49 protein-coding genes and 1 pseudogene (2 of these 50 running past the window's edge) are annotated in these 57,671 nt (G+C 73.1%); 33 read left to right on the forward strand and 17 right to left on the reverse strand.

Going from position 1 to position 57,671, the window contains the following annotated elements:
* From CRYAR_RS19125 to CRYAR_RS19170, 10 genes and pseudogenes are all read left to right on the forward strand, one after another.
* A protein-coding gene (locus CRYAR_RS19125; protein WP_051570640.1) for an MMPL family transporter crosses the window boundary here: on the forward strand, window positions 1–211 show its 3' end. The gene continues 1,841 nt to the left of window position 1, outside the view; only the last 211 of its 2,052 coding nucleotides appear in the window; the start codon falls outside the window, past its left edge; its stop codon occupies window positions 209–211.
* A 54-nt stretch (window positions 212–265) separates the two neighbouring features.
* Window positions 266–1,258: a LacI family DNA-binding transcriptional regulator gene (locus CRYAR_RS19130; RefSeq protein WP_035852641.1), complete on the forward strand. Its 993-nt coding sequence runs from the start codon at window positions 266–268 to the stop codon at window positions 1,256–1,258.
* 150 nt (window positions 1,259–1,408) lie between these two features.
* The gene (locus CRYAR_RS19135; protein WP_211247538.1) at window positions 1,409–2,764 is read left to right on the forward strand and encodes an ABC transporter substrate-binding protein; all 1,356 of its coding nucleotides are present in this window, start codon (window positions 1,409–1,411) and stop codon (window positions 2,762–2,764) included.
* Entirely contained in the window at window positions 2,764–3,672 is a 909-nt protein-coding gene (locus CRYAR_RS19140; protein WP_035852642.1) for a carbohydrate ABC transporter permease, read from the forward strand. The genes CRYAR_RS19135 and CRYAR_RS19140 overlap by 1 nt, the downstream gene beginning before the upstream one ends.
* A complete protein-coding gene (locus CRYAR_RS19145) occupies window positions 3,669–4,493 on the forward strand; it encodes a carbohydrate ABC transporter permease (protein WP_035852643.1) in 825 nt (274 codons plus the stop codon). The genes CRYAR_RS19140 and CRYAR_RS19145 overlap by 4 nt, the downstream gene beginning before the upstream one ends.
* Window positions 4,490–5,374, forward strand: coding sequence for an SGNH/GDSL hydrolase family protein (locus CRYAR_RS19150; protein WP_035852644.1), 885 nt, complete (start codon window positions 4,490–4,492; stop codon window positions 5,372–5,374). The genes CRYAR_RS19145 and CRYAR_RS19150 overlap by 4 nt, the downstream gene beginning before the upstream one ends.
* 30 nt (window positions 5,375–5,404) lie before the next feature.
* The gene (locus CRYAR_RS19155; protein ID WP_035852646.1) at window positions 5,405–6,820 is read left to right on the forward strand and encodes a GGDEF domain-containing protein; all 1,416 of its coding nucleotides are present in this window, start codon (window positions 5,405–5,407) and stop codon (window positions 6,818–6,820) included.
* A gap of 44 nt (window positions 6,821–6,864) precedes the next feature.
* Complete coding sequence (locus tag CRYAR_RS19160) at window positions 6,865–7,581, forward strand: helix-turn-helix domain-containing protein (protein WP_035852647.1); 717 nt, start codon at window positions 6,865–6,867, stop codon at window positions 7,579–7,581.
* A gap of 16 nt (window positions 7,582–7,597) precedes the next feature.
* The gene (locus tag CRYAR_RS19165) at window positions 7,598–8,278 is read left to right on the forward strand and encodes a CPBP family intramembrane glutamic endopeptidase (RefSeq protein ID WP_035852649.1); all 681 of its coding nucleotides are present in this window, start codon (window positions 7,598–7,600) and stop codon (window positions 8,276–8,278) included.
* Window positions 8,279–8,304: 26 nt separating this feature from the next.
* Window positions 8,305–8,622, forward strand: a pseudogene (locus CRYAR_RS19170) (RNA polymerase sigma factor); the annotation flags it as partial.
* 231 nt (window positions 8,623–8,853) lie between these two features.
* Here CRYAR_RS19170 and CRYAR_RS19175 read toward each other — a convergent pair.
* Window positions 8,854–9,996 carry a glycosyltransferase gene (locus CRYAR_RS19175; RefSeq protein WP_084700702.1) on the reverse strand — a complete coding sequence of 381 codons (1,143 nt, stop codon included), beginning with the start codon at window positions 9,994–9,996 and terminating at the stop codon, window positions 8,854–8,856.
* A gap of 196 nt (window positions 9,997–10,192) precedes the next feature.
* Between CRYAR_RS19175 and CRYAR_RS19180 the strand changes: the two genes are divergently transcribed.
* From CRYAR_RS19180 to CRYAR_RS19230, 12 genes are all read left to right on the forward strand, one after another.
* Window positions 10,193–18,244, forward strand: a complete 8,052-nt coding sequence (locus CRYAR_RS19180) for an amino acid adenylation domain-containing protein (protein ID WP_084700704.1) — start codon at window positions 10,193–10,195, stop codon at window positions 18,242–18,244.
* Window positions 18,241–23,670 (forward strand): non-ribosomal peptide synthetase/MFS transporter, encoded by a 5,430-nt coding sequence (locus tag CRYAR_RS19185; RefSeq protein WP_035852652.1) that lies wholly within the window; start codon window positions 18,241–18,243, stop codon window positions 23,668–23,670. The genes CRYAR_RS19180 and CRYAR_RS19185 overlap by 4 nt, the downstream gene beginning before the upstream one ends.
* Window positions 23,667–23,855 carry an MbtH family protein gene (locus CRYAR_RS19190; RefSeq protein WP_035852653.1) on the forward strand — a complete coding sequence of 63 codons (189 nt, stop codon included), beginning with the start codon at window positions 23,667–23,669 and terminating at the stop codon, window positions 23,853–23,855. The genes CRYAR_RS19185 and CRYAR_RS19190 overlap by 4 nt, the downstream gene beginning before the upstream one ends.
* Window positions 23,856–24,176 carry a phosphopantetheine-binding protein gene (locus tag CRYAR_RS19195; protein WP_035852654.1) on the forward strand — a complete coding sequence of 107 codons (321 nt, stop codon included), beginning with the start codon at window positions 23,856–23,858 and terminating at the stop codon, window positions 24,174–24,176.
* Between the two features lie 3 nt (window positions 24,177–24,179).
* Window positions 24,180–25,361, forward strand: coding sequence for a glycosyltransferase family 4 protein (locus CRYAR_RS19200; RefSeq protein WP_035852656.1), 1,182 nt, complete (start codon window positions 24,180–24,182; stop codon window positions 25,359–25,361).
* Between the two features lie 20 nt (window positions 25,362–25,381).
* Window positions 25,382–26,272: a thiamine pyrophosphate-dependent enzyme gene (locus CRYAR_RS19205; protein WP_084701948.1), complete on the forward strand. Its 891-nt coding sequence runs from the start codon at window positions 25,382–25,384 to the stop codon at window positions 26,270–26,272.
* Entirely contained in the window at window positions 26,251–27,264 is a 1,014-nt protein-coding gene (locus tag CRYAR_RS19210; RefSeq protein WP_035852657.1) for an alpha-ketoacid dehydrogenase subunit beta, read from the forward strand. The genes CRYAR_RS19205 and CRYAR_RS19210 overlap by 22 nt, the downstream gene beginning before the upstream one ends.
* A complete protein-coding gene (locus tag CRYAR_RS19215; protein WP_035852658.1) occupies window positions 27,261–28,385 on the forward strand; it encodes a 2-oxo acid dehydrogenase subunit E2 in 1,125 nt (374 codons plus the stop codon). Before CRYAR_RS19210 ends, CRYAR_RS19215 begins: the two co-directional genes overlap by 4 nt.
* Window positions 28,386–28,566: 181 nt before the next feature.
* Window positions 28,567–28,857: a helix-turn-helix domain-containing protein gene (locus tag CRYAR_RS19220; RefSeq protein ID WP_084700708.1), complete on the forward strand. Its 291-nt coding sequence runs from the start codon at window positions 28,567–28,569 to the stop codon at window positions 28,855–28,857.
* A 31-nt stretch (window positions 28,858–28,888) separates the two neighbouring features.
* Window positions 28,889–29,029, forward strand: coding sequence for a hypothetical protein (locus tag CRYAR_RS47400; protein WP_157017894.1), 141 nt, complete (start codon window positions 28,889–28,891; stop codon window positions 29,027–29,029).
* 210 nt (window positions 29,030–29,239) lie between these two features.
* The gene (locus tag CRYAR_RS51330) at window positions 29,240–29,818 is read left to right on the forward strand and encodes a helix-turn-helix domain-containing protein (RefSeq protein ID WP_281174692.1); all 579 of its coding nucleotides are present in this window, start codon (window positions 29,240–29,242) and stop codon (window positions 29,816–29,818) included.
* 115 nt (window positions 29,819–29,933) lie between these two features.
* Entirely contained in the window at window positions 29,934–30,731 is a 798-nt protein-coding gene (locus tag CRYAR_RS19230; RefSeq protein WP_035852660.1) for an SAM-dependent methyltransferase, read from the forward strand.
* Between the two features lie 54 nt (window positions 30,732–30,785).
* On the opposite strand, the gene CRYAR_RS19235 is transcribed toward CRYAR_RS19230, so the two are convergent.
* Entirely contained in the window at window positions 30,786–31,601 is an 816-nt protein-coding gene (locus CRYAR_RS19235) for a phytanoyl-CoA dioxygenase family protein (protein WP_035852661.1), read from the reverse strand.
* A gap of 47 nt (window positions 31,602–31,648) precedes the next feature.
* A complete protein-coding gene (locus CRYAR_RS19240; protein ID WP_035864906.1) occupies window positions 31,649–32,095 on the reverse strand; it encodes an anthrone oxygenase family protein in 447 nt (148 codons plus the stop codon).
* An 89-nt stretch (window positions 32,096–32,184) separates the two neighbouring features.
* Here CRYAR_RS19240 and CRYAR_RS19245 point away from each other — a divergent pair, with 89 nt between their 5' ends.
* Window positions 32,185–32,766, forward strand: coding sequence for a TetR/AcrR family transcriptional regulator (locus CRYAR_RS19245; RefSeq protein ID WP_035852662.1), 582 nt, complete (start codon window positions 32,185–32,187; stop codon window positions 32,764–32,766).
* A 17-nt stretch (window positions 32,767–32,783) separates the two neighbouring features.
* Here the strand turns inward: CRYAR_RS19245 and CRYAR_RS47410 are convergent, their stop codons facing one another.
* From CRYAR_RS47410 to CRYAR_RS19280, 8 genes are read right to left on the reverse strand one after another with little or no spacing between them, the layout of a single operon-like run.
* Complete coding sequence (locus CRYAR_RS47410; RefSeq protein ID WP_157017898.1) at window positions 32,784–32,924, reverse strand: hypothetical protein; 141 nt, start codon at window positions 32,922–32,924, stop codon at window positions 32,784–32,786.
* Window positions 32,921–33,751: an SMP-30/gluconolactonase/LRE family protein gene (locus CRYAR_RS19250; RefSeq protein WP_051570646.1), complete on the reverse strand. Its 831-nt coding sequence runs from the start codon at window positions 33,749–33,751 to the stop codon at window positions 32,921–32,923. The genes CRYAR_RS47410 and CRYAR_RS19250 overlap by 4 nt, the downstream gene beginning before the upstream one ends.
* Complete coding sequence (locus CRYAR_RS19255; protein ID WP_035852666.1) at window positions 33,748–34,713, reverse strand: ABC transporter permease; 966 nt, start codon at window positions 34,711–34,713, stop codon at window positions 33,748–33,750. Before CRYAR_RS19255 ends, CRYAR_RS19250 begins: the two co-directional genes overlap by 4 nt.
* The gene (locus CRYAR_RS19260) at window positions 34,710–35,663 is read right to left on the reverse strand and encodes an ABC transporter permease (protein ID WP_035852668.1); all 954 of its coding nucleotides are present in this window, start codon (window positions 35,661–35,663) and stop codon (window positions 34,710–34,712) included. The genes CRYAR_RS19255 and CRYAR_RS19260 overlap by 4 nt, the downstream gene beginning before the upstream one ends.
* The gene (locus tag CRYAR_RS19265; protein ID WP_051570647.1) at window positions 35,660–37,147 is read right to left on the reverse strand and encodes a sugar ABC transporter ATP-binding protein; all 1,488 of its coding nucleotides are present in this window, start codon (window positions 37,145–37,147) and stop codon (window positions 35,660–35,662) included. Before CRYAR_RS19265 ends, CRYAR_RS19260 begins: the two co-directional genes overlap by 4 nt.
* Window positions 37,144–38,154 carry a sugar ABC transporter substrate-binding protein gene (locus tag CRYAR_RS19270; protein WP_035852669.1) on the reverse strand — a complete coding sequence of 337 codons (1,011 nt, stop codon included), beginning with the start codon at window positions 38,152–38,154 and terminating at the stop codon, window positions 37,144–37,146. Before CRYAR_RS19270 ends, CRYAR_RS19265 begins: the two co-directional genes overlap by 4 nt.
* A 10-nt stretch (window positions 38,155–38,164) precedes the next feature.
* Complete coding sequence (locus CRYAR_RS19275) at window positions 38,165–38,701, reverse strand: cupin domain-containing protein (RefSeq protein ID WP_035852670.1); 537 nt, start codon at window positions 38,699–38,701, stop codon at window positions 38,165–38,167.
* Entirely contained in the window at window positions 38,691–40,298 is a 1,608-nt protein-coding gene (locus tag CRYAR_RS19280) for a long-chain fatty acid--CoA ligase (protein ID WP_035852672.1), read from the reverse strand. The genes CRYAR_RS19275 and CRYAR_RS19280 overlap by 11 nt, the downstream gene beginning before the upstream one ends.
* Window positions 40,299–40,424: 126 nt before the next feature.
* On the opposite strand from CRYAR_RS19280, the gene CRYAR_RS19285 reads away from it, so the two are divergent.
* The 9 genes from CRYAR_RS19285 to CRYAR_RS19325 all read left to right on the forward strand — a co-directional run bounded on the left by CRYAR_RS19285 (window position 40,425) and on the right by CRYAR_RS19325 (window position 50,762).
* Window positions 40,425–42,176 (forward strand): helix-turn-helix domain-containing protein, encoded by a 1,752-nt coding sequence (locus CRYAR_RS19285; RefSeq protein WP_084700710.1) that lies wholly within the window; start codon window positions 40,425–40,427, stop codon window positions 42,174–42,176.
* 110 nt (window positions 42,177–42,286) lie between these two features.
* Complete coding sequence (locus CRYAR_RS19290; protein ID WP_035852673.1) at window positions 42,287–43,921, forward strand: tannase/feruloyl esterase family alpha/beta hydrolase; 1,635 nt, start codon at window positions 42,287–42,289, stop codon at window positions 43,919–43,921.
* A complete protein-coding gene (locus CRYAR_RS19295) occupies window positions 43,918–44,676 on the forward strand; it encodes an ABC transporter ATP-binding protein (RefSeq protein WP_035864939.1) in 759 nt (252 codons plus the stop codon). The genes CRYAR_RS19290 and CRYAR_RS19295 overlap by 4 nt, the downstream gene beginning before the upstream one ends.
* Window positions 44,669–45,361: an ABC transporter ATP-binding protein gene (locus CRYAR_RS19300; RefSeq protein ID WP_035852674.1), complete on the forward strand. Its 693-nt coding sequence runs from the start codon at window positions 44,669–44,671 to the stop codon at window positions 45,359–45,361. Before CRYAR_RS19295 ends, CRYAR_RS19300 begins: the two co-directional genes overlap by 8 nt.
* Window positions 45,362–45,383: 22 nt before the next feature.
* Window positions 45,384–46,616 carry an ABC transporter substrate-binding protein gene (locus CRYAR_RS19305; RefSeq protein WP_051570650.1) on the forward strand — a complete coding sequence of 411 codons (1,233 nt, stop codon included), beginning with the start codon at window positions 45,384–45,386 and terminating at the stop codon, window positions 46,614–46,616.
* Window positions 46,613–47,485, forward strand: coding sequence for a branched-chain amino acid ABC transporter permease (locus CRYAR_RS19310; RefSeq protein ID WP_035852675.1), 873 nt, complete (start codon window positions 46,613–46,615; stop codon window positions 47,483–47,485). Before CRYAR_RS19305 ends, CRYAR_RS19310 begins: the two co-directional genes overlap by 4 nt.
* Complete coding sequence (locus tag CRYAR_RS19315) at window positions 47,482–48,465, forward strand: branched-chain amino acid ABC transporter permease (RefSeq protein WP_035852676.1); 984 nt, start codon at window positions 47,482–47,484, stop codon at window positions 48,463–48,465. Before CRYAR_RS19310 ends, CRYAR_RS19315 begins: the two co-directional genes overlap by 4 nt.
* A complete protein-coding gene (locus tag CRYAR_RS43305) occupies window positions 48,447–49,142 on the forward strand; it encodes a TetR/AcrR family transcriptional regulator (protein WP_051570652.1) in 696 nt (231 codons plus the stop codon). Before CRYAR_RS19315 ends, CRYAR_RS43305 begins: the two co-directional genes overlap by 19 nt.
* Before the next feature lie 153 nt (window positions 49,143–49,295).
* On the forward strand, window positions 49,296–50,762 hold the full coding sequence (locus CRYAR_RS19325; RefSeq protein ID WP_157017900.1) for a hypothetical protein: 1,467 nt from the start codon (window positions 49,296–49,298) through the stop codon (window positions 50,760–50,762).
* A 32-nt stretch (window positions 50,763–50,794) separates the two neighbouring features.
* Here the strand turns inward: CRYAR_RS19325 and CRYAR_RS19330 are convergent, their stop codons facing one another.
* From CRYAR_RS19330 to CRYAR_RS19345, 5 genes are all read right to left on the reverse strand, one after another.
* Window positions 50,795–51,349, reverse strand: coding sequence for a 3'-5' exonuclease (locus tag CRYAR_RS19330; RefSeq protein WP_245620479.1), 555 nt, complete (start codon window positions 51,347–51,349; stop codon window positions 50,795–50,797).
* Between the two features lie 153 nt (window positions 51,350–51,502).
* On the reverse strand, window positions 51,503–51,667 hold the full coding sequence (locus CRYAR_RS47415) for a hypothetical protein (protein WP_169745058.1): 165 nt from the start codon (window positions 51,665–51,667) through the stop codon (window positions 51,503–51,505).
* Between the two features lie 112 nt (window positions 51,668–51,779).
* Window positions 51,780–53,015 (reverse strand): alpha-hydroxy acid oxidase, encoded by a 1,236-nt coding sequence (locus CRYAR_RS19335; RefSeq protein ID WP_035852680.1) that lies wholly within the window; start codon window positions 53,013–53,015, stop codon window positions 51,780–51,782.
* A gap of 94 nt (window positions 53,016–53,109) precedes the next feature.
* A complete protein-coding gene (locus CRYAR_RS19340; protein ID WP_051570653.1) occupies window positions 53,110–53,751 on the reverse strand; it encodes a fasciclin domain-containing protein in 642 nt (213 codons plus the stop codon).
* A gap of 31 nt (window positions 53,752–53,782) precedes the next feature.
* Window positions 53,783–55,318 carry a molybdopterin-dependent oxidoreductase gene (locus CRYAR_RS19345; protein WP_035852682.1) on the reverse strand — a complete coding sequence of 512 codons (1,536 nt, stop codon included), beginning with the start codon at window positions 55,316–55,318 and terminating at the stop codon, window positions 53,783–53,785.
* 148 nt (window positions 55,319–55,466) lie between these two features.
* Here CRYAR_RS19345 and CRYAR_RS19350 point away from each other — a divergent pair, with 148 nt between their 5' ends.
* A complete protein-coding gene (locus CRYAR_RS19350; RefSeq protein WP_157017904.1) occupies window positions 55,467–57,041 on the forward strand; it encodes a histidine kinase N-terminal 7TM domain-containing diguanylate cyclase in 1,575 nt (524 codons plus the stop codon).
* 42 nt (window positions 57,042–57,083) lie between these two features.
* Here CRYAR_RS19350 and CRYAR_RS19355 read toward each other — a convergent pair whose 3' ends face one another.
* A protein-coding gene (locus CRYAR_RS19355) for an ABC transporter ATP-binding protein (RefSeq protein ID WP_063725732.1) crosses the window boundary here: on the reverse strand, window positions 57,084–57,671 show its 3' portion. The gene runs 252 nt beyond the window's last position; only the last 588 of its 840 coding nucleotides appear in the window; the start codon falls outside the window, past its right edge; its stop codon occupies window positions 57,084–57,086.

A 57,671-nucleotide genomic window follows, 5' to 3' on the forward strand; every position in this document is an offset into this window, starting at 1 on the left:
CATGATCAGCATCTTCGCGAGCTTCGTCCCGTCCGACGACGGCATCATCCGGACGCTGGGCTTCGGCCTCGCGGTCGGCGTCGCGGTCGACGCGCTGCTCATCCGGATGACGCTCGGCCCGGCGGTGTTGTCGCTGTTCGGCCGGGCGGTGTGGTGGCTGCCGCAGTGGTTGGCGAGGTTCCTGCCGAACGGTGGTGTTCGCCACCTATAGAGTGCTTCTGATAAAACACTTCTAGGGACACGACCGGCGGTAAGCGAGGCGACGTTGGGGGCGGACCACCGGGTCACAATCTACGAGGTCGCCGAGCGCGCGCAGGTCAGCATCTCGACGGTCTCGAACGTGCTGAACAAACCCGACCGGGTCAGCCCGGCCACCCGGGCCCGCGTGCTCGCCGCCGCCGACGAGCTCGGCTTCGTGCCGAAGGCGCAGGCGGTCAGCCTCGCGCGGCGGACCACCGGGCGGATCGGCGTGATGGCCCCGTTCACCGCGTACGGGTCGTACCTGCGCCGGTTGGCCGGGGTGCTGTCGGCCGCGGCCGAACTGGAGATCGACGTCGTCGTGTTCGACCACGAGTCGGCCGCGTCGGCGTCGTCGCCGGTCCTGGCGAGCATGCCGATCCACGGGAGGCTGGACGGGCTGATCGTGATGGGCCTGCCGATCGAGGACGCGATCGCCGAGCGGCTGCGCGAGCGGCGGCTGGCGACGGTGGTGGTCGACGCCGGCAGCGCCCTGTTCAGCCGGGTCATGGTCGACGACAACGAGGGGGGCCGGCTGGCCGCGGCGCACCTGCGCGACCGGGGGCACCGCCGCGTCGGGTACCTGCTGGAGGCCCAGGCCTCGGACTACGAGTCGCAGGCGATCAAGCGGCTGGCCGGCTTCGAGCAGGTGCTGACCGCGGCCGGCGGCGAGGTCGTGGTGGCGACCAGCGAGAACTCGGTCGACGGCGCCCGGCGGGCGGCGTCCGCCCTGCTGGGGGCCGCGAACCGGCCGACCGCCGTGATGGCCCACCACGACCTGCTCGCGGTCGGGGTGCTCCTGGCCGCGCGCGACCGAGGGCTGCGCGTCCCGGCGGACGTGGCCGTGATGGGCTTCGACGACGGCGAGAGCGCGACCGCGGCCGACCTGACCACCGTCCGCCAGCCGTTCGAGGAGTCGGGCCGTGCGGCGCTGAACATCCTCCTCGGGCACGTCGACGGCTCGCGCGTCCGGTCGACGACGGTGCTCGACGTCCAGGTGATCGAGCGCTCCACGACCTGAACACGCTGGTGCGATACCGGCGTGGGTCGGTCGTCGTCGTTGATAAAAGTGCTTTTATAGAAACGCTTGACAGCGTATCGCGCGATGCGGTTTCGTGCTTGTTACGCGAGCGCGGCGTGTTCCCCGCTCTTCCTTCCCTGGAGGCCTGACGTGGCTTACAGATCCATCCGTCGACCGTGGCTCGCCGCCCTGACTCTCACCGGGCTCCTCGCGGCCGCCGCCTGCAGCGCGCCCGGGGGAGACGGCGGCAACACCGAGGCGAGCGCCAGTGCGGCGCCGGTGACCAACGCGACCTGCGGCACCGACCCGATCACGATGGAGGGGTACTTCGAGACCGGCTTCCCGCTGCCGAAGGCCCTCACCGCCGAGTTCACCAAGCAGTTCCCGAACGTCACCTGGGACATCCGCGAGGACCAGTTCGCGGTGATCACCCAGAACGCGCCGCGGGTGCTGGCCGACGACCCGCCGGACCTGATGCGCCTGCCGCAGGTCTCCGAGCTCACCAAGGACGGCCTGCTCAAGAACCTCGACGGGTACGCCAAGGGCTTCGGCTGGGACAAGTGGCCGGCCTCGCAGCTCGAGCAGATGCGGGTGACCGCGAGCGGCGAACGGGGCGACGGCCCCCTCTACGCGATGGGCCTGAACTTCAGCATGACCGGCGTCTTCTACAACAAGAAGCTCGCCGCGCAGATCGGCATGACCCAGCCGCCGACCACGCTGGCCGAGTTCGACGCGGTGCTGCAGAAGGCCAAGGCCGCCGGGCTGGTGCCGATCAACCAGTTCAACGGCGGCGCGACCGGCGGCCTGGCGTTCCCGCTGCAGAACCTGATGGCCGCGTACGGTGATCCGGCCGCGATCAACGACTGGATCTACCAGAAAGCCGGCGCCACCATCGACACGCCGACGAACCTGCAGGCCACCCAGCACCTCCAGCGCTGGCTGAAGGCCGGCTACTTCGCGCCCGACATCAACTCGCAGGACTACGCGACGATGATGAGCCGCTTCATCGGCGGCAAGAACCTGTTCATCTTCGACGGCGACTGGGAGTCGGGCAACCTCGACAAGCAGATGGCCGGCAACGTCGGCTTCTTCCTGATGCCCTCGGCGAAGGCCGGCGGCACGCAGGCCGCGATGTCCGCCCCGCTGACGTTCGGCATCGGCAGCAAATCGAAGAACGCCGACTGCGCCGCGTTCTTCCTCAACTGGGTCGCCACCAACCAGCAGGCCCGCGACATCGACGTGAAGGTCGGCGGATCGCACCCGATGGGCCCGGCCGACGCCTACATGCCCGCGGTCGCGAAGGACACCGTCACCGCGGCCACGCTCGACGCCGGCGCCACCATCGGCGAGGACAACGGCGCGATGGACTTCATCGCCAACGCCACCGGCGCGATCTACGCGAAGAGCTGGACCCCGCAGCTGCAGAAGCTGGCCGCCGACCAGCAGACGCCCGAGGAACTGCTGAAGTCGGTGCAGAAGGACTACGAGAGCCAGGTCAAGCGCTGATGGCGCAACCTGTCACCGGGCGGCGCGCACGAGCGCGCCGCCCGCGGCGCTCCTGGGTGGGGTGGCTGTTCGCCGCACCCGCGGTGCTCGTCTACGCCACGTTCGTGCTGCGCCCGCTGCTGCTCACCGTGCAGTACTCGTTCTACGAGTGGAACGGGATCGGCGCGAGCACGTGGGTGGGCCTGGACAACTACCGGCGCCTGGTGACCGACCCGGAGCTGTTCGCGACGATCCTGCACGCGCTCGAGCTGATCCTGTTCTTCAGCCTGATCCCGGTGCTGCTGGGGCTGTTCGTCGCGGCCGCGATCCGGGGCATCGCCACCAGCCGCCTGGCCACCGTGGCCCGCACCGTGCTCTTCCTGCCCCAGGTCATCCCGCTGGTGGCGGCCGGCATCATGTGGAGCTGGCTGCTCTCGTCCACCGGTCTGGTCAACGCGCTGCTCTCCGGCGTCGGGCTCGACCGGGTGACCCGGGCCTGGCTCGGCGACTTCGACACCGCGCTGCCGGCCGTCGGCATCATCGGGGCCTGGGTGCTGGTCGGCCTGTGCACGCTGCTGCTGCTCGCGGGCATGAGCAAGATCGACCCCGCGCTCTACGAGGCGGCCCGCCTGGACGGCGCCGGCCCGATCCGCGAGTTCGTCTCGATCACGCTGCCGAGCCTCCGCCAGGAGATCGGCGTGTGCGTCACGGTCACCGTGATCGCGGCGCTCGCGAGCTTCGACATCATCTTCGTTTCCACCCAGGGCGGTCCCGGCGGGGCCACGTCGGTACCGGGCCTGGAGATCTACTACCTCGCGTTCTCCGAGCGCGAGATCGGCATGGCCTCGGCCCTCGCCGTGACCCTGGTGGTGCTCGTGCTCGCCTGTGTCCTGCCCATCCAGCGCTTCACCCGGGACGGTTCGCGGTGATCGTCAAGCGGGGGGAGACGGTGACCGGGCGCGTCCTGCTCGTGCTGCTGATGGCCGTCACCATCATCCCGTTCGTCAGCCTCTTCGTCACCGCGCTGCACCCGTCGGGCACCTACCCGTCCGGGCTGGCCTGGCCCGAGAGCCCGCAGTGGGGCAACTTCGTCGACGCGTTCCAGGTCGCGAACATGGGCGCGCTGCTGGTCTCCAGCGGCCTGATCGTGCTCGGCGTCGTGCCGATCTCGCTGGTGTTCGGCACCATGGCCGGCTTCGCGTTCGGCCACCTGCGGATGCCCGGCCACCGGATCGGGTTCCTCGCGTTCGTCCTCGGCCTCACGCTGCCGTTCGAGGGCATCATCACGCCGCTCTACTACCAGGTCCGCGACCTCGGGCTGCTCAACACCCGGTGGGCGATCATCCTCCCGCTGATCGGCCTGTTCATGCCGTTCTCGGTGGTGTGGATGCGGGCCCACTTCACCACGATGCCCGAGGAGCTCTCGGAGGCCGCCCGCATCGACGGCGCGAGCACCTGGCAGCTGTTCTGGCGGGTGCACGTCCCGCTGGCCATGCCCGCCCTCTCGTCGCTGGCGATCCTGCTGTTCCTCTGGACGTGGAACCAGTTCCTGCTGGCCATCGTGCTCGTCGACGACCCGGCCAAGCGGACGATGGCCGGTGCGCTCGGCGCGTTCCAGGGGCAGTGGGGCACCAACATCCCGCTGCTCTGCGCCGGAGCGCTGCTGATCCTCGTCCCGACGCTCGCGGTGTTCCTCGTCTTCCAGCGTCGTTTCGTCGCGGCGCTGCTCCAGGGCTCGAGCAAAGGGTGATCAACACCAGCGTCTACACCGACGAACAGCGCCGCCACTTCCTGCGCTACACCCGCACCCGGCAGTGGCCGATGCTCGGGCGCTTCCCGGTCGCGGCGCCCCGGCACACCGAGCTGCTCGCGGGCATGCTCTCGTGCCCGGTCGCGGTCGTCGAGGACCTGATCGCGTCGCTGGCGGACGAGGCGCGGGCCACGGCGGCGGAGCTGCTGCGCGACGAGACCTACCGGGCCGCGCTCGGGTCGCTGCCGTACCGGCCCGGCGACCGGGTCGTCGCCGTCGGCGACTCGATCACCGCCGACCGGCTCGGCTGGTTCGAACTGCTCCGGACCTCGCTCGAGCTCGGCGGCGCCGACGGCCCCACGCTGGTGAACCTGAGCGTGAGCGGCGACACGACCGCCGACGTGATCGAACGGTTCGACCTGCTGCAGGCGGCCGAGCCGAGCCGGGTGCTGCTCATGCTCGGCACCAACGACGCCCGCGCGCACGGGCGGGCCGGCGGCTACCGGATGGCCACCACCGCGGAGACCGGGCGCAACCTGCGCGCGCTGCGCCACCTGATCACCCGCGACCTCGGCGCGGACGTCACGATGATCACCCCGACCGCGGTCGACCAGGCCCGGGTCGACGCGACGTTCGCCGACGCCCCCGTGCACTGGAGCGCGTCCGCGGTGGCCGAGATCGCGGCCGCCGTCCGGGACACCGACCCCGGCGCGGTCGACCTGCACGAGGCCACGCGCACCGCGGCGCCGGGCCACCTCCAGGACGACGGGGTCCACCCGACCGTGGCCGGGCAGCGGTTCATCCTGACCCACCTGCTCGAACACCTCGCCGCGCCGACGCGCCACGGGAGCGGTTGGGGGGCGGCCGCCCCCTCGTCTTGATCCGGGGGCGCACGCGCCGATCAGAACGGCATGAGTGCCCGCAGAACCGCGATCTTCCTCACCCTCGTTGTCCTCGGCGTCACGGCGAGCGTCCTCTCCTACGCCACCGCCGCCGGTTCCGTCGGCTACCTCCTCGGTTACGCCGTCGTCGTCGGGCTCGCGTGGCGCTCGGCGGTACGCCGCCGCCGCCCCGACCGCGGGCCGGGCATCCTGATCGCGGCCGCGATCACCCTGTGGATGACCGGTGACCTGATCGAGGCCGTGCAGTACTACTTCTTCACCGTCCCCCCGGTCGGGCCGTCCGACGTCTGCTGGCTCGGTGGTTACCCGCTGCTCGCGGTCGCGCTCATCCAGATGGCGCGCCGGCGGGCCCCGGGCCAGCTGCGTGGCGCGGTGCTCGACGGCGCCACGCTCACGATGGCCGGGGCCATGCTGAGCTGGCAGTTCCTGATCTCGCCCCTGCTCGGTTCGGGCGAGAGCCTGGCGACCTCGGTGGTGCCGGCGCTCTACCCCGTGGCCGACGTCGTCCTGCTGGCCGGTGTCCTGATCATCGCGCTCTCCCCGGGTGGCCGGGGCCGGCCGACCCAGTTCCTGCTCGGCGGCGTCACCGTGTACCTGGCGGTGGACCTGGGGTACAACCTGCTGCCCTACGTGGTGTCCTACGACCTGGTGGCCCGGCTCGGCCCGCTGGTGCTGGCCGGCAACGGGCTACTCGTCGCGGCCCTGCTCCACCCGGCCGGCGCCGAGCTGCTCCGCCCCGGCGCGCGGCTGCGGACGCTGCACGCGGCGCGCGTGCTGTTCCTCGGCTGCGCGCTGATGACCGCCCCGACGCTGGCGATCCTGCGATCGGACCCGGGCGGCACCGAGGCGGCGGCGCTGGCCGCGACGGCCGCCTGCGCCGCGTTCATCCTCGCCCGGTTCACCACCGCCGTGCGCGAGCAGGAGCGGAGCCAGGCCCAGCTGGCCTACCAGGCTCACCACGACCCGCTGACCGGGCTGGCGAACCGGACGGTGCTCCACGACCGGCTCGGTGAGACCGGGGAGCCGGTGGCCGTCCTCTACCTCGACCTGGACGGGTTCAAGGAGGTCAACGACCGGCTCGGGCACGAGGCCGGCGACGCCGTGCTCCAGGCCGTGGCCACCCGGCTCTCGGCCGCGGTCCGGCAGACCGACCTGGTCTCCCGCCTGGGCGGGGACGAGTTCGTGCTGCTCTGCCCGGGCGCCACCGAGGCCGACGCGATCGAGCTCGCCGAGCGGGTGCTGAGCGACGTCGCCGAGCCGGTTCCGTACCGGGGCGAGCTCCTGCACGTCGGCGTCAGCATCGGCATCGCCTCCCGGTCCGACGCGGCCGATTCGGCGCCGGTCGCGCTGCTCCGCTCGGCCGACAGCGCGATGTACGACGCGAAACGGCTCGGGCGCGGGCACTGGGTGCTGGCCGCCGCGTGACGCCCGCTTGACCGTGCCCCGAGGGCACGGTTGAGGATCACCGCATGACGTGGAGCACGCGCCAGCTCGCGGATCTGGCGGGCACGACGGTCAAGGCGGTCCGGTACTACCACGAGGTCGGGTTGCTGGAGGAACCCGAGCGGGCCGCCAACGGGTACAAGCAGTACGGCGTGCGTCACCTCGTGCGGGTGCTGCGCATCAAGCGGCTGGTCGACCTGGGCCTGCCGCTGGCGCAGATCGCCGACCTCGGCGAGGCCGACGACCGGCCCGAGAGCGCACTGCGCGTGCTCGACGCCGAGCTGGCCGCGACCATCGAACGACTCCAGCGGGTCCGGGCCGAGCTCGCCGTGATCCTCGGCGAGCGGGCCCCGTTCGACCTGCCCGAAGGCTTCGGGACGATCGGCGGCAACCTGCCCGACGCCGATCGCGCGCTGATCCTCATCTACTCGCGCGTGTTCGACCCGGCGGGCATGGTGGCGCTCCGCGAGATGGTGCGCACGTCCGACCTGGAGCCCGAGGCGCGGGCCCTGGAAAGCCTGCCCCCGGACGCCGACGAGAGCCTCCGGCAGGAGGTCGCGGAGGCCTACGCGGCCCGGACCGAACAGATGCTGGCCGAGCACCCGGCCGTCGCCGGGCTGCGCGCGAAGGCCCCGCGCGGGTTCTCGTTCGCCGACGAGGTCATCAACCGGGCCCTGCACGAGCTCTACAACCCGGCCCAGCTCGACGTGCTGCACCGCGTCAACCGAATCCTGAACTCCTGAAGGAGAGCCCCTCTTCATGCAGCCTTCCGTCGTCACCCGCGCCCGGCCCGGGTGGCCCGAGGTCCTCGTCGGCGCGCTCGCCTACCTGGTCGCCATCGTCGTCACCGTCGTCCTGTTACGCGCCATCCCCGACGACCAGGACGTCTTCTCCGGGCTCGCCGCGCTCGCGCTCTCCGGCGTGATCGGGCTGGCCGCGTTCGCCGCGGCGTTCGTGATCCGCATCCGCACGCTCGCCCCCTTCGGCTTCCGCCGCACCACCGGGAAGTGGCTGCTCGCCGGGGCCGGCGGCGGTCTGCTGTGCTTCCTGCTCGGCCTGGTGGTGTCGGGTCTCTACGTGGCGTTCACCGGGGACTCGGAGAACATCCAGGCCGACTACCAGTCGGCGGCCGACGGCGGCGCGCTGGCCCTCGTCGCCACGCTGCTGTTCGGTGCGGTCCTCACGCCCCTCGGCGAGGAGTCCTACTTCCGCGGGGTGCTCGCCAACGGGCTGGAGCGCTACGGGCCCTGGGTCAGCGTGCTGGTCAGCGCGGCGGTCTTCGCGGTCGCGCACGGTATCAACCCGGTGATGCCGGTCGCGTTCACGGTCGGCGTCGTCACCGCTCTGCTGTTCCGGCGGACCGGGTCGCTGTGGCCGGGAGTGTTCGTGCACGCGGTCAACAACGCGCTCGCGGCGACCGTGCCGTTGTTCTTCAGCTAGGCCCGCCCGGCGAGCCGGTGTCCGGCCCGCTGGGCTACGCCCACCGCACGATGGTCAACGTCTTTCTCCACCGGTGCCGGCGTGCGGCGGATCTGCCGGTCGAACACGTTCCGGACGCCGGCCGCGACGACGATGCGCCGGCTGCGGTCGACTCCGCGGCGGCCACCCGGCAGGTTCTCGCCGGGCTGCCGCCGACACAACGCGCGGCGATCGCCCTGCGCTACTTCGCGGACCTGCCCGACGAGGAGATCGGCCGGCTGCTCGGGTGCACCCCGCGGACCGTGCGGTCGCAGGTGTCCCGGGGGCTGGCCGCGCTTCGTCGGCGATGGGCGGCAGAGAGGTGAAACCCGTGCAGGACGACGATCGGGACCTGTTGCTCGCCGCGGAGTGGAACCTGCCGTTGACGGACGAGTTCGTCGCGGCGGGTCGCCGCGGGACGCGGCGTCGGCGGCTGCTGAGCCGGGCCGCGCCGGCTGGGCACGCCCGGGCGCTCGCCGATCTCACGGAGTTGCTGTGCGGACCGGCCGCGGTCAACGCTGCCGTCAGCGCCCGGACCAGGTACGGCGCTCGGTGGCCTAGGTCGCCCCCACGGTCTTCTCGATGACGTCGGCGGCGGTCTCGCTGCTGCGTGCCGGGTCGCCGCCGGCCCGTCGGGGGCGCGACGCCAGCGCCGTGTCGAGGAGGTCGGCGACGGACTCCGGCGAGGCTTCCTCGACCTCCGTCCAGCGGGCGAGGCCGAAGCGGGCGAGGCGGGCGGCGTTGTCCGGGCGATCGGCGCCGTGGGCCAGGATGACCTGCGGCGTTCCGGAGCGCAGGGCCCGGACCGCGGTGCCGATGCCGCCGTGGTGCAGCAGCGCACCGGCCTGCGGCACGACGGCCGGGAACGGTAACCGCGGATACCAGCGCGTGTGCGGGGGCAGCCGGGCCGGGAGCATCGCGCGGTCGGGGGCGACGACCACCGCGGGGTGGCCGGCCCGGGCGATCGCGTCGAGGGCCAGGGTGTAGAAGCGCGGGTGCAGCATCGCGCCGGTGCCGCCGGTGACGAGCACCTCGGTGTGGTCGAGGGTTTCGGTGGTCCCGGCGGGGTCGTCCTCGTCGCCGGTGACGAACCCGACCAGGTCGACGCCGGGCGGCGCGGGTGGCCCCGCCGCGTCGAACCACGACGGCCAGAGGCCCAGCGTGCGTGTCCCGGAGTCGAGCCAGCGCAGCCAGCCGGGACGCGCGGGCAGGCCGTGGCGGGCCCGCACCGCGCCCACGCCGTCGGCGAGCCCGCGCGCCAGGTTGAGCGCCGCGGCCGGTGCGACGAGCAGCTGGATCGGCGCGACCGCGACGGTGACCGCCGGAGCGCCGAGGGCCTCGGCGGCGATCAGCGTCGAGAGCGCGGACGTGTGCCGTCCGACCAGGACGGTGTCGTGCGGACGGTACCGCTCGATCAGGGCCGCGACTTCGAGGTCGAGCTGGGTGAACAAACCGGTGCTCTCGTAGTGCCGTCGTAACTCGGCCGGGCCGCGCACGTCCAGGCTGAGCCGGCGCTCGCGTGCCGACGCCTCGGTGTCGATCGGCACGAACTCGATTCCCGCCGCGCGCACGCGCTCCGCGTACGGCGCGTGGGTCAGCAGGCTGACGTCGTGTCCCCGGGCCAGCAGCGCGGCTCCGATGCGGACGAACGGCAGCACGTCGCCGCCCGAGCCGTGGGTCACCAACAGCACAACCGCCATCGGCCGAGTATCGCCCACGTGTCCACGGGGTTACACGAACTCTTGACGCTACGTAGTGCGGTTAGTACCGTTCGGACACGCTTGAAAGCGCTTACACAACCAGTTCGGCGGCTCTCCAGGCCCCGCCTCCTGGTCAATTCGCCGTTTCCTCACGGTCCGAGCCACGCTTCGCGATGACGTTTCGGGGGTTACGTCCATGGCTTCACCTGTCGCCGACCGCGTGTTCACTCTGGATCCGCGCCGGCGGTCGGCGCTGGCGGCGCTGCTCGGCGCCCGCACCGGGCCCGGCGCCATCCCGCGGCAGCCGCGCGACGGGCGGACGTTCCCGTGCACCCCCGCCCAGGTGCGCCTCTGGCTGGCCGACCAGCTGGACACCGGCGCGGTGGCGGTGCCCAACGCGACCGCCGGACTGCGGCTGCACGGCCCGCTGCGGGTCGAGGCCCTGCGCTCCGCGCTGGCCGAGGTGGCCGGTCGGCACGAGTCGATGCGGACGCGCTACGGCGTCTCGGCGGGCGTTCCGCACCAGATCGTCGCGGCCACGGCGCCGGCGCCGTTCGACGTCGTCGACCTGACCGGGTCACCGGCCGACGCCCGTTCCGCGGCGGCCTCCGCGGTCACCGCCGAGGCCGCCGCCGAACGGTTCGACCTGGCCACCGGGCCGCTGTTCCGGCTGACGCTGTGCCGGCTGTCCGACCAGGACCACGTCCTCCTCTTCGCCGGCCACCACATCGCGTTCGACGAGCAGTCGGTCGACATCGTGCTGCGTGAGCTCGCGGCCGGGTACGCGGCACCGGCGGGAGGGGATCCGGGGGGCGAGCTGGACTATGTGGATTACGCCTGCTGGGTGGCCGGCCAGGAGGTGCCCGCGGCGGCCGACGAGTACTGGCGCGAGCGGCTGGCGCCTCCGCTGCCGGACCTGGACCTGCCGTTCCTCACGCCCGCGCGCCGCCGCTCCGCCGCTGCCGTCCCGGGTCCGGCCGAGCCCGGTGCCGCCGCCGGGACCGAGAGCGTGCGGGTGCGGTTGGCGGCCGGACGGCTGGATCGGCTGCGTGCGGTCACCGGCAACCAGACGCCGTTCGTGACGCTGCTCGCGGTGCTCGACGTGCTGCTCGCGCGGTACACCGGGAGCGCCGACGTCACGGTGGGCACCGTCTCCGCCGGCCGCGCCCGGACCGAGCTGGAGCCGCTCGTCGGCTGTTTCCTCAACCCGCTGGTGCTGCGTACCGACCTCGCCGGGGCCGCGACGTTCACCGAGGTCGTGCACCGGGTCCGGGCCACGGTGGCCGAAGCCTTCGCCCGCGAGGTGCCGTTCGACCTCCTGGCCGGCCGGACCCCGCGCCGCCCCGGAATCCACCCGCTGTTCCAGGCCGCGCTGCACGTCCACCGGCACCGCGCCGACGAAGGCGCCTGGCCCGGCCTGACGACCGAGGTCTGGCACCACGAGGTCGGCGCGGACGCACTGGACCTCACGGTCGAAGCGACCCCGCTACCCGACGGCACCACCGACCTGACGTTCCGGACCCCCCGCGGAGCCGCCGAGCCGGGCGCGATCGACCGCTTCGCGGAGGCGTTCCGCACGCTCGTCGACGCGGTGGGGGAGGCGCCCGACGCCCCGCTCGCCGACGCCGGCCGCGCTCCCCGGGCCGACCGCGAGGTGCTCCGCCGGTGGAACACCACCTCGCGCCCGGTTCCGTCGTCGACGGTCGCGGCGCTGATCGCCGAGCGCGTCACCCGGACCCCGGACGCCGTCGCGGTCGTCGGAGCCGGACTCACCTGGACCTACGCCGACCTCGGCCGCGAGGTGTCCGCGCTGGCCGCGCGACTCACCGCGGCCGGGTGCCGACGGGGCACGCTGGTAGCGGTGTGCCTGGAGAGGTCCCCGTGGCTGGTGGTCGCCACGCTGGCGGTGTGGCGGGCCGGGGGCGCCTACGTGCCGATCGACCCGGAGTACCCGCCGGACCGTCAGGCCCTGGTCCTCTCCGACAGCCACGCCGCACTGGTCGTGACCCGGCGCGCACAGGACACCCACTTACCCCCCACCCCGGCGCCGATCATCCACGTGGACGAACCCCGTCCCGCGCCGGTGGTGGAGGTGCCGGACGGGCCGGAGCCGGACGATCTCGCCTACGTTCTCTACACGTCCGGCTCGACCGGGCGCCCGAAAGGCGTGGCGGTCGAGCATCGGGCGCTGGGCAACCTGATCGCCGACTTCGGGCACCGCCTGGCCGCCGGCCCGGCCGACCGCTGGCTCGCGGTCACCTCGCTGGCCTTCGACATCGCGGCGCTGGAGCTCTACCTGCCGCTGGTCACCGGTGCCCGGCTCGTGGTCGCCGACGAGGCCTCGGCCCGGGACGGCCGCGCGCTCGGCGACCTGATCCGCCGCGAAGGCGTCACCCATGTCCAGACCACCCCGTCGCGGTGGCGCCTCCTGCTCGCCGGCGGGTTCGGCCGGACCGACCCGTCCACGGTGGACCGCGCCGCGAGCGTCGGGCCCGGCTCGGCCCGAGCGGTGACCGCACTCGTCGGCGGGGAGGCGTTGCCGCCGGGGCTCGCGCGGGACCTGCGGGCGCGGACCGGGCGGCTGCTCAACGTGTACGGACCCACCGAGACCACGGTCTGGTCGTGCGCCTGGGAGGTGCCCGCCGACGTCGACGAGGTCGTGATCGGCACACCGCTGGCCAACACCCGGATCCAGCTGCGCGACCCGGACGGACACCTGGTGCCGGTCGGGGCACCGGGCGAGCTCTGGATCGGCGGGCTCGGCGTCGCCCGGGGCTACCTCGACCGCCCCGGTCTGACCGCGGACCGGTTCCGGCCCGACCCGGACGGCCCGCCCGGCGCGCGGCTCTACCGCACCGGTGACCTGGCCCGCTGGCGCGGCGACGGTCAGCTCGTGTTCCTCGGGCGTACCGACGACCAGGTGAAGCTCAACGGTCACCGGGTCGAGCTCGGCGAGATCGAGAACCGGCTCGGCGGGGTCGAGGGGGTCGCCGCGGCCGCGGTCGCGGTCACCGGGGACGTGGCGGGGGAGCGGGCCCTGGTGGCCTACGTCGTGCCGGTGCCCGGCGCGTCGTGGGATCCCGGCCTCGTGCGTGCCGCGCTGGCCCGCGCGCTGCCCGACGCGATGGTGCCGCGCCGGTACGTCGCACTGGAGCAGTTGCCGTTGACGCCCAACGGCAAGCTCGACCGGGCCGCGCTGCCCGCCCCGGACCTCACCCCGGAGACCGCCGGGTACCGGCCTCCCGGCACGCCGTCCGAGCACGTGGTCGCGGCGGTGTTCGCCGAGGTGCTCGGGCACGACCGGGTCGGCGCCGACGACGACTTCCTCGCGCTCGGCGGCCACTCCCTGCTCGCGATGACGATCGCCGCGCTGCTGTCGGAGCACTTCGGCCGCGAGGTCGGGGTCGCCTCGGTGTTCACCTGGCCGGTCGTCGCCGACCTCGCCCGGGAACTCGACCGGACCCACGCCGACCGCACCCGGGCCACGATGGCCCGCCGACCGATCGAACCGCGGCCCACCGGCTCCGGCCCGGCGCCGCTCTCGCTGGGCCAGCAGCCCCTGTGGTTCCTGCACCAGCTCGACCCGGCCGACGCCTCCTACAACATGCCGCTGGTCTACCGCTGCGCCGGGCCGATCGACCCGGACGCCCTCGACCGCGCGCTGACCCGCGTCGTCGCCCGCCACGAGGCGCTGCGGACCCGGTTCGGGCTGGTCGACGGCGAGCCCGCGCTGCTCGTGGATCCGCCGGCCGACGTCACCGCCGAGCGGGTCGACCTCTCCGCCGCGCCGGATCCCGTCCTGGCCGCCCACGAACGGGTGGCCGGGTGGACGAACGCGCCGTTCGACCTGGAACGCGACCGTCCGATCCGCGCGGGGCTGATCCGCCTCGGCCCCGACGACCACGTCTGGTGCCTGGTCGTGCACCACATCGGCGGCGACGGCCAGTCGCTGGCGCTGCTCGTCGAGGAGATCCGGCACGCCTACGACGGGGCCCCGCGCCCCGACTTCCCGGTGCGGTACTCGGACTTCGCGGCCTGGGAGCGCGCGGTGGTCCGCGACGGCGAGGACGACGCGTTCGCGTACTGGCGCGACCGGCTCGCCGGGGTGCCCGTGCTGGACCTGCCGACCGACCGCCCGCGCCCGCCGCTACCCAGCACCCGGGGAGCGTTCGTACGGCACCGGCTGCCGATCGAGCTCACCGAGGCGGTCGAGCGGCTCGCGGTGGCGCGGCGCAGCACGCTGTTCGTGGTGCTGCTCGCGGCGTACCAGGCCGTGCTCTCCCGGCTGAGCGGGCAGACCGATTTCTGCGTCGGCACCTCGGCGTCGGCCCGGGTGCGGCCGGAGATCGTGCCGCTGATCGGGATGTTCACCGACACGCTCGCGCTGCGTGCCGACCTGAGCGGCGACCCCACGTTCGCCGACCTGCTGAGCCGCACCCGCCACACCGTCCTGGGCGCGTTCGGGCATCCGCGGATCCCGTTCGAGCGGCTCGCCGCCGCCTGGCACCTGCCCCGCGACGCCAGTTTCCACCCGTTCTTCCAGACCATGCTGATCGTGCACACCGAGGACGCGGCCGGCGTCGACGTGGTGCCCGGCGTCCGGGCCGAACCGTTCGACGACGGGGTCACCCAGGCGAAGTTCGACCTGATGGCGGAGTGCTGGCGGGACCCGGACGGCCTGGACGTGGCCCTCAACTACCGCACCGACCTGTTCGACGCCGCGACCATGACGGGCCTGGCCGAGCGGCTGGAGGCGCTGCTCCGGGCGGCGGTCGCGGCCCCGGACCGGCCGCTGTCCGGGGTGGAGCTGGTGTCCTCGGCGGAGCGGTCCCGGCTGCTGGCCCTCGGCCGCGGCGCATCCGCGGACGACGACCCGGCCGACGTCGTGGCGCTGGTCGCCGAGCGGGTGCGCCTCGACCCGGACGCGGTCGCGATCGTCGACGGGGACGAGCAGCTCACCTACGCGCAGCTGGCCGGCCGGGCGCGAGCGCTCGCGGCCCGGCTGCGTGCGCTCGGGGTCGGGCCCGAAGTGCCGGTCGCGGTGGCGCTGCCCCGCTCGGCGGAGCTGATCGTGGCGCTGCTGGGCGTGCTCGAGGCGGGCGGCGCGTACGTGCCGATCGACGTCGGCTACCCGCCCGCGCGGATCGAGTTCCTGCTGCGCGACAGCGGCGCGACCGTGCTGGTCACCGACTCACCCCACGACCACTTCCCACCCGTGGACCACCTCGTCCTCCCCGGCGACGTCCTCCCCGGCGACGTCCACCCCGGACGGGCCGAACCCACGTCGGCGGGGCCAGGCGCCCCCGCGTACGTCATCTACACCTCCGGCTCCACCGGAACGCCCAAGGGCGTCGTCGTCTCCCGCGGCGCCCTCGCGGCCCGGGTGGAGTGGATGCGCCGCCGCTACGCGCTCGGCCCGGCCGATCAGGTCGTCCAGTTCGCCTCGGTCAGCTTCGACACCCACGTCGAGGAGGTCTGGCCGGCGCTGACCGCCGGAGCCCGGCTGGTGCTCCTCCCGCCCGGCCAGGACCTCCCGGAGCTCCTCGACCACACCCCGGTCACCGTCCTCGACCTCCCCACCCCGTACTTCCACGAGCTGGTCCCCACCCTCGACCGGCTCCACCTCCCGGACTCGCTGCGGCTGCTGATCCTCGGCGCCGACCAGGTCCGGTCCGACGCGCTCGCGACCTGGCGTCACCGCGTCGGCGACCGCGTCGAGGTGCTGAACACCTACGGCCCCACCGAGGCCACGGTGATCGCCACCGCCGCCACCCTCGGCGGCCACGACACCGACGGCCGCCCGCCGATCGGCCGGCCGATCGACCGCACCCGCCTCTACGTCCTCGACGAGCACCTGACCCCGGCCGGCTCCGGCGAGCTCTGGATCGCCGGAGCCGGCCTGGCCCGCGGCTACCTCGGCCGCCCCGGCCTCACCGCCGACCGCTTCCGCCCGGACCCGTTCGGCCCGGCCGGCACCCGGATGTACCGCACCGGCGACCGGGTGCGCTGGCGCGCCGACGGCCAGCTGGAGTTCCTCGGCCGGCTCGACGACCAGGTGAAGATCCGCGGCTACCGGGTGGAGCTCGGCGAGGTCGAGACCGCGCTCGCCGCGCAGCCGGGCGTCCGGCAGGCGGTCGTCGTACCCCGCACCGACGCCGCCGGCCACCGGACGCTCGCCGGCTACCTCGTCGGCGACGCGGACCCGGCGGACGTGCGTGCCGGGCTGGCCGCGCGGCTGCCGGCCTACCTGGTCCCGACCCACCTGACCGCCGTCGACGAGATCCCGCTGACCGGCAACGGCAAGGTCGACCGGCGCGCGCTCCCGGCCCCGGACCCCCGCCAGGACACCGGCTACCTCGCCCCGCGCACCCCGACCGAGGAGCTGGTCGCCCAGGTATGGGCCGCGGTGCTCGGGCTGGACGCGGTCGGCATGCACGACGACTTCTTCGCGCTCGGCGGCCACTCGCTGCTGGCGACCGGCGCGGTCGCCCGGCTCTGCACGGTCGTCGACTGCGACCTGACCGTCCGGACGTTGTTCGGCGCGCCGACGGTCGCCGGTCTGGCCGCGGCGATCGACCGGCTGCGTACCCGGCCGGGCACCGCGGACCGGCCGGTCGTCGCCCGCCCGGCCGGGGCCGGTCCGGCGCCGCTCTCGCTGGGCCAGGAACGGCTGTGGTTCCTGCACCAGCTCGATCCGGACGACGCCTCCTACTCCATCCACCTCGCCTACCGCCTGCGCGGGCCGGTCGACCCCGCCCGGCTCGAGCACGCGCTCGGCGTGGTCGTGGACCGGCACGACGTGCTGCGGACCCGGTTCCCCGAGATCGACGGCGAACCGGTGCAGGATGTCGGGCCGGCCACCGGGGTGACGCTGCTGCGGGCCGGGGCCGCCGGGCCCGAGGAGGCCCGCACGCGGGTCGCCGAGTGGGTCAACACGCCGTTCGACCTGGAGACCGGGCCGCCGATCCGGGCCGGGCTGGTCCGGATCAGCGACGACGACCACGTCCTGGCCGTCGTGCTGCACCACATCGCCGGTGACGGCCGCTCGGCCGGGCTGCTCGCCGCCGAGCTGCGCCGGGCCTACGACGGCGCCGAGCTGCCCGCCCTCCCGGTTCAGTACGCGGACTTCGCGACCTGGCAGCGGGCGCGCACCGCCGGCGAGGAGCTCGGCTACTGGACCGAGCAGCTCGCCGGGGTGCCGCCGCTGGAGCTCCCGACCGACCGGCCGCGTCCACCGGTGCCCTCCTCGGCCGGCGACTTCCTCGTGCACGACCTGCCCGAACCCGTCGTCCGCGCGGTGCGCCGGCTGGCCGCCGAGTCGTCGGCGACACCGTTCGTGGTGCTGCTCGCGGCCTACCAGGTGCTGCTGGGCCGGCTGACCGGCTCGCCGGACCTCTGCGTCGGCACGCCGATCGAGCACCGGCCCCGGGTCGAGGTGGCCGACCTGATCGGCTTCTTCGTCAACACGCTGGCCCTGCGCGCCGACCTGTCCGGCGCCCCGAGTTTCCGCGAGCTGGTGGCCCGCACCCGCGACACCGCGTTCGCCGCCTACGCCCGGCAGGACGTCCCGTTCGACCGGATCCTCGGTGCGCTCGACCTCCCGCGCGACGTCGGCCGCACCCCGCTGCTGGAGACGATGTTCACGCTCCACACCGAGGACGCCGCCGGCACCGACGTGCTGCCCGGCGTCGACGCGGAGTTCTTCGACGCCGAGTTCCGGCAGGTCAAGTACGACCTGAGCCTCGACGCCTGGCGGATGCCGGACGGTCTGCGGCTGGTCTTCGGGTACCGCACCGACCTGTTCTCGCGCGACACCGTCGGGGGGTGGGCGGAGCAGTTCGCGGCCCTGCTCGGCACGCTGCTGTCCGATCCGGACGGCCTGGTGTCCGGGGCGGAGCGGACCCGGCGGGCCGTCCGGGTGCCCCGCGGGCCGGTGCCCTACGTGGCGCCACGCACCGCCGCCGAGGAACTCGTCGCCGACGTCTGGGCCGAGCTGCTCGGGCTCGACCGGGTCGGGCTCTACGCGGACTTCTTCGCGTCCGGCGGCCACTCGCTGCTCGCGATGAAGATGCTGGCCCGGCTCCGGGCGGCGACGGGCACCCGGATCCCGCTGCGTGCGGTCTTCGCCCACCCGGTGCTGGAGCGGTTCGCCGCCGCGGTCGAGGAGGCGCTCCTGGCCGACCTGGCCGACCTTTCCGACGACGAGGCCGCCGCGTTGCTGGCCGCCGAGGAGGAACCCACGCCATGACCACCGACGCACTTTCCCCGGCCAAGCGCGCGCTGCTCGAACGTCGTCTGCGTCGTCGCACCGCGCCGGTGGCGACGATCCCGGCCCGGCCGGACGGCGAAGCACCGCAGCTCTCGTTCGCCCAGGAGCGGCTGTGGTTCCTCGAGCAGCTCACCCCGGGCAGCGGCGCCTACACGATCCCGGTGGTCCTGCGCGTGCGCGGTCCGCTGGACCGGGCGGCGCTGCGCACCGCGCTGTGCGGCGTGGTGGCCCGGCACGAGCCGCTGCGCAGCCGGTTCACCGACGCCGGGGACGGCAGGCCGGTGCTCACCGTCGACCCGCCCGTGGCCGCGGCGGCGCTCGAGCTGGACCTCGAGGAGGTCGCCGAGGAGCACGCCCAGGCGCGGGTCGAGGCGCACGTCACGCCGCCGTTCGACCTGGCCGCCGGCCCGCTGGTGCGTCCGCTGCTGTTGCGGCTGGGCGCCGAGGACCACCTGTTCGTGCTCGCGATCCACCACGTCGTCACCGACGGCTGGTCGATGGACCTGTTCCTGGACGAACTGACCGCACACTACGACGCGGCCGTGACCGGCGTCCCGGCCGAGCTGCCCGCGCTCCCGGTGCGCTATCGCGACTACGCGGCCTGGCAGCGGGCGCGCACGGACGGGCCGGAGAAGGAGGCCGACCTCGCCTACTGGCGGGGTGCCGTCGCCGGCCTCGAGCCCCTGGACCTGCCGACCGACCATCCCCGCCCGCCCCGGCAGACGTTCCGCGGGGCGGAGTACACGCTCGACCTCGGCGCCCCGGTGCGGACCGGCGTCACCCGGCTGGCCGACGCCCACGGCGCGACGCCGTACATGGTGCTGCTGGCCGGCGTCCACGCGCTCCTCGGCCGCTACAGCGGGCAGGCGGACTTCGCGGTCGGGTCGCCGGTCGCCGGTCGCACCCAGGCGGAGCTGGAGAAGCTCATCGGGCTGTTCGTCAACACGCTGACACTGCGGGCGTCGCTCGGGGGCGACCCGACGTTCGCCGAACTCGTCCGGCGCACCCGGGAGACGTGCCTGGACGCGTTCGCCCACCAGGAGCTGCCGTTCGAGCAGCTGGTGCAGGCCCTGAACGTGCCCAGGGACGTGTCCCGCTCGCCTCTGTTCCAGGTGCTGTTCGCGGTGCAGAACTACGCCGAGCACAGCGGCCGGGCGCCGGTCGGCACGGTGCTGGAGCACTGGTCGGCTCCGGTCGTCGCCACCCGCTTCGACCTGGAGATCTACGTCCGGGACGACCCCGCCGGGCACCTGTGGGCGACGTTCGTCTACAACACCGACCTGTTCCGGCCGGACACGGTCGAGCGCCTGGCCGGACACCTGCGTCGCCTGCTCGAGGCCGGGCTGCACGACCCGGACCGGCCGGTCGGGGACATCGCGCTGACCACCCCGGACGAACGGGTCGCGCGGACCGGCCCGCCGGTCGAGGTGGCGCCGGACGCCACGCTGCCGTCGCTGATCGCCGAGTCGGTACGCCGCCGCCCGGCGGCCGTCGCGGTGACGTTCTCCGGCCAGGACCTGACCTACGCCGAGCTCGACGCCCGCTCCGCCGCGCTCGCCGACCGGCTGCGCGGGCTCGGCATCGGCCCGGGCCACCTGGTCGCGATCTGCGCCGAACGCTCGCTGGAACTGGTCGTCGCGCTCTACGCGGTGCTGCGCGTCGGCGCCGCGTACGTGCCGCTCGACCCGGAGTACCCGGTGCGCCGGCTGGAGTTCATGCTCGCCGACAGCGGCGCGTCGATCGTGCTCACCCAGCGCCGCTTCGCGTCGCTGCTCCCGTCGCAGCGACAGATCCACCTCGACGACGCCACCGACGACGACGTCCGCCCGGACGTCGTCGGCGGCGGGCCGGAGCCCGGGCCCCGGCCCACCGACCCGGCCTACGTCATCTACACCTCGGGCTCGACCGGTCGGCCCAAGGGCGTGCCGAACACCCACCGGGGCATCGTCAACCGGCTGGACTGGATGCAGCGCACCTACCGGCTCGGCGACGACGACGTCGTCCTGCAGAAGACCCCGGCGAGCTTCGACGTCTCGGTCTGGGAGTTCTTCTGGCCGCTGCTGGCCGGCGCCCGGCTCGTGCTGGCCGAGCCCGGCGGCCACAAGGACGCCGAGTACCTGCGTGACCTGGTGCGCACCGAGGGCGTCACGACGCTGCACTTCGTGCCCTCGATGCTGGCGATGTTCCTCGACGCCGACGGGGTCACCGGCTGCGCGTCGCTGCGCCGGGTGATCTGCAGCGGCGAGGAGCTGCCGGTCGACCTGGCCCGCCGGTGCCTGGCGCTGCTCCCGGCCGAGCTGCACAACCTCTACGGCCCCACCGAGGCGGCGATCGACGTCACCGCCTGGCACTGCGGCGCCGACGCGCTGGAGGGCCTGCCGCGGGTGCCGATCGGCGCTCCGATCCAGAACCTGACCCTGTACGTGCTCGACGACCGGCTCCGGCCGGTACCGGTCGGGCTGCCCGGGCAGCTGTACCTCGCCGGGGTGGGCCTGGCCACCGGGTACCTGAACCGGCCCGCGCTCACCGCCGAGCGGTTCGGCCCCGACCCGTTCGGCCCGCCCGGCTCCCGGATGTACGCGACCGGGGACCTGGCCCGGTGGCGGCCGGACGGCACCGTGGACTTCCTCGGGCGGATCGACAGCCAGGTCAAACTGCGCGGCCTGCGGATCGAGCCGGGGGAGATCGAGGCCGAGCTGCGGCGTCAGCCGGGGGTGCGGGAAGCGGCCGTCGTCGTCCGCGAGGACCACCCCGGCGACAAACGCCTGGTCGCCTACCTGGTGGCGCCCGGGGGAGTGGACGACGCGGCGCTGCGCACCGCGCTGCGCGGTGCGCTGCCCGACCATTTCGTGCCGGCCGCGTACGTGGAGCTGCCGGCCCTGCCGCTCACCCCGAGCGGCAAGCTCGACCGGCGGGCGCTGCCGGCCCCGGTGGTCCGGCGCGACGCGTCGACCGCACTGGTGGAACCGCGGACCGACACCGAGCGGCTGATCGCCGGCCTCTGGTCCGAACTGCTCGGCGTCGACACGCTCGGCATCGACGACGACTTCTTCGACCTGGGCGGGCACTCGCTGATCGCCACCCAGGTGGCGGCGCGGCTGCGCCGGGTCGCCGCGGGCGGGGTCTCGGTACTCGACCTGTTCGCGTACCGCACGATCCGCGAGCTCGCGGCGTTCGTCGAGCAACCGGCGCGGGCACGGGGGCCGCGCCGGTTGCTCAACGAGCTCACCCGGCCCGTCCCGGCCGACCAGCGCGTGGCCACGCTGGTCTGCGTCCCTTACGGCGGCGGCAGCGCGGTCGTCTACCAGCCGCTGGCCGACGCGCTGCCGGCCGGGTGGTCGCTGTACTCGGTCGCGATCCCCGGCCAGGACATCGGGCTGCGCGAAGACCCGCTGCCGTTCGACGAGCTGGCCGCGCGGTGCGTCACCGAGGTGATCGAGCGGATCGAAGGGCCGGTGGTGATCTACGGGCACTGCGGGGTGGGCTCCTCGCTGGCGGTGGAGACGGCCCGGCGCCTGGAGGCGGCCGGCCGGGCGGTCGAGGCGGTCTACATCGGCGCGGTGTTCCCGTTCGCGCGCCCCACCGGCCGGGTGTCGTCGCTGCTCTCGACGATCGCCGGGCGCGAACGTCTGCTCGGCAACCGGGTCTACGAGAACTGGCTGCGGTCGATGGGCGTCGACATGGCCGAGCTGGATCCGGCCGAGTCGGACGTGATCGTCGCGAACATGCGGAAGGCCTCCGAGATCGCCGAGGAGTACTTCACCGGGTTGTTCGCCGGTGGCGCCGCTCCGCTGCGGGCCCCGATCGTCTCGGTGGTCGGCAACCGCGACCCGCAGACCGAGTTCTACCAGGAGCGGTACCGCGAGTGGCACCTCCTCGGGCCGTCCGCGTCGCTCGTCGTGCTGGACGAGGGTGGCCACTTCTTCCTGAAGTACCGGGCCGCCGAGCTCGCCGAGATCGTCACCACCGTCCACCGCACCGACGAGCCGCTCCGCGACCCGGAGGGCGGCTGGAGCGTCACCGGTCGCTCGACCTCGGGCGTCGCACCGCGGCGGACGAGCGGGCCGGAGCCGAGCCTGCGGCGGTTCGGGACGGTCGCGGCGGCGCAGCTGGTCTCGATCGTCGGCTCGGCGCTGAGCGAGTTCGCGATCCCGCTGTGGATCTACACGCAGACCGGTTCGCTGGTGAAGTTCGCGACGTTCGCGGTCCTCGGCCTGGTGCCCGGGATGCTCGTCGCGCCGTTCGCCGGTGCGGTCGTCGACCGGTACGACCGGCGGCGGGTCATGCTGATCGCCGACGCCGCGGCCGGCGGCAGCCAGGCCGTGCTGCTCGGCCTCGCGCTCACCGGTCGCCTGGGCATCGGCGCGATCTACGTGCTGCTGGTGACGCTCTCGGTCGCGCTCACCTTCCAGCGGCTGGCGTTCGCCTCGGCCGTTCCCCAGCTGGTGCCCAAGCGCTACCTCGGGCACGCCAACGGCGTCGTGCAGATGAGCTTCGGCGCCGGGCAGTTCCTGGTGCCCCTGGTCGCGGCCGGGCTGCTGGCCACGATCGGGCTACCCGGGATCCTGCTCGCCGACGTGCTCAGCTACGGCGTCGGCATCGCGGTGCTGCTGTTCGTGCGGTTCCCGAACACGATGGCCTGGGTGCGCCGGGAGACGTTCTGGCAGGAGGTCGTCGGCGGCTGGCGCTACTCGCTGGGAGCCGCCGGCCTGCGCCCGGTGCTGCTGTTCTTCGCGGTGCTCAACCTCTTCATGACCCCGCTGTTCCTGCTGCTCTCCCCGCTGGTGCTGTCGTTCTCCGATCTGGACGCGGTCGCGCGCACCAGCATGGCCGGTGGCCTGGGGGCGGTGCTCGGCGGGCTGCTGATGAGCGTCTGGGGCGGGCCCCGGCACGATCGGGTGCGCGGGATGCTGCTCGTCGTCCTGGGGCTGGCGCTGTGCAGCGCGGTACCCGGTCTGCGTCCGAGCGAGTGGCTGGTGGCGGTCGGCGCGTTCGGGATGTCGTTCGGGCTCACCCTGGCCAACGGCGTCTACACGACGGTCGTCCAGGTCAAGGTGCCGCAGCGTTACCACGGCCGGGTGTTCGCCGTGAACACGGTGATCGCGTTCTCCACGATCCCGATCGGCTACGCGGTCGTGGCGCCGCTCGGCAGCGCTCTGCTCGAGCCGCTGATGGCGCCGGACGGAGCACTGGCCGGCAGCGTCGGCGCGCTCATCGGCGTCGGCGAGGGCCGGGGGATCGCCCTGCTGTTCCTGCTCCTGGCGGCCGCGATGGTCGTGCAGGTGCTGATCTCGCTGCGCCGGCCCAGCCTGGCGCGGTTCGACGACCGGGTGCCGGATGCGATGCCCGACGACCTGATCGGCGCGAAGGCGCTGGCGGAGAAGAAGAAGGAGCGACGGAGATGAGCAACCAGCGGCAGTACGAGGTCGTCCTGAACCTCGAGGAGCAGTACTCGATCTGGCCGACCGACTACGACCGGCCCGCCGGGTGGCGGGCCGAGGGCACGGTCGGCACCCGGCAGGAGTGCCTCGACCACATCGACGGCGTCTGGACCGACATGCGCCCGCTGAGCGTCCGGGGGGCGTCGTAGATGGACGCGACCGAATCGACGGTCGCCCGGATCTGGACCGACCTCGGCCTGCTCCCCACGTCGGCCGACGACGATTTCTTCGCGCTCGGCGGGCAGTCGCTGACGCTGGTGCGGTTCCTCGCCCGGGTACGCGAGGAACTCGGCCTGGAGCTGCCGGTGGACGCGCTGTTCGAGTCCGACCTGACCGTCCGGGCCGCGGCGAACGTCGTCACGACGGCCCGGCTGGACAGCGCCGACGCCGACGAGCTCGCGCGGGCGCTCGCCGAGCTCGACGGGATGTCCGAGGCCGAACTGTCGGCGCTGCTGGCCGAGGGCGGGTGACGGATGCGGGTACTGCTCGCGCAGAACATGCGCTACCGGCCCGGGCACGGGGGAGCCACCAAGTCCAACCGGATCTGGCTGGAACAGCTGGCCGCCGCGGGGCACCGGTGCGTGGCCGTGACGCCCGGCGACGCCGACGCCGTCCGCGTCGACAACGGGGTGGAGGTGCACACCGTCTCCACCGGCGCCCGGCTGGCTCCCGCGGTGGTCGCGGTCGCGGCCGCCGAGCGTCCGGACTGGACCCTCGTGCCCTCCGACGACCCGGGTCTGGTGATGCTCGGCACCGCGCTGCGCGCCACCCCCGGGCGGGTCGTGTACCTGCTGCACACCCTCCAGCAGGCTCCGTTCGGGCCGCGGTCGTTCTACCCGGGCGGCTCCGGGGCGGCGCTGGTCCGGCGCTGCGCCGCGGTGGTGGCCGTCAGCCGCACCGCGCAGGAGTACGCGGCCCGCTGGGCCGGTCTGGACGCGACGCTGATCCACCCCGACGTCTACGGCTCCGGCCCGCACCCGCGGCTCGGCCGGCCGGACGCCGGTGCGGTGACGCTCGTCAACCCGTGCGGTATCAAAGGGCTCGACGTCCTGCTCGGGCTCGCCGACGCCGAGCCGGACGTCCCGTTCCTCGCGGTGCCGACGTGGGGCACCGACGCCGCCGAGCGGGCCGAGCTGGCGCGCAGGCCGAACATCGCGCTCGCCCGGCCGGTGGACGACATCGCCGACCTGCTGGCCCGCACGCGCGTCCTGCTGATGCCCTCGCTCTGGGACGAGACGTTCGGCTACACGGCGGTGGAGGCCATGCTGCACGGCGTGCCGGTGCTCGCCGCCGACGTCGGCGGGCTGCGTGAGGCGAAGCTCGGTGTGCCGCACCTGCTGCCGGTCCGGACCATCGAGGCCTACCGGCCGCAGCGCGCCGACGAGCCGTATCCGCGGCCGGTCGTCCCGCCCCAGGACGTGACCCCGTGGCGCACCGCGCTGCGCCGGCTCCTCGACGATCCGGCCGGCTACACCGCGCTGGCCGACCAGGGCCGGCGCGCGGCGGCGGAGTTCGTCGCCGGTCTCGACGCCCGGGCCCTGGAGCGGTGCCTCGCCGGGCTCACCCCCGCGCCGGCGCGGCCGGCCACCGCACCCGACCCGGTCCGGCAACGCGCGCTGGCGGCCCTGCTCGCCCGGCGGAAGGTGACGACGTGAACTCCGACGACCTGCGGACGATGCTGCTGATCCGCCACTTCGAGCTCGCACTGCTCGACCTGTTCGCCCGGGGCGAGGTGCACGGGACGACGCACACCTGCCTCGGTCAGGAGGCCGTGCCGGTCGCGCTGAGCCCGCTGCTCGACCCGGATGACTTCGTCTTCAGCAACCACCGGGGCCACGGCCACTACCTGGCCCGCTTCGACGACCCGGCCGGGCTGCTCGCCGAGATCCTCGGCCGGGACGGCGGGGTCAGCGGAGGCGTCGGTGGGAGCCAGCACCTGCGGCGCGGCCGGCACCTCTCGACCGGCGTCCAGGGGGAGAGCCTGCCGGTGGCGGCCGGGACCGCGCTGCACCTGGCCCGCTCCGAACCCGGCCGGCTGGCCTGCGTCTACGTCGGCGACGGCAGCTGGGGCGAGGGTGCGATGTACGAGGCGCTGAACATGGCGGCGCTGTGGCGGCTGCCGCTGCTGGTCGCGGTCGAGCACAACGGGATCGCGCAGAGCACGCCGACCGCCGCGGCGATGGCCGGCACGATCGCCGGCCGCGCCGCCGCGTTCGGCGTCGAGCACCTCCACGTCGACGCGACCGAACCCGGCGTCGCGCGGCTGCGTACCGCGCTGGCCGCACCGGTGGAGCGCGTGCGCCGGGGAGCGGGGCCGCTGGTGGTGGAGTTCGCGACCCGGCGTACCGGCCCGCACAGCAAGGGCGACGACTCCCGCCCGGCCGGGGAGCTCGACCGGTTGCGGACCCAGGACTGGTACGCCCGGCTCGACGGGCCGGAGTTCGACCGGCTCGACGCCGAGCAGCGCGCCCGGGTCGCCGCGGTGGTCCGTGACGTCACCGCCCGCCCCCCGGCCACCGGCCGCGTCGCCGCGGAGGTGGAGCAGTGGCAGCCCGTCAGCGTGTAGCCGAGCACCTCAACGGCGCGCTCGGCGCCGCACTCGCCGCCGACGACCGGCTCTACCTGCTCGGCCAGGACATCACCGACCCGTACGGCGGCGCGTTCAAGATCACCCGGGGGCTCTCCACCCGCTTCCCGCGCCAGGTCGTCGCGACGCCGATCAGCGAGGCCGGCCTGGTCGGGCTGGCCAACGGCCTCGCGCTGGCCGGCAACCGGGCGATCGTCGAGATGATGTTCGCCGACTTCGTGACGCTCGCCTTCGACCAGATCGTCAACTTCGCGGCCAAGTCGGTGAGCATGTACGGGCAGCGGGTGCCGATGCCGGTCGTCGTGCGGTGCCCGACCGGCGGCCGCCGTGGCTACGGCCCGACGCACAGCCAGAGCCTGCAGAAACACTTCCTCGGCGTGCCCGATCTGGACGTCTACGAGATCAGCCCGTTCCACGACTGCGTGGACCTGTTCGCGGGCGTGCTGCGCCGCGGGGTGCCGGCCGTGGTGTTCGAGGACAAGGTGCTCTACACCGGGCTGCGGCGGCCGCCCGGCACCGCCGACGACCTGTTCCGCTACGACCTGGCCGGGCCGTGGCCGGGAACCGCGGTGGCCCGGATCGCCGGGATCGACACGCCCGACTGCGTGCTGATCACCCCGGGCGGCGTCGCCGAGCGCGCGCTGGTGGCGATGCGTGAGCTGCTGATCAGCCGGGAGATCAGCTGCGAGCTGTACGTGCCGGCCCGCCTGGACGCCACGGCGCTGGAACCGATCCTGCCCGCCGCCGCCCGGGCCGGTCAGGTCGTGATCGTCGAGGACGGGACCGCCGGTGGCACCTGGGCGGCCGACCTCGCGCACCAGCTGCACACCGCGCTGTGGGGACAGCTGAGCCGGCCGGTCCGGGTCGTCTGTGCGGCCGACCGCGTGGTGCCGGCCGCCGCCCATCTGGAGGAGGAGGTCCTCGTGCAGGCCGCAACCATCAGCGCGACCGTTCAGCGGGGTCACCGGTGACCGAGATCCGCATCCCCCGGCTGAACTCCAACGACACCGAGTACACGCTGGTCGAGTGGCTGGTGGCGACGGGTGAGCCGGTACGGCCGGGTGACCTGGTCGCGACCGTCGAGACGTCGAAGGCGACCGAGGACCTGACCTGCGCCGGCGCCGGCGTGCTCCAGCACCTGGTCGCCGCGGGCACCGAGTGCGCGGTCGGCGAGGTGATCGCCACGGTCCTGCCGGTCGGGACCCGGGTGAGCGCGTCACCGGCCGGGGTGTCACCGGCCGGGGTGTCACCGGCCGGGGTGTCACCGGCCGGGGTGTCACCGGCCGAGGTCGAGCCGATCATCACCGAGCCCGCGCGCCGGGCGATGGCGGAGCGGGGCATCGGCCTCGCCGCGGTCCGGGCCCTCGGCCGGCCGGTGATCCGGGTGGCCGACCTCGACGCGCTGGACCCGGCCGGACCCGGCCGGGTCGAACCGCTGTCATCCGTGCAGCAGGCGGTGGCCGCCGTGGTCAGCGACTCGCACCGGTCCGTGCCCGCGGGTTTCGTCGCGATCGAGGTCCCGGTCGACGCCGCGCTGCACCAGGCCCGCGAGCTCACCCGGACCCACCGCTGCCTGATCGGCCTGACCGAACTGGTGATCGCGGCGCTCGGCACCGTCGCCGAGCGGTTCCCGCAGTGCTTCGGCGCCTACGTCGAGCCCGGCGCGGTCCGCCTCCCCGACCGCGTCGACGTCGGGGTGACGATCGACATCGGACTGGGGCTGCACGTCCCGGTGATCCGGGACGCCGCCGCGAAGCCGGTCGCGGTGATCGCGAAGGAGCTCATGGCCCACCGGCTCACCGCGATGCGCGGCAGTTTCCGCGCCACCGATCTGACCGGAGCGAACGTCCTGCTGGCCCTGCACACCGACGACGGCGTGACGACGGCCGTGCCGATCGTGCTCCCGGGCACCGTCTGCGCGGTCTCGCTCGCCGGTGTCCGGCCGGTCCTGCGGCTGGACGCCGACGGCGCCCCGGTGACGCACACCGTGGTGTCGCTGGGCGTGGCCTACGACCACCGGGTCGTCAACGGGGCCAAGGCGGTCGAGTTCCTGCGTGCGGTCCGGGAGGTGCTGCTCGCACCGGTTCGCTGATCGGCCGCCCGGAGCGCGGACTCGTTCGCTTTCCGGCTGGTCACTGACCGTCACCGAGCGGCATCATGGAGCCATCGATTCGGAACGGAAGCGGCGGACGAGGTGACGACGACGGCCTCCACGATCGACCTGTGGTCACGCCCCTCCCGGCGCAGGTCGGCGGCGGGGTCGTGCGGGTGCCGTGGAGGCGCTGGAGAACCTCGCCGGACCCCGGGCCGGGGCCCGGTGCGTCGCGCGGGTCTCCGGACCGGCCCTCCGCGCGGCGTTCCGGGAGCAGTACGGCACCACCCCTACCGGCTACCTGCGACGGGTCCGAATGGACGGCGCTCACCGCGACCTGCTGGCCGCGGGCCCCGCGCGGACCACGGTGGACCAGGTCGCCGCCCGGTGGGGCTTCGCCGACGGCGCCCGGTTCGCGGCGTACCACCGGCGCCACTACGGTGTGCCGCCCAGTCGCACGCTCGGAACCTGACGCCACCGGCTTCCTCAGCGCAAGGACATCCATGGTCGAACCACCCTCCAGCCGTCTGCCGCAACGCTCCCAGCGCATCGCCTCCGATCCGGACGAGGCCCGCGCGGTGCTGACCGAGGCGTTCGGCGCGCGGCTCCGGGTCGGTGGTGTCGCCGGGCGGGACTGGGCGTGAGTATCCGGAGCGTGCGGGCCGGCGACGTCTACGTCGGCAACCGTCCCCGGGTGCGGTGGACACCCGGTCGGAGGACTTCGCGGTGCGGGTCGTGGGGCTGCCGGTCACGCTCCTCGCCGAGACCGCGGGCGCGTCGCCCACCCGGACACGCTGCGTCGCGCGGTCGCCTACATCGAGGCCGACCCCGACCTCGACATCACGGTCGCGGACATCGCGCACGCCGCGCACGTGACCCCGCGGACCGTCCCGATCGCGTTCCGCCGCCACCTGGGCACTACGCCGATGGCCTACCTGCGGCGGGTGCGTCTCGACCGGGCGCACGCGGACCTGCTGGCCGCCGTGCCGGGCGAGGGTGCGACCGTGGCCGGCGTCGCCGCCCGCTGGGGCTACGGCCAGCCCGGGCGGTTCGCCGGCGACTACCGTGCCGCCTACGGCCGGCTCCCGTACCGGATGGCCCGGGCCCGGCTGATCAACACGATGGTGGGCCACGAGGCCGAGACCGGGGCCGACCTCGCCACCGCCCGGGAGCTCGTCGCCCGGTTGGCCACCCACGTCACCCGGCTGCGCGTGGCCACCGCCGCCTGTGCGGCCCCGCCGGTCGCACACCCGGCGGAACCGTGCGCGTTGCTCGACGAGCACGCGCGGGTCCTCCGGGCCGTGGCCGGGATCGTCGAGGCGCTGGGGTCCCTCGCCACCGCCGGCCGGCGACGGCGCGACGACCTGGAAGCCGAGGTCGTCGAACTGCGCGGCAGTGCCCACCGGCTCAGCGCCTGCGTGACCGCGGCCTGACCGCGGCGGTGGGATACGTGCCTTTCGGCCCGGAGTGGTGCGCGATAAACGAAACGTGGGCTCGACACTATGCTGCGTCGGGCAGGATGGACATCAGCCGACGGAAGGCAGGGGAATGACCAGCGGCCCCAAGTTCGACCTGCAGGCCCGCTTACGCACCGACCAGCCGGCCGGCGCTCGCATGTGGGACTACCTGCTCGGCGGCAAGGACAACTTCGCCGCCGACCGGGCCGCCGCCGACGCCGTCGTCGCCCGCCTTCCGGAGATGGCCGAGTTCGCCCGGGCCGGCCGCCAGTTCCTCGCCCGTGCCGTCGCGTTCCTGGCCGGCGAGGCCGGTATCCGGCAGTTCCTCGACGTGGGGCCCGGTCTGCCGACGGTCAGCAACACCCACGAGCTGGCCCAGCGCATCGCGCCGGAGTCCCGGGTCGTCTACGTGGACAACGATCCGCTGGTGCTGGTGCACGCCCGCGCGCTGCTGACGAGCAGCCCGGAGGGGGCCACCGACTACATCGACGCCGACGCGCGCGACCCGGAGAAGATCCTGCCGGCCGCGGCGGCCACGCTCGACTTCTCCCGCCCGATCGCCGTCATGATGATCGGCATCCTGGGCCACATCCCCGACGAGGACGACCCGGCGGGCATCGTCCGCACCATCGTGGACGCCCTGCCCAGCGGCAGTTACCTCGTGATCAACGACAGCATCTCCACTCCCCAGAACGACGACGCGGCCGAGACCGCGCACCGCCAGGGCGCGGTCGACTACACCCTGCGCACGGTCGAGCAGATCACCGCGTTCTTCGACGGCCTGGAACTGGTGGAGCCCGGCGTGGTGTCGAACCCCCGCTGGCGCCCCGAACCCGGCACGGACCCGGCCGAGCTGGCCGTCTACTGCGGGGTGGCCCGCAAGGCCTGAGTTCCGGCGACGTCGCCCGGGCCGAGTACCGGCCCGGGGAACTGTCCTCGTCGGTCACGCCTCGCCCATGACCAGGCCCTCGATCGTGTGTTTCTGGGTGATCGGGGTCAGCCGGTCGACGATTGGGCAGTGCAGATGCGCGCGCACGTCGGCCGGGAGCGTCGCCCAGTAGGCCGCGGTGACGGCCAGGTCGTGCTTGTCGTCGTTCGTCGCGTCGGCGGCGTCGACACCGAGGACCAGCACCGGCCGCGCCACCGCCGACCGGTTCCTGGTGCCGCGGTGGATGGTCAGCGCCGACCGGGCCGAGATGTCGCCGCGCCGGGGGTACTTGCGTACCGCCCGTTCCTCGTAGCGGCCGTAGCGCGACCGGGGCGGGAACATCCCGTGCTCGAAGTCGGGTTCGTCGTCGAACTGGGTGCCGGGTGCGATCTCGAACGGTCCCATCTCGTCGGTCGTGTCCACCCCGGTCAGGTTGAACGCCAGCGAGTTCAGCCGCCGCTGCGCCCGGGTCACGTCGGGCATCGGGAAGTCGCGGTGCCAGGGCTGGCCGACCGCACCGGCGAACGGGATGTCGAAGCCCAGCTCGACGATCCGGTAGTCCTCGCCCAGTACCGCGGCGCAGACCGCGCGGACCCAGGGGTGCGAGACGAGGTCGACGAACCCGCGGAGCTGTTCGGGGTGGATCTCCACGTAGTACCGGTTCGGGCCGCGGCCGACCGCGCCGCCCGGCCGGGCCGAGGCCTCGGCGAACGCGGTCTCGATGTCGACGCGCATCCGGTCGGCCCAGGCGACGTCGAACGCGCCGGGCAGCGCGGTGATGCCGTCGGTGTAGATCGCGTCGCGTGCGTCGGGTCCGGCGTCGGCTGTCATGGTGCCAGCCTGCAACGTCGCCGGACCCGTGTCTGCCGATCGCCGGTTCACGCCAGTGCGGTGGCCAGTAACGCGAACGCCGCGACGATGACCGCGACGCGCACGTAGTGCAGGCGGTCCCAGCGGCTGATCTGCTGCTTCCAGTCGGCGGGCCGGTTCTCGGGCGTCCACGTCTTGGCCCGGTTGTTGATCGGGACGAGAAGCAGGACCGACATGACGACGCTGACGACGAGCAACCCGGCGGCGGTGAGGACGAGACCGGTGCCCTGCTCCGACCACCCGGCGACGGCCCAGGCCGCGGCGAGGGCGAGCGAGGTGATGTACCAGACCGGCATCGCCGCGCCGAGCATCCGGCCGCCGTGGGCGCGGCCCGCCTGGCCGCTGTCGCCGGGGAGGGCGTCGAGGATCGGGTTGAGGACGACGGAGACGGCGAGTTCCACCCCCACCATCAGGCCGACGACGACGACGGTGAGGACTGCCAATACCTCGAGCACGATGACCATCCTAGATCTAGCGCTGCTAGCTGATGTGTCAACGCTAACGCTTGTAGTGCTCGATTGTCTAGCGGTGCTAGGATCCAGTCATGTCGGTCCAGGAACGCAAGCAACGCGAACGCGCCGAGCGCGAGCGGCTCATCGTGGCGACGGCCCGCGAACTCGCCGAGCAGCAAGGGTGGGACGCGGTCACCACCCGGCTGCTCGCCGAACGCATCGAGTACAGCCAGCCCGTGCTCTACAGCCACTTCCGCGGGAAACGCGAGATCATCGGCGCGGTGGCGATCGACGGGGCCATCGAGCTGGCCGCGGCCGTGCGCGCCGCGGCGTCCGGCGCGCACGGCCCGCGCGCGCGGGTCGCCGCCGTCGCGCGCGCCTATCTCGACTTCGCCGCGGGCAACCCGGCCGTCTACGACGCGATGTTCCAGCTCGACGGCGGCCTGGCGTTCGCCCGCGACGACACGCCGGAACCGCTGAAGGACGCGTTCGCGGCCCTGAAGGAGAGCCTCGACGCGGTCGCCGGCGAGGGCGTCGACCCGGGGCTGTTCACCGAGGTGTTCTGGGCGGCCCTGCACGGCGTCGCCACCCTGACGCGGGCCGGCCGGCTCCCGCCGGGCGACACCGCCCGTCGGCTGGACCTGCTGGTGGACCGGCTCGCCGTCGAACCGTGACGCGGCACCCGGCGACGTCAGCCGGCCACCGCCGCCGGCGGCCCGCCGCTCTCCCGGACCAGCCGCGCGCCCGGCGTGAGCCGCCGATCGGTCAGGTACGCGACCGGCGGCCCCCGGTGGCCTCCCGGGAACCGCCGGGCTGAGCGGCGTCGCGTCACGGGCCGGGGACCGACACCTCGACGGCCTCCACCCGGCCGGCCCGGATCCCGGTCTCGGACGGTTGCCAGCTGTTCGCGGTGAGCAGATACAGCGTCCGCCCCCCGAGCACGCAGTCGGCCGGCGCCCGGTCGCCGACGTCGATCTCGTCGGTGACCTCGCCGCCCTCGGTGACGCGCAGGAACCGCCCGTTGCTGATGTCCGCGACCCAGACGCCGTGCTCGGCGTCGACGCACAGGCCGTCGGGAGTCGCCCCGGCCGGCAGCGGCGCCCAGACCCGCCGGTCGACAAGGTCGCCGTCCCCGGTGATCGTGAACGCGGTCAGCCGCGCCGCCCACGTCTCGGCGACGACGAGCGTGCGTGAGCCGGGCAGCACCACCGATCCGTTCGGGAACACCAGGTCGTCGCGGGCCACCCGGGCGTCCCCGGCCGGCTCGAGCACGAAGATCGGCCCCGGCCGCTGCGGGGCGTCGCCGTAGAGGTCGTACCCGAAGCCACCGACGTACACCCGGCCGTCGCCGTCGACGACCAGGTCGTTGATCGGGGCGTCGGTGAAGCCGGAGAGGTCGGCGAAGACGCCGTGCACCCCGTCCGGGTCGACCCGGACGACCAGCCGGCGGGTCATCGAACTGATCAGCAGGGAACCGTCGGCGCTCCAGCCGAGCCCGGACGGCTGGTCGTCGATGCGCGCGACGGTCTCCGGCGGAGTCCCGGCGACCGGGTCGGCCCGGAAGACCTCGCCGGTGTGCATGTCGGAGAACCAGAGCCGCCCGTCCCGCCAGCGGGCCCCCTCCGGAAACCGGAACCCGTCGTACACGATCGTGCTCATCCCCATGCCTTTCGGAGTCGGACCGCACCGCGGCGCAGGCCGGGCGCGTCGACCGCGACCACCCCCGCGAGCAGGAGGGCGTAGAACAGCTGGCTGACGTAGGTGGGAAGCGCGGCGACGGTCACGATCTGCGCGAGGAACGCGATCGTCAGCGCACCGGCCAGCAGGCCCAGGACGCTTCCGCGTCCGCCGGCCAGCGAGACCCCGCCCAGCAGGGCCGCCACCGCCGCGAGGATGAGCGGCTGGACGCCGGGGTCGGGGTTGGCCGAGCCGAGGCTGAAGTTCAGCAGCGCGCCGCCACCGGCCGCGAGCAGCCCCGAGGTCGCGAACAGACCGACCAACAGCCGGTCGTCGCGGACACCGGACACCCGGCTGGCGCGGCGGTCACCGCCGATCGCCCGGACCTCCCGCCCCCAGCGGGAACCGGCCAGCACCGCGGCCAGCACCAGGAAGACGACGAGCACGAGCAGGCTGCGCGGCGAGAACACCTGCAGGACCGGCCGGTCCACCCAGAGGGTGACGCCCGCGTCGTCGAACGTCTTGCTCAACCCTCCGGAGAGCGAACTGGTGGCTCCCAGCAGCGTGATGTAGGTCGCCAGCGTCACCGGCATCGAGGAGATGCGCAACCGCGCGATGACGACGCCCTGCAGCACGCCGACCACGAGCCCGGCGGCCAGCGCGAGCACCAGCCCGACGGCCCAGTGGCCCTGCCCGTAGGTGACGGCGAGCATGCCGCCGAACGCGTACGTCCCGACGACCGAGAGGTCGAACTCCCCGGCGATCATGGTGAGCCCGAGCGCGAGGATCAGCGGCCCCAGCCGGGCCAGCACCTGCAGCGCGTTGTACGCGTCGAACGGCGTCAGCAGCTGGCCGGTACGCAGCGGAAGCGCCAGGAAGAGCAGGATCGTGGCGCCGAGCGCGACGCCGGGGACCAGCACCTCGGGCCGGGAGAACCGGGTCATCGGCGGCCTCTCGTCGTGCGCAGGTGGACGACGACGATCACGGCCAGGACGATCAGGCCCTTCACCATGATCTGCGCGCCCGTGCCGTAGCCGCGCAGCAGCAGGATGTCGGAGACGGTCGCGATCAGGAGCACGCCGGCCAGCGTCCGCCAGGCCGAGCCCTTGCCGCCCGCGATCGGCGTCCCGCCGGCGAGCACCGCGGCGATCGCGTCGAACGTCAGCGTCCCGCCGAGGTTGATGTTCGCGCTGGTGTTGAACGCGCCGCTGAACGCGGCCGCGACCGCGAACAGCGCGCCGGCCAGCACCCAGGCGACCATCACGACCCGGCCGACCGGCAGGCCGGCGGCGCGGGCCGCCGGCCGGTTCTCGCCGGTCAGGTAGAGCTGCCGGCCGAAGGCACTGCGGTCGAGCACGGCCTGCAGCGCGACGGTGAGCAGCACCAGCGCGTAGACGCTGAGCGGGATGCCGCCGGGGGTCGCGTTCAGCACGGTGTAGCCGGTGCCGGTGGGGGACACCGACGTGCCGCCGCCGATCCCGGTGGCCAGCCCGGTCAGCGCGAAGCCGGCCGCGATCGTGAGCACGATCGGGTTGGCCGCCCCGTACCCCACCACCAGCCCTTGCAGGCCGGTGATCAGCGCACCGACGACGATCGTCGCGACCAGCGCCACGACCAGCCCGGCCGACTGCACGGCGAGGAACACCATCGCGCTCACCGCGACCGACTGGGAGATCGCCAGCGAGACCGACGTACCGCCGATCACGATCAGGGTCAGCCCGAGCCCGGCGATGCCGATCAGGCTGGCCGAGGTGAGGATCGCCTTGACGTTGGCCACGGTGAGGAAGCGCTCGGTCGACGCCCCGACGGCGAGGAGAGCGAGCAGCGCCGCGCCGGCGAGCACGTCGGTCCACTGCGGAGGGGAGAGCCGGCGGCCGGCGACGATCGTGCTCATCCGGCCTCCGCCCCGTGGGTCATCTCGTGGAGCAGGACGGCACCCGGCACGGCCTCGTCGTGCCGGGACACCAGCCGGCCCTGGTACATCGTCAGGACGACGTCGGCCAGGTCCACCAGCTCGTCGAGCTCGGTGGAGGAGAACACGACCGCGACGCCCTGGGCCGCGGCGTCGCGCACCAGGGCGTGCACGGCGGCCCGCCCCCCGACGTCGACGCCGCGGGTGGGGTCGTCGAGCAGCAGGACCCGGGTACCGGGCCGGTCCAGCGAACGGCCGACGAACGCCTTCTGCTGGTTGCCGCCGCTGAGCTGACCGACCGGCCGGGCCAGCTGGTGGGCCGGGAAGCCGCACCGCTCGGCCAGCCGGCTCTCGGTCTCCTTCCAGCGGCGGGTGCCGACCAGCCCGAACCGGCTGAGCGCCGGGATCCGCGTCACGAGCAGGTTGACCCCGGTGGAGCGATCGAGGAACAGGCCCTCGGACTTGCGGTCGTTCGACGCGAACGCGATCCCCGCGCGGGCCGCCGCCACCGGGTCGGCGGTGCGCAGGCGGGCGCCGCCGACCGTGACCTCGCCCGCCATCGCCGGATGCAGTCCGGCCAGCCCGCGCAGGACGTCGGAGGCGCCGGACCCGAGCTGCCCGGCGACCGCGTAGACGGTGCCGGCGCGCACCTGGAGGGAGAGCTCGCCGAACCGTCCGGGCACGCTGACGCCGGTCAGTTCGAGCACGGTCTCCCCGGACTCCGCGCGGACCCGCGGCGCCGCCTGCGGGCTCTCACCGAGCATGTGCCGGATCAGCGTGGGCACGGTCAGCGCGGCGGCGTCGCTGGTGGTGACCACCGCGCCGTCGCGCATGACCGTCACCCGGTCGCAGAGGGTCAGTACCTCGCCCAGGCGGTGGGAGACGAACAGCACCGCGCAGCCGGCCGCGGCGACGCTGCGCACCGCGGCGTAGACGTGCTCGCTCTCGACGTCGGTGAGCGTGGCGGTCGGTTCGTCGAGGATGACCAGGCGGGCCCGCTGGCCCAGCGCCCGCGCGATCTCGACCAGCTGACGCTCGCCCAGGCCGAGCGTCGCGAGCCGCTGTTCGGGGCGCACGTGGGTGAGCCCGAGGTCGTCGAGCATCCGCCGGGCGCGGCGGTGCTGCGCCCGGCGCCGGTTGAGCCAGCCGGCGTCGCGGTCGCCGAGGACCAGGTTCTCGGCCACGGTCAGCGACGGGACCACGCTCAGCTCCTGGTCCACCAGGGCCACCCCGGCGGTCTGGGCGTCGCGCCGGGTCTTCAGCTCGACCGGGACGCCGTCGATCGCGATCGCGCCCCCGTCCGGGCTCTCCTGCCCGGAGAGGAGCCGGACCACGGTGCTCTTGCCCGCGCCGTTGTGGCCGCAGAGCGCGTGGATCTCCCCGGCCCGGATCTCCAGGTCCACCCCGCGGACCGCGACCGTGCCCGCGTACGACTTCGACAACCCGTCGACCCGGATCAGGCTCATGCGTTGCTGCACTGGGCCGCGAACTTCTCGACGTTCTTCGCGGTGACCCGCTCCTCGCGGACGGTCTCCTTCTTCGGCGGGTTCTCGCCGTTGAAGTAGCGCAGCACGTAATCGGCGGTCTGCGCGGCGATCGTGCCCGGGTCCTCGGTCGCGGTGCCGTAGAGCGTGCCCGCCCTGATCGCGTCGATCCCGGCCTTGAAGCAGTTGCTGCTGGTCACGACCAGGCCGTTGCGTCCGGCGACCGGGCAGCCGGCTTGTTTGGCCGAGGCGATGATCGGCAGCGCCATGTAGTCGGCCATGCCGTAGGCGGCCTGGATGCCGGAGCAGCCGTACTTGGCCAGCAGCTGGGTGGCGATCTGGCCGGACCGGGCCGGGTCCCAGTTGCCGTCCTGCACGTCGACCACCTGGAACTGCGGCGCGGAGGCCATCTCGGCCTCGAACCCCTTCATCCGGTCCTGGGTGACGAGCGACGAGGCCGTGCCGGTGATCACGAAGACCTTGCCGGACTTCTTCCCCTGGGCGGTGAGGCCCTCGACGATGTTCTGCGCCGCCGCGGTCCCGAGCGCGACGTTGTCCGAGACGACCTGCATGACGTCGCCGTCGACCTTGGGGTCGGGACGCCCGTCGAAGACCAGGACGGGGACGCCGGCCTGCTTCGCCTTCTGGATCGGGACCGCCATCGACGTGGTGTCGAGCAGCGCGGTGACGATCAGGTCGGGCTTCTCGGCGATGGCCTGGTTGAAGTTCTGCACCGCGGTGCCGGGGTCCATCGTCGTCAGGTCCTTGACCTTGACGCCCTCCGCGTCCAGCTTCTCGGTGAAGACACCGTTGAAGTAGGCGCCCCACTGGTTGGTGCTGCCGTACCCGACGAAGCTGACGGTCTTCCCCTTCGGGCCGCCGGAGGTCCCGCTCGTGCTCTGCGGGGACGCGGCGCAACCGCCGGACGCCAGTAACGCCCCGGTGAGACCGAGGGTGACGGCGACTCGGCGCCAGGGTCTGTGCGGCATGCCGGACTCCTCAATCACGAACAGCTCCGATTTGGACGTAACACATCAGCGCGGGCCGGTCGCTCGTGTTCTTCCAGGCGTGGCGGGTGCCGAGCTGGACGACGCAGGTACCGGGGGTGAGCGTGACCACCGCGCCGTGGTCGAGCTCGAGGCGCAGCTCGCCCTCGAGGCAGATCGCGTAGTCGACGGTGTCGGTGGTGTGCATCCCGTCGCCGTCGTCCTCGAACGGGTCGAGCAGGCCGGGCAGCTTGTCGGCCACCTCGCGGCGCACCGCGTCGGGATCCGGGTCGTCGGGCCCGTCGGCGTACGGGGCCCAGCGCAGGAAGAGCGCGCGGCTCCCCCCGAGGCCGGGGAAGTAGGGCCGCAGGACCGGCGCCGGGTCCGGCCCGCCGACCGTGGCGACGCCGTCGGGTGTGCCCCAGAGCAGGTAGAAGTCGGCTCCGGGCAGGGCCTGGACACGCACCGGTTCGGGGCGTTGGTCCGTGACGAAGACGGCGTCGCCGCCGGGGGTGTGACCGGTGACGATCAAGCGCGGTTCAATCGGCATGGCGGGCTCCCAACCGCTGGCGCAGGGTGTGTTTCGACCATTTGCCGGTCGCGGTCTTCGGGATCTCGTCGAGCAGCTCGACCCGCTCGGGTATCCACCAGGAGGCGACCCGGCCGCGCAGGTGCGCGCGCACGTCGTCGCCGGTGAGGTGCGTTCCCGGGGCGGGGACGACGCAGGCGACCGGCCGTTCGCCCCACCGCGGGTCGGCGACGCCGATCACGGCCGCCTCCCGGACCCGGGGGTCGGCCATGATCGCGTTCTCCAGCTCGACCGACGAGATCCACTCGCCGCCCGACTTCACCAGGTCCTTGGTGCGGTCGACGATGCGCAGGTAACCCCAGCGGTCGATCGTCGCCACGTCGCCGGTACGCAGCCAGCCGTCGCTGGTGAACGAGTCCGCGCCGCCGTCCGCGCCGAAGTAGGCGCTCGCGATCGTCGCTCCGGCGACCTGCAGCTCGCCGGGGGTGCTCCCGTCGCGGGGCGGGAGCGCCCCGTCGTCGGCGACGACGCGCAGCTCGGTCAGCGGAACCGCCGGGCCGGGGGTGCCCAGCCGCAGGCGCCGCTCGTCCGGGGTCAGCCCGGCGTGGTGGGTGCCCAGCCGGGCGGTGGTGACGACGGGGCTGGTCTCGGTCATTCCCCAGGCGTTGGTCAGCGGGATCCCGATGGTCGTCTCGTACGCCCTCGACAACGCGTCGTCGACGGCGCCGCCGCCGCACGCGATGTGGCGCAGGCTGCTCAGGTCGTGCCCGGCCAGCAGCGGGACCAGGTCCCGCCAGACCGTCGCGACCGCGGCCGAGAACGTGACCCGGTGCCGGGAGAGCAGGGTGACCAGCTGCTCGGGGGTGGTGTCCGGGCCGGGCAGCACCAGGTCGGCGCCGCACTGCATCGCGGCGTAGGGGAGCCCCCACGCGTTGACGTGGAACATCGGCACGATCGGCGCGACGACGTCACGCTCGCTCAGCGCGAACACGTCCGCGCCGAGCAGCAGCAGGCTGTGCAGCACGACCGAGCGGTGGCTGTAGAGCACGCCCTTGGGGTTGCCGGTCGTCCCCGACGTGTAGCAGAGCGACGCGGCCGCGTTCTCGTCCGCCACCGCGAGCTCGAGCGGTTCGCCGCTCTGCCGGCCGAGCAGGGCCTCGTAGTCGAGGACGCGCGGGTCATCGGGGAGCGGGAAGTCGCCGCCGTCGTCCATCACCACCACGTACCGGACCGACCGGAACGACGAGACCAGCGGCCACACCACCGGCAGGATCGTCCGGTCGACGAAGAGCACGTCGTCGGCGGCGTCGTTCACGATGAACGTGACCTGCTCGCCGAAGAGGCGGTGGTTGATCGTGTGCAGGATCCGGCCCGAGGCGGGGATCCCGAGGTAGAGCTCGAGGTGGCGCTGGCTGTTCCAGGCGAACGTGCCGACGCACGCGCCGGCGGGGACCTCGAGGTGGTCGAGCACCCGGGCCAGCCGGCGGACGCGCGGGGCCACCTCGCTCCAGGTCGAGACGGTGTCGCCGGTGACGACCCGCTTGTGCCCGAAGTTGGTCTCGACGCGGGAGAGCAACGTCGGAATCGTCAGCGGACGGTCCTGCATCAATCCGCGCATCACGCGTCCCCCTCGCTGTGGCCCGGGTCACACCCGTGTTCCGGAGAACTCTAGGAGTGCGACGACGGCCTGGTGAGGGATGATCACCCCACTTCCGTAGCTATCCGGGTGGAAGGATTTCCCACCGTGAGCGAGTCGCCGGATCTGGCGTCCTACCGGCGGCGGCGTGAGCGCGAACTCAGCGCGCTCTACGCCACCGCGCGGTCCCTGACCGCGCTCGGCGAGCTCGACGCGGTGCTGGAGTCGATCGTCCGCGAGGCGCACGAGCTGGTCGGCACCGACTTCACGTACCTCTCGCTGGTCGGCCCGGACGGCAAGCTGACGCTGACCGCGTCGCAGGGCACGATCTCGCCGACCTTCCACGAGGCCAGCGTCCCCTCCGGCACCGGCGTGGGCGGCCGGGTCATCGCCACCGGCGCGCCGGCCTGGGTGAGCAACTACCTCCAGACCCGGGACGTCCCGCACGACCGGACGTTCGACGGTCTCGTCGTCCCGGAGGGCATGGTCGCGCTGCTCGGCGTCCCGCTGCTGGTGGGCGAGGAGGTGATCGGCGTGTTGTTCGCCGCCGACCGCACCGAGCGCCCGTTCGAGCACGACGAGGTGGCGCTGCTCAGCGCGTTCGCCGACCACGCGGCGATCGCGCTGAACAACGCGCGGCTCTACGACGAGAGCCGCTCGGCGCTCAAGCAGCTGCAGGCCGCGTACCGCACGATCGAACACCAGGTCGCGGTCACCGAGCGCGCCCAGGCGGTGCACGAGGCCCTCACCCGGGTGGTGCTGACCGGTGGCGGCGCCGACGAGATCGCCCGGCTGCTGGTCGAGCACCTGCGCGGCGAGGTCACGGTCTTCGACCGGGCCGGCGCGGTCACCGCCCGGTGCGCGCTCGGCGCGGCGATCGGGCCGTCCCCGGCCGACGTCGTCGAGCAGGCCCGCCGCACCGGCCGATGGGCCACCGCCACCGACGACGCCGGGAACTGGCACAGCGCGGCCACGGTCCAGGCCGGTGACACCCATCTCGGCGCGCTCCTGCTGGCCCGGGCCGAGGAGCCGAGCCCGCTCGACCTGCGCACGCTCGAGCGGGCCGCCCAGATCATGGGGCTGCTGATCCTGAAGGAGACCGCGGTCGCCGAGGCCGAGGAGCGGGTCAGCGGCAGCCTGCTCACCGAGCTCCTGGTCTCGGCCGCACCGGTGGGCCCGGCCCAGCGCGCGCGGGCCTCCGCCCGGGGCGTCGACGTCACGGCGCTCAACGTGGTCGTCGTCGCCGCGTCGGACACCCGGCCGGCCGCCGATCTGAGCCGCCGGCTGCACGCGATGTCGGCGCAGTGGCGCGGCCTCGCCGGGGAGCACCTGGGTCGCGCGGCGCTACTCGCCGTCACGTCGGATCCGGCCGGCCTCGCGGAGACGATCCACGGCCGGTTGCGCCGGGAGCTGGGCTCGGCGGTGCGGGTCGTCGCCGAGGCGTCGGGGGCCGACGACTGGGGCCGCGCGTTCGAGATCGCCGGCCGGTGCTGCGATCTGATGCCGAGCCTCGGCGCGACCGACCGGGGCTCCACGACCGAGCCCTACGCGTTGTTCGCCTCGCTGTTCGACGCGAGCCGCGCACCGGGGCTCGACCGGTTCCTCGCCGACGCGCTGCAGGGGCTGCTGACCTACGACGCACGCAAGTCGACGCAACTCGTGGCCACGCTGTCGTCCTACTTCGAGCATTCCGGCAACCTCACCCGGACCGCCGCCGCGCTCCACATTCACCTGAACACGCTGCTCAAGCGGCTCGAACGGGTGACGAGCATCCTCGGCGACGACTGGCGTTCCCCGGATCGGGCCCTGCCGCTCCAGGTGGCGCTCCGGTTGCACGCGCTGCGTTCCCGGCTGGACTAGCTCCTCTGTGGAGGCTCTTGCGCGGGCCAGTGGCGGCTGCCACAGTGGCTGGCACCGAGTGTCGACCTTGGATCTCCAGGCGGCACGGCGTGCTCTCTAGGAGGTGCGCAATGAGGCGAATCCTGCTAGTTAATAACCGATCGCGGGGGATCACTGCCGGTGTCGTACTGATCACTGCATTAGGGGTCGCTCCGGTGCCCGCGGCCGCAGCGGTGAGCCGGGAACCGCGCTGCGCGGAGCTGGCCGGCCAGGCGATTCCGGCGTCGGTGATCGGGGGTCCGACCCGGGGCGGGCGGGTCGAATCGGCCGCCCCCGCCACCAAGGACGTGAACGGCGAGACGATCGGGTACTGCAGCGTCCGCGCGGTGCTCCACCCGGTCGACCGGTCCGCTCCGGACATCACGTTCCAGATCGGAATGCCGGCCGGGTGGAACCGCCGGACGCTGATGTTCGGCGGCGGCGGGTACGACGGCACGGTCCCCGACGTCACCCAGAACGTGCCGTTCGGCCGGCCCGACCAGGCGACGCCGCTGGCCCGCGGTTACGTGACCTACGGCAGCGACTCCGGCCACCGGGCCGGGCCGACCGGGTCGCTCGACGGCTCGTTCGGCGTCAACGACGAAGCGCTCCGGAACTTCGCGGCCGGCGACGCGCTGAAGAAGACCCACGACGCCGCCACGTATCTCGTCCGCCGGGCCTACGGCGCGAAGCCGGACCGCGCGTTCTTCGCCGGCGGCTCGACCGGCGGCCGGGAGGCCCTCGTCGTCGCGCAACGGTGGCCGGACGCGTTCGACGGCGTCATCTCGGCCTATCCGGCCTGGAACAACGCGGCCGAGATCCTGTTTCTCGGCCACCTCGCCCGCGTGATGTCCCGACCGGGGGCATTTCCCGGGCCGAAACAGCAGGCCCTGCTCTACAACCGCGTCATGGCAGCGTGCGACGGGCTCGACGGCGTCAAAGACAAAATCATTTCGAACGAGAAAGGGTGCCGTTTCGACCCGCGGGTTCTCCGCTGCCCGAGTGGCCAGGACTGTCTGTCGGACGCGCAGGTCACAGCGGTGATCGCGGCGTCCACGCCGTTCCGCTGGCCGTACCGCGTCGCCAGCGGCGAGCAGCACTATCCCGGTTTTCCGCTGTTGTCGGGAGCCGACATGCGCACGCCCTCTCTCGGTTTCGGCACGTCCGCGCCGGCCGATCCGATGCCGGCGACGAGCGCGTACGGATTCCAATTCTGGGATCAGTGGGTGAAGTTCTTCCTGACCCGCGACCCCCGGCGGAATTCGCTCACGATCGATCCGGCGCGGCCCGGGAAATGGTTGTCCCGGATCAGCGAGCTCTCCGCCGTTCAGGACCGCAACGACACCGATCTCCGTCCGTTCGCGCGGTCCGGCGGACGACTGCTCCTGCTGCACGGCGCCGCCGACGAACTCGTGTCCCACCGCTCGACGAACGACTTCTACGAGCGGGTGCTCGACACCGCCGGGAGCCGGACGACCCGGGAGTTCCTGCGCTACTACCTCGTGCCGGGCGCCAACCACGCGAACGTCGGGGCGCCGGCGTTCGCCGCCAACTGGGACTCGCTGACCGCGCTCGAGCGGTGGGTCGGGAACGGACGGGCCCCGGCCGATCCGGTCGTCACCGACAGCCGGGACGGCCGCACGCGTCCGCTCTGCGAATACCCGCGCTGGCCGAAGTACCGTTCCGGCGACCCCGCCCGCGCGCGGAGCTTCGAGTGCGTGCGATGACGTCCCGGGTGGCGGTGCGCACGCGGGCCCTGACCAAGGAGTTCCGCGGGTTCCGCGCGGTCGACGCGGTGGACCTGGAGGTCCGCGAAGGCAGCGTGCACGCGCTGGTGGGCCCCAACGGAGCCGGGAAGACCACGTTGTTCAACCTGCTGACCGGCTTCGTGGCCCCGACCTCCGGCGCGATCACCGTGTTCGACGAGGACGTCACCGGCGAGCCACCCGAGCGGGTGGCGCGCCGGGGCGTGGCCCGCTCGTTCCAGATCACCAGCCTCTTCGAGACGTTGACGAGCCGCGAGCACGTCGAACTGGCGCTCGCCGGCCGCACCGGCCGGGGGTTCCGGTTCTGGCGGTCGGAGAAACTGCTCGGCCGCGAACGGCCCCGGGTGGACGCACTGCTCGCCGAGGTGGGGCTGGCGCCGCTGGCCGACAAGCCGGTCGGTCTGCTGGCCTACGGGCAGAAGCGCGCGCTCGAGCTGTCGCTGGTGCTGGCGCTCGACCCCCGGGTGATGCTCCTCGACGAGCCGACCGCCGGGATGGGGACCGAGGACGTCGACCGCACGATCGACCTGGTCCGGCGCATCGCGGCCGGGCGCACCGTGGTGCTCGTCGACCACAACATGCACGTCGTCGGCAGCCTGGCCGACCGGGTGACCGTGCTGCAGCAGGGCCGGGTGCTGGCCGAGGGTCGGTACGACGAGGTCCGCGTGGACGAACGCGTGATCACCGCCTACCTGGGGCGGGCCGAGCATGCTTGAGGTCACCGGTCTGACCGCCTGGTACGGGCAGGCGCAGGCCCTGCACGGCGTGGACCTGCGGGTGGACGAAGGTGAGGTCGTCACGCTGGCCGGGCGCAACGGCGCGGGCAAGACCACGCTGCTGCGCTGCCTGATCGGCCTGCACCGGCAGGCCGGCGGCCGGGTGAGCTTCCGGGGCCGCGACCTGGCCCGGGTGCCTGCCCACCGGCGGGCCCGCGCCGGCCTGGGCTGGGTGCCGGACGACCGCGGCATCTACGCCGGGCTCACGGTGGAGGAGAACCTGCTCCTCCCGCCGACGGTCTCCGACCGGGCCTGGCCGCTGGAGCGGGTCTACGAGGTGTTCCCGGTGCTGGCCGAACGCCGCCGGGCCCCGGGCACCACGCTCTCGGGCGGGGAGCAGCAGATGCTGGCCATCGCCCGGGTGCTGCGTACCGGCGCCCGGCTCCTGCTCCTCGACGAACCGTCCGAGGGCCTGGCCCCGGTGATCGTGGCCCGGATCGGGGCGATCATCCGCGAGATCAAGGCCACCGGCGCCGGCGTGCTGCTCGTCGAGCAGAACGTCACGTTCGCCGCCACCGTGGCCGACCGGCACTACCTGCTCGGCCAGGGCCGCGTCGTCGACACGCTCGACAACTCCGAGTTCTCGCGGCGCGAGGGCGAGCTCCTCAAGCACCTGGGCATCTGACCTCTCGAGGGGGAGTACCACGATGAAGCGCAAGGAACTGCTGGCCGGTGCCGTGACGGCCGTCCTGCTCCTCGGTGCCTGCGGTCAGGGCGGACCCGGGGCGTCCGGCGGGAAGTTCACCGGCGACAAGCTCGTGCTGGCGGTGCTCAACGACCAGTCGGGCGTCTACAAGGACGCCTCCGGGCCCAACTCGGTCACCGCGGTCAAGATGGCGGTGGCCGACTACCGGAAGAAGTACGGCGACAAGGCGGTCGTCGACACGATCGAGGTGACCTCGACCGACCACCAGAACAAGCCCGACATCGCCAACACCAAGGCGGCCGAGCTGTACGAACGCGGGGGAGCCGACGTCATCCTCGACGTGCCCACCTCGTCCGCGGCCCTGGCCGTCGCCACCCAGGCCAAGAACCACAAGAAGCTCTTCCTCGACGTCAGCGCGGCGACCACCGCGCTCACCGGCGAACAGTGCAACAAGTACACGTTCCAGTGGGCCTACAACACGTACATGCTCGCCCACGGCACCGGCACGACCGTGACCAAGAACGGGGGTGCGAAGTGGACGATCATCTACCCCGACTACGAGTTCGGGCAGAACATGACCAAGTCGTTCACCGACGCGATCACCAAGGCCGGCGGGACCGTGCAGAACTCGATCCCGACGCCGTTCCCGAACGAGAACTTCGCGACGTTCCTCACCAAGGCCGGGAGCACCAGGCCCGACGTCATCGGGACGATGCACGCCGGTGGTGACCTGATCAACCTGGTCAAGCAGTTCAACGACTCGGGGCTGAAGGAGAAGGGCATCGAGCTGGCCGTCGGGCTGATGCTCATCACCGACATCCACTCGCTGGGCGTCGACCAGTTCGCCGGCACGATGTTCACCGACGCCTGGTACTGGAACATGGACGCCGAGTCGCGTGCCTGGGCCGACCGCTTCCGGGCCGAGACCAGGACCCGCCCGACGTTCGAACACGCCGGCAACTACTCCGCGGCCCTCCAGTACCTGGAGGCGGTGCAGGCCGCCGGCACCGACGACGCCGACGCGGTCGTCGGTGAGCTCGAGGGCAAGAAGGTCGAGGACGTGTTCCTGCGCAACGGCGAGATCCGCGCCGCGGACCACTCGGTCGTGCACGACGCGTACCTCGTCCGGGTCAAGAAGCCCTCGGAGGTGACCGAGGACTGGGACTACGAGGAGATCGTGACGACGATCCCCGCCGCGGAGGCCTTCGCCCCCGCGTCCGGGTGCTCGATGTGAACGCGGTGCTGCAGTACACCGTCCAGGGCCTGGCGGCCGGCAGCTTCTACGCGCTGGCCGCCCTGGGGCTGGCGATCATCTTCGGTGTGCTCGGTGTGGTGAACTTCGCCCACGGCGCGTTCTACATGCTGGGCGCGGTCGCCGCGGCGGTGCTGCTCGACTCGTTCGGCCTCTCGCTGTGGTGGTCGCTGCTGGTCGTGCCGGTGCTGATGTTCGGCTTCGGCGTCGTCGTGGAGCGGTTGCTCGTGCAATGGCTGCTGCGCCTCGACCCGCTCTACAACTTCCTGCTCACGTTCGGCCTCACGCTCGTCGTGGTGGAGCTGGTCAAGCAGCGCTACGGCGTCTCCGGGCTGCCCTACGAGCTGCCGGGCGCGCTGCGGGGGCGCCTCGAGCTGGCCGGTGTCGTGCTGCCGTACTACCAGCTGTTCGTGCTGCTGGCCTCGGCGGTGGTCTGCGCGCTGGTCGGCCTGGTCATGACACGGACCAGGGTCGGCATGATCGTCCGGGCCGCCACCGAGAAACCGGAGCTCGCCCGGGCCCTCGGCATCAACGTCGGCCGCTGGGTGACGCCGGTGTTCGGCTTCGGCGTCGCGCTCGCCGGACTGGCCGGCGTGCTCGCCGCACCGTTCCGGGCGATCACCGCCGACATGGGCAACAGCTTCGCGATCATCCTGTTCGCGGTCGTGGTCATCGGCGGGCTCGGCTCGATCGTCGGCGCGGTCGTCGCGGGCTTCCTGGTGGGGCTGGTCGAGGCGTTCGGGCAGGCCTACGCCCCGACGTTCGCGCAGATCCTCATCTTCGTCCTGATGGCCGTGATCATCCTGGTGCGGCCGGCCGGGTTGTTCGGACGCGCGGAGGCGACGGCATGACGGTGACCGAGGCCCCCGCCACGAATGCGGACGCCCCCGCCGCGGGCCACCACCCGCGGCGGCGCTGGGCCCTGCTGGCCGCCGGGCTGCTCGCCGCGCTCGCGCTGCCCTGGTTCGTCTACCCGCCGGTGGCGATGGACATCGTGGCGATGGCGCTGTTCGCGATCGCGCTGGACATCCTGCTCGGCTACACCGGCCTGCTCTCGTTCGGGCACGCCGCGTTCTGGGGCAGCTCGGCCTACGTGACCGGTCTGATCGCGACCCATTACGGGGTGCCGTTCCCGCTCGCGATCGTCGGCGGCGCGGTGTTCGCGATGATCCTCGCGCTGCCGCTCGGGTACCTCTCGGTGCGCCGGTCGGGGATCTACTTCGCGATGGTGACGCTGGCGTTCGCCCAGCTCGTCTACTTCGTCGGGTACCAGTGGAGCGACCTGACCGGCGGCGAGAACGGGCTCCAGGGCGTACCCCGCGCGTTCTTCGGCCTCGAGCTCGTCGAGACGAACTCGTTCTACTTCTACTACGCGGCGCTGCCGATCCTGCTGCTCGGCATGTGGGCGGCCTGGCGGATCGTGCACTCGCCGTTCGGACGGGTGCTGGTGTCGATCCGCGACAACTCCCAGCGGGCCCGGGCCCTGGGCTACGAGGTGGAGAAGTACAAGGTCGTCGCGTTCGTGCTCTCGGCCGGGCTGACCGGGCTGGCCGGCGGCGTGTTCGCGATCAACCACGGGTTCGTCGCGCTGACCGAGCTGCACTGGAGCACCTCGGGCGAGGTCGTCCTGATGACCGTGCTGGGCGGAATCGGCACGCTCTGGGGCGGGATCCTCGGGGCGTTCCTGGTCGTGATGCTCGCCGACTACCTGGCCTCGTCCGGGTTCCACGGCATCGACCTCGTCACCGGCTCGGTCTTCGTCGTGGTGGTGCTGCTCTTCCGCCGGGGCATCTGGGGTACCGTTCGGCACCGATGGCGCGACCGGCGGTGACCCCGCGCAAGATACTCGAGACCAAGTACCGGATCTCGGAGACGGCGATGGCCCTCTTCCTGGAGGAGGGGTACGCGAACGTCACCGTGGAGGCGGTCGCGGAGGCGTCGAGCGTGTCCCGCCGCACCATCTTCCGGCACTTCGAGAGCAAGGACGAGCTGGTCTTCCCGGACCACACCGAGCGCCTCGGGCTGGTCGGCCGGTGTCTGGACGACTCCGCTCCCGGCGCCGACCCGGTGGAGGCCGTCATCGCGGCCACCGAGGAGTCACTGCGTGAGTTCGTCAGCCGGCCCGACCTCGTGCTCCGGCGCTACCAGCTGACGCGCGTCGTGCCCGAGCTGCGCAAGCGCGAGGTCATCGAGCACGAGCGCTACGTGGCCCTGACCCGGTCGTTCCTGCGTGACCACCTGCCCGCCGACGCCCCGCCGTTCCAGCCGGTGGCGCTCGCCGCGCTCATCGACGCGATCCACCGGTCGGCGCTTGGCCACTGGGTGCGCACCGGCGGCGCGACCGATCCGCTGGCCGAGCTGGCGGCCGGCATGGAGTGGGTCCGCCGTCTCGTCGACCACCAGTCGACGTTCTCGGCCGCTCCGCTGCTGCTCGCGGTGCTGCCGGACACGCCGCACACCCGGCGCGCGCTGACGTCGCTGAAGGACGAGGCGCAGGACCTGCTCTAGGCCCGGGCTGGGTGCGCTGGCCGGGCGGCGAGCCATCGTCTGACCGTTTTCGCTCCACTGTGTAGTCGGCCTCGCGACGCAACGTGGAAAGAAGTCCTCTCCCCGTCCCACACTGCGGGCACCGGATCGGCGTCGGCCACGGGGAGGCACTTCATGACGCGATCACGTCAACTGGCGATTCCACGGCAGCGGTCGGGACCGGCGAAACGCACGGCCGCGGTGGCACCCGCGTACACACACGTGGTGCCGCCGCGGCCGTTCGTCCCGTCGGTCTCGGACACCCGCTGCCGGAGCATGGTCAGCAAGTCGTCGTACTACTTCTCCACCTACTGGTGGCGAACGAAGAACCGCTACGCCGCGACCGGCATCCCGAACATCACCTGGACCGACGCGTACGCCACCGGCATGGAGGTGAAGGTCCGCGAGGCGTGCAACGCGGCGCTCACGATGGCGGTGTGCGCCGGCTGGGGCGGCCATCTGCCGTCGGCGATCTCGCTCGACCTCGGTGACGTCCGCAACCGCGCGGCCCGGCTGGTGGTCGGGGTGGCACGCAGGCACGTCACCTACGGGACCGGCGGAGCCCGGTGGGGCGGCAACTGGCAGTCCGCCTACTGGGCGTACTCGTTGGGGCTGGCGGCCTGGCTGCTGTGGCGGACGCAGCTGACGAACGCCTGGGACCGCGAGGCCGTCTGCGCCGTGGTCGAGTACGAGGCCGACCAGCAGCTGCACCGCAACCGGCCGGAGATCTGGCGCGACTCCACCGGCGTCGACCAGCCGTTCAGCGGTGTCTACCGGGTCGGGATCCGCAGCGGCGACAGCGCCGCCGAGGAGAACATGTGGCAGGCGACCGTGCTCGACCTCGCGGCCACGATGATGCCCGGCCACCCGCGCGCGGCGGCGTGGCGGGCGAAGGCCGCGCAGTTCGGGATCGTCGGGGCGATGTCGCGCAACGACCTCTGGGACACCGGCACCGACGTCAACGGGGAGAGCCCGAACCACTGGACGGTCGGCACGACGATGGCGTCCCCGCCACCCGGCCCGGCGCAGATCGGCAAACCCGGCTACAACTGGTCCGAGCAGTACGTCGTCACCAACCACGGCAAGCGCAACCCCGACTACATGCAGGCCGACGCGATGCGCCTCGCGTTGTCGCTGCACCACTCGCTGGCCGGTGAGCCCACCCCGGAGTGGGTGCGCTGGAACAGCGCGCGGATCTACGGGGCGATGCGCACGGTCGTGTACCCGGGCACGGTCAGCCCGGCCAAGCCGATGTACAAGGACACCGCGAGCCCGTCGCTGTACTTCCCGGACGGCTCGGACTGGGGCACCGCCCGGCACACCGGTTTCTGGCTCTGGGACTCGCTGGTGGAGACCCACGTCGGCCCGTCGCCGTTCGTCCCGGTCGGCGCGGTGCACTGGGGGTCGGTCCACGGCGCGGCGGCGAAGGCGATGCAGGACCGGACCGGCGTCATGCCCGGTGGCCAGGTCGTGCGTACCGACCTCGAGGACAAGTACCCGGGCCGGGAGGGGTGGCACGCGTCCAGCGCGGCGTTCGTCGTGCTGAACAAGGCCCTCACCAACGCCGGGCGGCTCTCCTGGACGAACGCGCCGCTGGTCTGAGCCGCGGCCGAGCACGGAGTCGCAGGACACGCCTAGGGTTCGGGCCACCGGTCCCGGCGAACCAGGTCGAGGACGAGCGCCGCGATGTTCCAGGCGTCGTCCTCGCCCCGGTGGTGCCGGCCTTCGAGCGGCAGGCCCGCCCGCTCGAGCGCCTGCGCCATCCCCGGCCGCTTGCGGAGCCCGTGCGCCTCGGTGAAGACGAGCTTCGCGTTCGTGTGGTGCCGCCCGAACGGGTAGGCGGCCGGGGTCGCGGCGCACTGCCGGAGGAACTGTTTCCGGTCGTAGTCGCCCCAGCTCGCCCACGGCCGCTGTCCGGCCCGGTGGTCGGACGCGAGCCGGCGGCAGGCCTCGGCGAAGCTGACGCCGCGGTCGACCTCGTCCTGGGTCAGCCCGGTCAGCTCGGTGCAGAACGCGCTGACCCGCGACCGGACCGGCCGGACGAGGATCCGGTGCCGTTCCCGCCGCCGCGCCGCGTCCAGGTCCACCACGGTCAGGCCGATCTCGACGATCTCGCTGACCGAGCCGGGCGGCGGGTGACCCGCCCAGCACGTCGCTTCGACGTCGACGACGTTGAGGATCCTGGACACCGCCGTCACGGTAGGGGCGCTCGGGCGGCTACGCAGCCGGATTTCGGCGGGCGCAGCCGTTCGGACTCCGCGGCGGCCCCGACAACGGGCGGACCCGGTGGCGGGGAGGCGGCCGGTCACGTTCCTGGCCGCCTCGCCGACCGGGGCCCGAGCTCAGAGTTTCCGCAGGCCGCGACGCGCTTCCACGACACCCATCACGATCGCGACGACGAGAGCGATCGCACCGATGATCAGCAGCCACTTGACCGCCTTGATCACCAGCCCGAGCACGATCAACACGACGGCGACGACGCCCAGGGCGATGAGCAGTGCGCGCATGAGGTACCTCTTCCGACGGGGCCGATTGCTGTGCCCTACCCGGTTCGAAGTGCGGCTATAGCGCTCCACCGCGTCCGGTTCGCGTCGGCCGTGGAGCCGCGTTCTGATCCTTCTACCGGGGGCGGGGCGCGAGGCGCGCGAGCTGGGTGACGTGTCGGGGGGTGAGTTCCTCGATGCTGTGTGCGCCGAGGAGTTTCATGGTGCGGATGATTTCGGTGGAGAGGATGTCGATGGTTTTGTCGACGCCGGGTCGTCCGGCGGCCATGAGGCCGTAGAGGTAGGCGCGGCCGATGAGGGTGAATTTGGCGCCGAGGGCGAGGCAGGCGACGATGTCGGCGCCGTTCATGATGCCGGTGTCGACGCTGATTTCGACGTGGTGGCCGACTTCGCGGGTGACGTCGGGCAGGAGGTGGAAGGGGATGGGGGCGCGGTCGAGTTGGCGGCCGCCGTGGTTGGAGAGCAGGATTCCGTCGACGCCGTAGTCGGTGAGTTTTTGTGCGTCTTCGAGGGTTTGGACGCCTTTGACGGCGAGTTTGCCGGGCCACATGTCGCGGATGATTTTCAGGTCTTCGTAGGAGATGGTGGGGTCCATGGCGGCGTCGAGGAGTTCGCCGACGGTGCCGCCGGTGGAGGAGAGGGACGCGAATTCGAGTTTGGGGGTGGTGAGGAAGTCGTACCACCACCAGGGTCGGGGGATCGCGTTGGCGACGGTGCGCAGGGACAGTTGTGGGGGGATGGAGAACCCGTTGCGTTTGTCGCGGAGGCGGGCTCCGGCGACGGGGGTGTCGACGGTGAAGAACAGGGTGTCGAACCCGGCGGCGGCGGCGCGTTCGACGAGGCCGTAGGAGATTTCCCGCTGGCGCATGACGTAGAGCTGGAACCAGTTACGCCCGGTCGGGTTGGCGGCTTTGACGTCCTCGATCGACGTCGTACCCAGTGTGGAGAGCGTGAACGGAATACCCGCGGCGCCCGCTGCGCCGGCGCCGGCGGTTTCGCCTTCGGTGTGCATGAGGCGGGTGAATCCGGTGGGCGCGATCCCGAAGGGCATCGCCGACGGCCCCCCGAACACGGTGGTGGAGGTGTCGACGTTCGCGACGTCGGCGAGGACCGAGGGGTGGAATTCGACGTCGAGGAATGCTTGGCGGGCGCGGCGCAGGGAGAGTTCGGCTTCGGCGGCGCCGTCGGTGTAGTCGAAGGCGGCGCGGGGGGTGCGTCGTTGGGCGATGCGGCGGAGGTCGGCGATGGTGAGGGCGCTGTCGAGGCGTCGGGTGCGTCCGTTGAGCTGGGGTTTTTTGAGTTGCAAAAGCTCGAAGATTTCCGCGGGCTTCGGAACCTGACGTCGCACCACGGGATCTCCCCTCGTTGAAACGTTTCAGGCCCGAGGCTAGCAGCCGAAGGCCGCGCGGATGGTGGGCCGGCCACCATCCGCGCGGACCGGACGACTACTTCGGCATCAGCACGGTGTCGATCAGGTAGACGGTGGCGTTCGCGGTCTGGACGTTGCCGCAGACAACCTTGGCGTCGCCGTTCACGGTGAAGTCCTCGCCGCTGCCGGCCGCGGTGATCTCCCCGCCCTGGAGGGACTTGAACGGGCCGGCGGTGCCGAGCTGCTCGGGCGTGACCGTCTGCCCCACCACGTGGTAGGTCAGGATCTTCGTCAGCATCGCCTTGTCGGCCAGCACCTTCTGCAGGTCCGCGGCGGGGATCTTCGCGAACGCGTCGTTCGTCGGCGCGAAGACCGTCACGTTCTTGGCGCTGTTGAGCGTGTCGACCAGGCCGGCCGCGCCCACGGCCTTGACCAGCGTCGAGAGGACCGGGTTGTTGCTCGCGGCGGTGGCGACCGGGTCCTGGGACATCCCGGAGAACGAGCCGGCGCCCGAGGCGGGCACCGCGGAGCAGGCGGCGCCGAACGGGCCGTCGGCGGGCATGGCCGACGCCGGCGCCGAGGCCGACGGGGCCGCCGCCATCGAGCTGCCGCTGGTGGTGGCGGTGTCGGACGACGAGTCGTCGCTGCAGGCCGCCATCGACAGGGCGAGCAGCGCCGCGGCGGTGGCACCGACCAGGCGGGTACGCGTGCGGATCATGACAGAGTCCTCTCTCAGGGAAATGCGGGGATCAGTCGACGGTCACGACGACCGAGTGCCAGCCGGTCGCGCCGTCGGGGAACGGTTTGGCGCGCCGTTCGGGTTGGGTCGCGCCGGTCCGGTCGGTCGCGCGGACCTCGAGGGTGTGCGGGCCGGGTGCGGCGGTGGTCGCGTCCCACTCCCAGCGCCACATCCGCCAGGTGTCCGCGGAGGGCACCGGGGCCAGCGTCGCGGTGTTCCAGGTACCACCGTCGACGCGGACCTCCACCCGCTCGATGCCCCGGTGTTGCGCCCAGGCGACGCCGGCCACCGTGACCGGCCCGGCCTTCGAACCGGACAGCGGACGCGGGGTGTCGATACGGGAGAAGGTCTTGATCGGGGCCTTGGCCTTCCAGCCCCGCTGGACCCAGTACGGGTCGAAGGCGGCGAACGACGTGAGCTCCAGGTCGACCAGCCACTTGGTGGCCGACACGTACCCGTAGAGACCGGGCACGAGCATGCGCACCGGGTAACCGCGCTCGATCGGCAGCGGCTTGCCGTTCATCCCGACGACGATCAGCGCGTCGCGTCCGTCGCGGACCACGGACGTCGGCGTACCGCAGGTCCAGCCGTCGACCGACCGGCTGACGATCTGGTCGGCGCCCGCCTCGGGCTGCACCTCGTCGAGCAGCGACTTCAGCGGGACGCCGAGCCAGCGGGCGGTACCGGCGAGCACGCCGCCGACCTCGTTGGAGACGCAGGACAACGTGATCACGCGCTCCACCAGGTCGCGGTCGAGGAGATCGGCGTAGGTGAGCGTCAGCGGCGTGCGGACCCGACCGTGGATCCGCAGCCGGTAGCCGTCGGTGGACAGTTGGGGCACGGCCAGTGCGGTGTCGACCCGGTAGAAGTCCTTCTCCGGGGTGAGGAACGGCGTGAGGTCGGGCAGACCCGGATCGACGCCGACCGGCAGCGGCGGGGCCGGGTCGGTCGCCGCAGGCAGCGCGATCGACAGCCGCTCCCGGGCGACGTCACGCAGGTTCTCCAGGAAGCGCCCGGCCGCGCCGAGGCCCGCGGCCCCGACCACGACCACGCCGGACAGCCGGAGGAACCGGCGGCGCGACGGACCGGCGCTCCCGCTCGCCGGCGGGGCCGACCCCACCGCGGCCCCCCGGGGAGCGAGGAACACCAGCACCGTGACGCCGACCGCCGCCCCGGCCAGCGAGGGCAGCCACGCGAGCGGCCCGGCACCCGGACGGGTCACCGCGGCCAGGACGCCGACCGCGCCGAACAGCGCGACCCCGGCCGCGCCCAGCCAGCGGCGGCGCAGCGACACCACGCCGCACGCCATCGCGAACAGCGCCAGCAGGACGAACACCCCGGTGAGCAGAGCGACCTTGTCGTTCGCCCCGAACGTGCGGATACCGAAGTCCTTGACCGGCCGGGGAACCAGATCGATGACGGCGAGGCCGACCGCGACCACCGGTGAGGTGCCGCGCCCGATCAGCGCGGCCACCGGCTCCGCCGATCCGAGGGCGGCGCCGGCGGCGACCACTCCGGTCGCGGCCCCGAGGCCGAGCGTTCTCATCCGTGTCACACCAGGTCTTCGGAGCCGACGGCCCGGCGGATTGGTCCTCCTTTTTCCGCGGCCGATCGGCGCCCGGCCCGCGACCGCGCTCAGCTCGGACGCGGGGCTGCCGATACGGGTGGACGACCCGGAGAAGGATCGAGGGGCCATGTGGCCGCAGCTGATGACGCTCGCCTACGGCGTGGTCGCGTCCATCGGCGCGCACACCGTGGTGGCCGCGTGGCACGGTCGCGCGCACCGCGTCGGGGTACGCCCCCTGGCCGGGCTGGCCGGCGGCATCGCGCTGCTGGCCGTCGTCGCGTGCGCGTCGACGCTGACCGGCGACGCCACCACGCTGCGGGTCCTGGCGACGATCGGCATCCTCCCGCAGGGCGGGCTGATCGCGTCCTACGCGGTGCTGGTCTGGACGATCGGCAACCCGTCCTGGTCGACCCGGTGGCGCATCGCGCTGCTGTCGATCGAGCCGGTCGTCGCGACCGCGCTGGCCGCCACCGACGGATGGCACCATCTGTTCTTCGGCCCGGTCGCGATGAACCCGCTCGGCGTCTGGGTGGTGCAGGTCGGCCCGCTGTACTGGCTGCACCTGATGTTCCTGTACTTCCTGACGATCTGGAGCACGCTGCACTTCGGCCTGGCCGACCCGGCGGCCCCGCAGAAGAAGAAGCGGAAGCTGGGCTGGATGACCGCGATCGCGCTGCCGCCGATCGTCGTGAACTTCCTCGCGCTGGAGGTCGTCCCGCTCGGCGTCGAGCTGACGCTGATCGGGATGGCGAGCACGGTCGTCGTGCTCCGGGTCGTGCTCGACCGCCAGTCGTTCGACCTGCGGCCGGTGGCCCGTGAGCAGGTGATCGACGAGCTCTCCGACTACTTCTGCCTCGTCGACCGGGCCGGGTACGTCCGGGATTTCAACCGGGCGGCGCGACAGCTGCTGGACGGCCTCGACCCGGAGCTGACCCGGCGGCACGACATCCGGATCGAGGAGTTCGGGCTCGGCGTCCAACCGGACCCGGAGCGCGACACCACGACGCTGGTCGAGGACGCCTCCGGGCTCGGGATCGACCTCGAGATCCGGCTGATCGTCCTGCGCGACCGGGCCGGTGCGTGCGTCGGCTGGGCCCTGCTCAGCCGTGACGTCACCGCGTCCCACCGGCAGCAGCGCAGCTTGCGTCGCCAGCTCGAGACGATCGAGGCGCTCCGGGCCGAGCTGGCCGAGCAGGCCGTCCGGGACCCGCTGACCGGTCTGCACAACCGCCGCTACCTCGCCGACGTGCTGGCCGTGCGCTCGGGCGGTGCGGCGGGGGAGCGAAACTGTGTCGCGCTCCTCGACATCGACCACTTCAAGCGCGTCAACGACACCTGGGGCCACGCGGTCGGCGACGACGTGCTGGTCGGGGTGGCCCGCGTGCTCGCCGACGGTCAGCCGCCCGGCGTCGTGGTGGCGCGCAACGGCGGCGAGGAGTTCGTGCTCGTGTTCCCGGGCATCACCGCCGACGAGGGCCGGGCGCGGGTCGAGGCGCTGCGGGCCCGGGTGGCCGCGCGCACGTTCGCGGTCGACGGCGGTGTGTTGCGGGTGACGTTCAGCGCGGGTGTGGCAGCGGCCGACGGGCGGTTCGACGCTGACGCCCTGCTGGAAGGGGCCGACCGGGCGCTGTACCGGGCGAAGGACAACGGCCGGAACCGGACCGAGACGGCGTCGGCGGACGAGTTCGCGCCGGCGATGTAGGCGGCCGGCCCCGGGACCCGGGGTCCCGGGGCTCGGCGCCGGTCACCCCTGGTCGGTGTGGCCGGCCAGCGACGTGCGCTTCTCCGACGCCATGACCAGGCCGTAGACCTCGCCGCGCAGCTCGCCGAAGAGCGCGGTCTGCTTCGTGGCCACCTGGTCACGCGGGCGTTCGAGGCCGATCGCGATGTCCGCGACGACCACCGACGGACCCTGCGAGAGCACCACGACCCGGTCGGACAGGTAGACCGCCTCGTCGATGTCGTGGGTCACGAACAGCACGGTGGTGCCGGTCTCGGCCCAGATGCGCAGCAGGAGGTCCTCGAGCGACGTGCGGGTCTGGGCGTCGACCGAGGCGAACGGCTCGTCCATGATGAGCACCTCGGGCTCGACGACGAGGCCGCGGGCGATCGCGACGCGCTGCTGCATGCCGCCCGACAGCTGCCAGGGGTGCAGGTCGGCGGCGTGCCCGAGCCCGACCATCTCCAGTGCGTGGGCGACCCGGCTGCGGACCTGCTCGCGCGGCACCTTGCGGTCCTTGAGCGGCAGCGCGACGTTCTTCGCGACGGTCAGCCAGGGGAACAGCGAGCGGCTGTAGTCCTGGAACACCACCGCGACCCCGTCACGGGGCCG

The sequence above is a fragment of the Cryptosporangium arvum DSM 44712 genome (assembly GCF_000585375.1).
Taxonomy (GTDB): Bacteria; Actinomycetota; Actinomycetes; order Mycobacteriales; family Cryptosporangiaceae; genus Cryptosporangium; species Cryptosporangium arvum.

Bases quoted from the DNA above. Each gene is read 5' to 3' on its own strand.
- CRYAR_RS19300 (WP_035852674.1), top strand. From the start codon at position 44,669: ATGCTTGAGGTCACCGGTCTGACCGCCTGGTACGGGCAGGCGCAGGCC.
- CRYAR_RS19290 (WP_035852673.1), top strand. From the start codon at position 42,287: ATGAGGCGAATCCTGCTAGTTAATAACCGATCGCGGGGGATCACTGCC.
- CRYAR_RS19230 (WP_035852660.1), top strand. From the start codon at position 29,934: ATGACCAGCGGCCCCAAGTTCGACCTGCAGGCCCGCTTACGCACCGAC.
- CRYAR_RS19325 (WP_157017900.1), top strand. From the start codon at position 49,296: ATGACGCGATCACGTCAACTGGCGATTCCACGGCAGCGGTCGGGACCG.
- CRYAR_RS19250 (WP_051570646.1), bottom strand. From the start codon at position 33,751: ATGAGCACGATCGTGTACGACGGGTTCCGGTTTCCGGAGGGGGCCCGC.
- CRYAR_RS19270 (WP_035852669.1), bottom strand. From the start codon at position 38,154: ATGCCGCACAGACCCTGGCGCCGAGTCGCCGTCACCCTCGGTCTCACC.
- CRYAR_RS19260 (WP_035852668.1), bottom strand. From the start codon at position 35,663: ATGAGCACGATCGTCGCCGGCCGCCGGCTCTCCCCTCCGCAGTGGACC.
- CRYAR_RS19315 (WP_035852676.1), top strand. From the start codon at position 47,482: ATGACGGTGACCGAGGCCCCCGCCACGAATGCGGACGCCCCCGCCGCG.
- CRYAR_RS47400 (WP_157017894.1), top strand. From the start codon at position 28,889: ATGGTCGAACCACCCTCCAGCCGTCTGCCGCAACGCTCCCAGCGCATC.
- CRYAR_RS19345 (WP_035852682.1), bottom strand. From the start codon at position 55,318: ATGAGAACGCTCGGCCTCGGGGCCGCGACCGGAGTGGTCGCCGCCGGC.
- CRYAR_RS43305 (WP_051570652.1), top strand. From the start codon at position 48,447: ATGGCGCGACCGGCGGTGACCCCGCGCAAGATACTCGAGACCAAGTAC.
- CRYAR_RS19245 (WP_035852662.1), top strand. From the start codon at position 32,185: ATGTCGGTCCAGGAACGCAAGCAACGCGAACGCGCCGAGCGCGAGCGG.
- CRYAR_RS19155 (WP_035852646.1), top strand. From the start codon at position 5,405: ATGAGTGCCCGCAGAACCGCGATCTTCCTCACCCTCGTTGTCCTCGGC.
- CRYAR_RS19275 (WP_035852670.1), bottom strand. From the start codon at position 38,701: ATGCCGATTGAACCGCGCTTGATCGTCACCGGTCACACCCCCGGCGGC.
- CRYAR_RS19205 (WP_084701948.1), top strand. From the start codon at position 25,382: ATGCTGCTGATCCGCCACTTCGAGCTCGCACTGCTCGACCTGTTCGCC.
- CRYAR_RS47415 (WP_169745058.1), bottom strand. From the start codon at position 51,667: ATGCGCGCACTGCTCATCGCCCTGGGCGTCGTCGCCGTCGTGTTGATC.
- CRYAR_RS19280 (WP_035852672.1), bottom strand. From the start codon at position 40,298: ATGCGCGGATTGATGCAGGACCGTCCGCTGACGATTCCGACGTTGCTC.
- CRYAR_RS19340 (WP_051570653.1), bottom strand. From the start codon at position 53,751: ATGATCCGCACGCGTACCCGCCTGGTCGGTGCCACCGCCGCGGCGCTG.
- CRYAR_RS19195 (WP_035852654.1), top strand. From the start codon at position 23,856: ATGGACGCGACCGAATCGACGGTCGCCCGGATCTGGACCGACCTCGGC.
- CRYAR_RS19265 (WP_051570647.1), bottom strand. From the start codon at position 37,147: ATGAGCCTGATCCGGGTCGACGGGTTGTCGAAGTCGTACGCGGGCACG.
- CRYAR_RS19350 (WP_157017904.1), top strand. From the start codon at position 55,467: ATGTGGCCGCAGCTGATGACGCTCGCCTACGGCGTGGTCGCGTCCATC.
- CRYAR_RS19200 (WP_035852656.1), top strand. From the start codon at position 24,180: ATGCGGGTACTGCTCGCGCAGAACATGCGCTACCGGCCCGGGCACGGG.
- CRYAR_RS19235 (WP_035852661.1), bottom strand. From the start codon at position 31,601: ATGACAGCCGACGCCGGACCCGACGCACGCGACGCGATCTACACCGAC.
- CRYAR_RS19140 (WP_035852642.1), top strand. From the start codon at position 2,764: ATGGCGCAACCTGTCACCGGGCGGCGCGCACGAGCGCGCCGCCCGCGG.
- CRYAR_RS19175 (WP_084700702.1), bottom strand. From the start codon at position 9,996: ATGGCGGTTGTGCTGTTGGTGACCCACGGCTCGGGCGGCGACGTGCTG.
- CRYAR_RS19185 (WP_035852652.1), top strand. From the start codon at position 18,241: ATGACCACCGACGCACTTTCCCCGGCCAAGCGCGCGCTGCTCGAACGT.
- CRYAR_RS19165 (WP_035852649.1), top strand. From the start codon at position 7,598: ATGCAGCCTTCCGTCGTCACCCGCGCCCGGCCCGGGTGGCCCGAGGTC.
- CRYAR_RS19160 (WP_035852647.1), top strand. From the start codon at position 6,865: ATGACGTGGAGCACGCGCCAGCTCGCGGATCTGGCGGGCACGACGGTC.
- CRYAR_RS19295 (WP_035864939.1), top strand. From the start codon at position 43,918: ATGACGTCCCGGGTGGCGGTGCGCACGCGGGCCCTGACCAAGGAGTTC.
- CRYAR_RS19190 (WP_035852653.1), top strand. From the start codon at position 23,667: ATGAGCAACCAGCGGCAGTACGAGGTCGTCCTGAACCTCGAGGAGCAG.
- CRYAR_RS19305 (WP_051570650.1), top strand. From the start codon at position 45,384: ATGAAGCGCAAGGAACTGCTGGCCGGTGCCGTGACGGCCGTCCTGCTC.
- CRYAR_RS19180 (WP_084700704.1), top strand. From the start codon at position 10,193: ATGGCTTCACCTGTCGCCGACCGCGTGTTCACTCTGGATCCGCGCCGG.
- CRYAR_RS19255 (WP_035852666.1), bottom strand. From the start codon at position 34,713: ATGACCCGGTTCTCCCGGCCCGAGGTGCTGGTCCCCGGCGTCGCGCTC.